The sequence below is a fragment of the Nostoc sp. UHCC 0870 genome (genome assembly GCF_022063185.1).
Classification (GTDB): Bacteria; Cyanobacteriota; Cyanobacteriia; order Cyanobacteriales; family Nostocaceae; genus Trichormus.
In genome coordinates, this window is sequence record NZ_CP091913.1 from 6,034,529 (window position 1) to 6,092,199 (window position 57,671).

Below are 57,671 nucleotides of genomic sequence, written 5' to 3' on the forward strand. Positions count from 1 at the left end.
TTTCAACGATGCTAAAGAGGCATTTCACGACAATCAGTGTGAATTTGATCCAGAGACAGTAATTTACGCATATAACGCCAAAGTTGCTCAAACTAACCGCAGTCTACCCACAATTGCAGTCGTGATTCCTCCAGGCGACGGTGATACTCGTGAGACTGCATTAGAAATATTGCGTGGTGTAGCCCAATCTCTCGACGAGAAGAAACTATTATTTCAAGTTCTGATAGCCAAAGAAAATAATATTCATAGTCATTCGGATCACATTACTAACGAAAAAATAGCTAAATATATTTCTAAAAATAATATTCCTGGTGATAGTTATTTTAAGCAAAGTAAAATACTAGGAGTTATTGGTCATTATACAAGTACCAAGACTTGGGAAGCAGGAAATATTTATGGAGCAGACACACTTAATGATGAAAAACTTGTGTTGATTTCACCCACAAGCACTGCGATTAGAAAGCCTCATCGTACTAATCGAAATGAAGATTTAAATAAATACGTTTTTCGTACAGCTTCTAATGATAAGACTGCTGCTGGTGATTTAGCTGAACGTATGTTGAAGAAGTTGCAGAATAATACGGAAAAGAAGAAAGCAATTCTTGTTTATAACTCTGATAAAGAAGATAAATATAGTAATTCTCTCAGACGAGAATTTTATAATTACTTATGGACAAGAAAGGTAGAACCTGAACAATATATTGTGGATTGTGATTTAGCAGAGGAATCAAATATTTGCCAAGACAAAGTAGCAACCATGCAAGCAAATACAATCATATTATTTACCAGCAGACGGGATTCCTCTATAGCAAAAGAGATTATTAAATCAGCAGATAAGAGAATCCTGATTTTAGCAGGGGATGTTTTATATAAAAATCCTGAATTAGAAGAGCTTAAACAATATCCTAATGATATGGTGATTGCCGTATTTTCTCACATCAAAAATGCTAATGTTCGGGGTCAGTTTCAAACAAAAGCTGAAGAACTTGGTTGGATAAATAGCATTACATGGAGAAGTATGAGTGCTTATGATGCAGCGCAGGTATTTATTAAAGCATTGAAGGCTAATAGTAAGCCAAATCGTTTAAATATATACACAACATTGGAAAGCCCTAACTTCTCTGCTTCAGGTTCTACTAATGCAGAAGTAAGTTTTGAAGATGGCGATCGCAAGTTAGTTACAGGTGTGGGTGTTTTAGTCAAAGTTAAGGAAATTAGCCCCAATCAATATGGCTTTGAATTGGACGAAACACCAGAGCGAAATAATCCCGAACAAGACTGATTAACCTGCAATTGCATCGTGTAAATTGTCTGCAAATACTAGGAAATTTATGTCATATCAACCTTCTAAACGTGGAAAACAACTTATCAAGGAAGCTAGGATTAAAAAAATTGAACAAGCTAGAAAAGACAGAATTAAGGAAAAAGGATGGATTGAACCAGGTTGGGATGTGGAAGAAATATTTCTTAAGGAAGCCAGTAAAATTTTAGAACCGCATCCAGACTGGGATAATGTCGAATCATACGCTGTATCATTATCGACTTGGAGACGATTTAAGGAAGGAAAAAGGATCAACTGTACTAATTTTCAGGTCTTTTGTCAAGTTTTGAATTTGAACTGGGAAGAGATCAAAGAAAATGAAGCAGATACCAATAAGGATTTGAGCGAAGCACCTCCTCTCGCTAGGTTTTATGGACGCATCCAAGAATTAGCTGAACTTCAGCAACATATCATCACACAAAACTGTCGATTAGTTACAGTTTATGGCATGGGAGGAGTTGGTAAAAGTGCCTTAGTTCGCCATTTAGTAGAAAGAAATGAAATTGCTAACAGATATGATTTCGTAATTTGGCTACCTCTACAATCAGCACCTCCATTTTCAGAAACATTGATAAAACTTGTGCAATGTTTATCTAGATGTAAACAAGAAACAGGCAATTGTGAACAAGAAACAGGCAATATTGAGCAAATCATGCAGCATTTACATCGTCAAAGATGTTTGATAGTGCTGGATGGTTGGGAAGAAATTATTGACAATCATAGTGAAGATTATACAAACTATAATTTATTTGTAGAGAGAGTTGCTAAAGAATTTCACAAAAGCTGTTTATTATTGCTGAGTAGAAGAAGACCTAAAAATATTGAAATATTAGAAGGTCAATTTGTTTACTCCAAAAGATTGGGAGGGTTAACGTATAAAGATGCACAAGAATTTTTAAAAGCAGAAGGTTTGTCAGGTACAGATAGTGAAATAGAAGAACTTAGCCGGCGTTATAACAACCCGTGGATTCTCAGAAGAATTGTTGGGAGTATTACTAGTGTATTTGGTGGTGATATATCAAACTTTATGACGCTATCAATTTTTGTTGATGAAGTCACAACTGATTTCTTAGATGGACAATTTCAAGCACTTTCACAAGCAGAGATAAATTTGATTTATTGGGTGGCTATCAGACGCAATACAGCCTTATGGAATCAATTGCTACAAGATAGTCGGCAATTGTTAACCGATAGTCATTTACTGCAAACTTTAAATGATTTAATTAATAGGCATTCTTTGTTAGATAAAAATATTGAAGAAATTCCAGTGGTTTATATACTAGATCCAGTAATTTTGAAATATAGCACTAAGCGATTTATTTTCAAAACTTGTGAACAGATCAAACAAGTATTTACAACTGGTGTTATTAATGGTTCTGAACTGTTTATTACCCATAATTTTATTACAGAATACCCAAAAGATGAGGAACTGAATCAGGAACAAATAAGACGAATTGTTAAACCTATTCAACAAGCACTATTGGCTCAATTTCGTAGTCAGCAGCATCTAGAAACTGAACTGAATAAAGTTATTTCTCTATTGGAATCGCAAGGATATACTTCAAAAAATATCTCACATTTGCTTTCTGCTTGTGAATAAATATAGTTCTGAGCGACTGGAAGTCGCAACTACACAAACAAAACCCGCCTGCGCGGGTTAAGAATCTGTCCCCTGTCCCCTGTCACCTGTCACCTGTCACCTGTCCCCTGTCCCCTATTCCCTCTTATCTCCCAAGGCGCGAATTGATTCAGCTATGACAGCAACCATTGCAGAAGCGACAATTAATAAAACACTCAAGGCATTAATATCAGGTTTAACGCCTGTTTTAATACGACTAAAAATTTCTATTGGTAGGGTGTTGTAACCGCTACCGGCGGTAAAACTAGAGATAAGAAAGTCATCCAAGCTGAGGACGAATGCTAGTAAACAACCTGCTACAATTCCTGGCATTAATTGCGGTAGTAATACTTGAATAAAAGCTTGTACTGGTGTAGCACCTAAATCTAATGCTGCTTCTTCCAGGTGGGGATCTAAATTAGTTAGTCGGGAAGAAACGACTAATCCGATATAAGCTATACAAAATACTATATGAGCAGCCACAATTGTCCATAAACTCAAGGGGATAGCGAAGGCTGCAAGAAAAACGAGGGTAGCAACTGCGATCGCAATATCGGGAATAATTAAGGGTAGGTAAGCAATACCACGATATAGCTTTTTCCCAAAAAACTGATAACGCGCCAAGCCTACCGCCATCAAAGTTCCTATGACTGCGGAGACACTCACCGCAAACATGGCGACGATTAAACTATTTTTTAAGGCTGAGAGAATGCGATCGTCACTTAACAATTTGGTGTACCAATCGAGAGTGAAGCCTTGCCAAGTGGCACTGTAGGGTGATTGGTTGAAGCTATAAAACCCTAGTACCAGAATGGGTAGGTACATAAATATAAACATGACTACTGAGAAAACCGCCTGCCATGTGACAAACGGTTTTTTTTTGAGACGAAGATATATTCACGTTTTTATTATTCTTAAGTATGGCAGTATAAAATATATTCGACTTGACAGCAAACGTCAATATTATAGCTTCCTGCACTAGTAATCTGTGAAGAAATAATTGGTCAATAGATTTTCTGTAAAGACGGTGTACCGCAAGGTGGAAGTCAAAAGTCAATACCTTGGTTACGCTCAGGGTCAAAATTCAAAAGTCACAAGACCTGTATTTTAAGGCTTTGAACGAGTAAAGAAGCGAAAACACGTCAATAAAAGTCTCATGAATACAATATACTATCCAATTCGTTAATTTTAAAGTTTTTACTAATAAAAATACCTGAATTTTTACTCCAATAATTTAGATTTACCTGGTGTAATGATGCCGGAGAGAAATTACAATGCCACTTATCTACAAATGTGATTATTTTTGTAAATTATCGAATCCTATTTGCAATGTACATAAAACATTAATCATAAGACAAATATCCTGTATAAGGAATAGGGTGATTTCCCTACTAGGATAGACGAGTAATTAAGAATTTAAAGCATAAGATTTAGGGGTACTGAATTTTTAAAATTGGTGTTAAAAAATAGTTTCTAGTGCGACCTAAACTAATCGCAAGCACGCTGGAAACGATAAACAAACACACCTATTCAAATCTTATTTTGTCGGAGGTTTGTGATGAGAATTGCTCAAATAGCCCCATTATGGGAGAGAGTACCCCCGCCAGCGTATGGCGGTATAGAGTTAGTAGTGGGGTTATTAACTGATGAGTTAGTCCGACGAGGACACGAAGTAACACTATTTGCTTCAGGAGATTCTATCACTTCAGCCAAGCTAGCATCAGTTCATCCCCGTGCGCTCAGGCTTGATTCTAGTATCAAAGAATATGGCATTTACGAAATGCTACAACTAGGTTCAGTATATGAACGTGCAGACGAATTTGACATTATTCACTCACACATGGGCTGTGCATCATTGTCTTATACCAAACTGGTAAAAACGCCTACTGTTAATACTCTACATGGCATTTTTACCCCTGACAATGAAAAAATGTTTCAGTATGCAAAAAGTCAGCCTTTTGTGAGTATTTCTGATGCCCAACGGGAACTCAGATTAGGACTCAATTATGTAGGAACAGTTTACAACGGCATTGATGTTAGTAGTTATAAGTTTTATCCCCAACCAGATGAACCGCCATATCTAACATTTTTAGGTCGGATATCTCCAGAAAAAGGCACACATTTAGCCATAGAAATTGCTAAAAAAGCTGGTTGGCGATTAAAAATAGCCGGCAAAGTAGACGTTGTTGATGTGGAATATTTTGAAAAAGAAGTTAAACCATTAATTGATGGTCAGCAAATCGAGTATTTAGGCGAAGCCAATCATACACAAAAAAATATCCTGATGGGAGGCGCAGTAGCAACGTTATTCCCCATCACCTGGCGAGAACCATTTGGTTTAGTCATGGTTGAATCAATGGCTTCAGGTACACCAGTTATCGCTATTAAACTTGGCTCAACTACAGAAGTAATTGCCCACGGTAAAACGGGTTTCCTGTGCAATGATGTCGAAGAGTGCGTTAGTGCGATCGCTAAAGTTGCAGATTTAGACCGTTATGCTTGTCGGGAGTATGTCCAAAACCGTTTTAGTCTCCAAGCCATGACTGATGGTTATGAAGAAGTTTATCGGCAAATTCTGCAAGAGCGATTTGCTAATAATGGGCATCTCCGTAGTACAGTCAGTTTAAAGTAGGGACTGGGGATTGGGGACTGGAGACTGGGGACTGGGGAAGATAAAAAGAAGTTTTTTGTTTGTCTCCCTTGTCTCCCTTATCCCGGATTTCTCACCAATTATTACCACCTCAGTCCAGAGTCCGTAGGGACTCTTTGAGCAAAATATTCGTGAATGATTCGAGCATATCTGTGAACCCGCCCCTACTGTTTGTGAGAAATGCGGGTTATCTCCCTTTTAATTAAACTTGGCTCTAATTGTCTCAATGCGTTGACGATTAACGCCTAAATCGCTTTGACCTAAACGGGAAGCTGATCGCACATGAATTACATTAGCATTGCGGTCAAGATAAAACTCTACATCATCTACAAATCCCAATAAGGCACTTTGAAATTCTGCATATAAATAATCTTGGGTTTCAGTAATAATTTTGGTTCTGGGTAAGGACTGAATGATTGTTTTGAGATTAGCGATCGCAGTTTCTGGTGTTGAAGTAAAATTCAAGGGTGCAATTTGGTGAACTGCATCTGAACTTTGACTGGAAACACAATTAGGCGAACTAGGACAAGCGGCTAACTTACCTTCGCGTACACCTAAATTATTGGGACGTTTACCTGCAAGCATAATTGGATATTGGGGATTGGGGACTGGGAAGTTAAATAATAATCTTTTGACTTCTTTAGTGGTGGCTGTAATGTGCTACTATCCAGAGACAATAACGCTCTAATCCTACCAAAGTTACTGTAATCCCAACGGCTAGGGCAAATAAAAGTAGATTATCGACATTACCAGCTTTTAAAGCAAAACTCAGGGAAGTAGAAACGGCTGGGGGGTGCATTGCATCTAATATAATCATTAATGCGATCGCAATTACCATCGCCAGTCCCCCAGAAAGATAGCCCCCACCTAGGACAAAATAGGTGATAGACCCGATAGTTGCTGCCATCATTTGGGCAAGAACCAGGGTACGTACAGTATTTGTACCATGAAGAGGATCTAAATAAATCAGAAATGCACTGGAAGCCAGAGAAGCAAATAACAATCGCTGCTGGCTGAGAGTTTCTACCAAGAACATCACAATCAACACTATCAAAGTTGGTGCTGCAACTAGGGCAAGTTCGCCTTGAATATTGAGTCTGCGTCTAATTGACCGATTAGCCCCCTGTAGGGGTTTTAAGCTAGAACGTTGTTTGCTCATTACTTGAATACATACTGCTGGGCAAAATGTAAAACTTTGTTCTGGTTGCTGCTTCTTGCCAATGAGAGGTTTTAGACACTGACTGTAGTAGAATATGCCTTTGGTAATAGAAAAAGATAATCTCAAGGCAGAGTCAAAAATCGGTCGTGCGATCGCTTTATGATCCGGTAAGTACCACTGAGGCGAAAATCATGACCCAGACAATTGCCATTAATGACAATCAACGCTTACAACTCCAACCCCTAGAAATTCCCACCCGTCTGCTACTAGGGCCAGGCCCTTCTAACGCTCATCCCACAGTTCTGCAAGCGATGAGTACCTCTCCAGTAGGGCATCTTGACCCAGCTTTCTTAGCTTTGATGGATGAAATTCAATCTCTGCTACGCTACGTTTGGCAAACTGAAAACCCCCTCACCATTGCTGTTAGTGGTACAGGTTCAGCTGCAATGGAAGCCACTATTGCCAATGCGGTAGAACCCGGTGATGTAGTGTTAATTGGTGTCGCTGGTTATTTTGGTAATCGTCTGGTAGATATGGCGGGAAGATATGGCGCAGATGTCCGCAGTATTACCAAACCTTGGGGACAAGTTTTCTCACTAGAAGAACTCCGCACCGCCTTAGAAACTCATCGTCCAGCAATTTTGGCTTTAGTTCATGCTGAAACTTCCACCGGCGCACGTCAACCATTAGAGGGAGTAAGTGAATTGTGTCAGGAATTTGGCACACTTCTATTAATAGATACAGTCACAAGTTTAGGCGGTGTCCCCATATTTTTAGATGCTTGGGGAGTAGATTTAGCCTATAGTTGCAGTCAAAAAGGCTTAGGTTGTTCCCCAGGTGCGTCTCCTTTTACCATGAGTCCCCGCGCAATGGAAAAATTGCAAAAACGCTCCACCAAGGTAGCAAACTGGTATTTGGATATGAATTTACTGGGTAAGTATTGGGGGAGTGAACGCGTATATCATCACACAGCCCCGGTTAACTTATATTATGGACTGCGGGAAGCATTGCGTTTAATTGCTGAAGAAGGACTAGCAAACTGCTGGCAACGCCACCAAAAGAACGTAGAATATTTGTGGCAACGTTTAGAAGATATAGGATTAAGTCTGCACGTAGAACGAGAATATCGCTTACCCACCCTTACCACTGTGCGTATTCCGGCTGGCGTGGATGGTAAAGCAGTTGCACGGCAATTACTCAACGAACATAATATTGAAGTTGGCGGCGGTTTAGGTGAATTAGCCGGTCAAGTCTGGCGTGTGGGACTAATGGGTTTTAATAGTCGTCCAGAAAGTGTTGACCGACTCATAGAAGCATTGCAGCAAGTCCTCCCTAAGCAGTAGGAATAAGAAACTAGTACCGCAAGGCGGAATTCAAAATTCAAAATTCAAAATTCAAAATTCAAAATGAATACAGCATAAGGTTTTCAGAGATTTTGAATGGTATGTTTATTTACGCCGTGCTGTACTAGTACCGCTACGCAGAAGTCAAAAGTCAAAAATCCTCTATAGCTTTTAACTATTGACGGTTCGTAGTAAGGACTTTAGTCCTTTTTCAAAATCAGGAATAAAGTCCTTACTACAAACGTGCTGCTTTTGAAGCCCCAGAATAATTACAAATTACTAAGTTATTCGGTCAAAAAGTTGACAAGCATAGGTAATACATCTAATTAATAAATTAAGCTGGTTTTTTCTTCATGTTTATAGGTACAATCGGCTGATTTATTTGTGAATGAAAAATATGTTAAAAAAAAATCTTTAATCAAACTTTGTACATTAACGATAACTATAACCATAAGCTTGACTCTCAGCAGTTGCACACCTCAAAGAAGGACGATGCTACGACTAACTGCGGAGAAATTTCATTATCAAGTCATGGAAGCGATGACATCAGTTAAGGAAATTTACACCCTGACTAATGTACCAATAGAAACTTCTGTATCTCGTGATTTAATTACGGAAGAGTTACTGACAGACCTTAGTATTGATTTTAGAGACATCAGCGAAGTCAATAAAATTATTACCCAAGACGATGAAACAGATAAACCCCCATCAGAATTTGAACAAGAGTTAGAAAATTTAACAGCAGAATATGACACAGCTTTAGAGATATTTCAAAATCTTGAGAATATTGATTATGGTAGTTCTAAAATAGTGGCACGAACTGCACAGCCAGCGAGATGCTTAACTGTGAAAATGTTACTTTTAGCCAAGCAGATTCAATCTAGACCACCAAAACCAAATGATCCACAACGGGTACTTATTAGCTTAAGGTTAAATCAACTCCGTAAACAATACAACAATCCAGAATTATCTGCACAGACAAATCCACAAGAAATTAAACGCCAAGTTGCAGAACAAATAGATGAGTGGTTAGCTGTGAATGCTGCTGAAAAACAAATCATAGAAGAGTCTATATCTAAACTTGTAATAGCTGCGGATACTGGACGCAAACTATCAAAGCTGATTGATGATTATGCAAATTTAAATTTTGAAGTAATTGCTACTAGAGTTACTCAAATTATAGGGGTGACAGCTAATCTAACTGGTAGAGATTATAGTTCAGTTTTGACAAAGATGAAAACTTTAGAAAGTGCGATTAATGAAGACCCAACTTTGCGAGATTTTATTCGGGAAGTTTCTATTAAAAATAGAAGAACACAGCTATCACAACCAAAATTATGTCAAGAAATATAGATAGATAGATAGATAGATAGATAGGGGACAGGTGACAGGTGACAGGTGACAGGTTTATGAGGTGTATTGAAATCTGTATTGAATTAAATAGGATTATGTTGTGTTGAGGAATTCGTTTATGTTAACTAATGATGAAATAGTCGATAAATTACAAGCTATAGTTTCTCAGTTAAAAATTACTTCTGACCCAGAAATAAATATAGAACAACTTCATCAGACAACATCAGATTTAGAAAATATTTTGCCGCAGTTGCAATTTGAAGTGACAAATGCACGCATGGACAGTAATTGGGAACAAGCAAAGAAGTTAAGGGAAGCTGAGAAGGAATGCAAAAAAGCTCTTGATAGTGTGAGGTCTGCAATTCTGCGCTCAACTATTATTGGCATAAATCAAGAAAATTTAAATGAAATGCAGAAAATATTAGATGAAGTCCAAACTGCATCTAAAAACCAACGCCGGATAGATGTTATTATTGCCTCTCTGCGCTTTGTTAGGAAATTTTTTGGCTGATTTTATTGCCAGAAAAATCCAGAAAACAGTAAGGGTAAAAGTATTAAAGCAGACGCAATTAAAACTAGAGTTGCTGGATCAATTTTAATGTGGTTATCTGGTGGCTTGGTCATAAGTCTTCAATTTTGAATTTTGAATTTTGAATTTTGAATTGGAGCATAGCGACTTGACTACTTTGACATTGCTATTCTAACTTTCTCAACTTGTTTAGGTGCTGGCATATCGTGAAAAAGCGCGATCGCTCGGTTAAAATTATCCTGGCTCTCTTTTATTTCACCGATTCTTTGATAAGTTAAACCTAACTGATAGTATGCTTTAGCTAAGTTACACTTATCAGAAACCTTGGTCATGCTAGTAATAGCTTCTCGATGCTTATTTATCGCTACTGCAAACTCTCCTTGCTCTCGATACAAAGACGCTAAACAAGATATAGCTCTCGCTTCTAAAAAAGAAAACTCATTATATCGACAATGGGTAATTGCTTCATTACAGTGTTCTAAGGCAGTTTCTATTTGTCCTAAGTTTTTATAAGTTAAGCTAATAAATAATAAGCTGACTCCTCGACCCCAAGAGGTTAATTTTTCATTGTTTAATCCCCCAATTATCTCTTCTAACATAGAATTTACATGGTCATTTTGAGTCCCAGAAGATTCTAAATAAGCTAAACAACATAGAGCATACACAACATATTGGTAATAATTTCTGTTGTTGGCTACGAGGCTTTTTACTGAGTGTAAAATATAACTAGCTCGTTCAACCTCCCATAAATCTATATAACAAAGACCTAAATTAAAAATACTTGATACTTTCTCTTGAAAAAAATCACATTTTGTGGCTATCTCACTGGCTTTATGGTGACAATCCATCGCCCCGGAAATGTTACCAATTTGGTGATAAGCTCGTCCTAAGATATTATGCAGTATGCTCAGATGACACTCAGAATTTAAGTTCTGAATTAGGGGATTGATCACAGCAATCAATGTTTCTAACAAACCGACCCTAGTAAACAATACACCCAAAGATAGAAAACTATCCCATCTATTTTGCCTACCTTGAATAATCACATTGGCTGCTTGCTCAAAATCACCAATTTCCATATAGTGATGATAAGCTTCTAGTGCCATCAGTGCATTTTGATGGTCTTCAACTTTCGTAACACTATTATTCCAAAACTCTGCCGCTTTGCGATTAGTAATTTCCCATTCTCCGCTTTGCCGCAATCTGGCGATCGCTTCCGTACAAATCACTGGATGTAGCCAGTATTTGCCTTTACGAAATTCTATCAATAAACGGTCTAATAAAGATTTAATGACTCTTTTTGATTGTTGTTCTGGTACATCCCAGAGTAAACCCTGGAGTCCTTGGATACCAACATGATTTACATCTTGATAACGATAGCACCCCAATCGACAAAGAAGTTTATAAGCCTCCCTATCCATTTGTTGTAAACGGTCAAATTGACTAGAAACTAAATGTTCTAACTCTCTTTCAATTAATAAATCATCCCGATTTTCGCGCCAATAAACATCTGCATCCCCTTCAAAATCCGTCATAATTACGCCACTGATAATTTGCATCGCCTTCGCATTACCACCAAAGGCTTGCCACATTTCACTGCGTGCGGTTAAACTCCCTTTAATGTGACGAATTGCAAAAAATTGTTGCCAAGCCGACTCATCCAACCCTTTGAGGGCATAAAATTTGACATCAACTCCAGACTCGTAGAGGCGTTCCCGACTAGTAATAAGTGTGACTGATTCGATTGTGGGATCTGCTAAGACTCTCAATAGTTCTATATAGAGACGACGCTCAGGTATAATACAGCCGTTTTTATCTAAGGCTGATTCCAGATTGTCAATTAATACACCTGTTTTTCTAGTTTCATCCCGGAGTTTGCGCCGCAGTCGGTCAAGATTAATCCCAAATTCCTTACCGGGTTCTTCGTTAAAGTGTCCCCTCAACCATTCCTCAACTACACTTTCCACAGAACCGATGTTTTGGGGTTCTTTCGCCATCCACAGTTCTAAAAGATAAAAACCCTGAGTTTTAAGATACCTACGTGCTAAGGTAGTTTTACCGACACCACCTTTACCTTGAATCAGAATAATTTTTGCACCAGAATTGACTAGAGAATTAAGTTCAGCGATTTCGCGATCGCGTCCCACAAAGTTGTAATCTGGTTCTTGTGGCTTGCCATTATTGACGGCTGAATTTAAAATAGGTGTCGTTCTTGAGGATTGTGGCGATTTCCCGCATCTCTCCGCAGCTACACGAAAAGTAGATTTCGAGACTTTTTCCCCCAGTACATCTGAAAGTATATGCCACAGTTCCGCACCAACTGCTTTTAAATGTGCTTCTGTGTACCCACAAAGGTCAGCCATATCTTGATATGTCTGTTTTTTATCCTCCCACGCAGAACGCAAGATGATTCTTTGAACTATATCTAGATGCTTCCCTGTGTGATCAAAAACCAACCTGTCCAAAAGCTCTAAGGCTTCTTCTGCACCCATCGATCATCGTCTGTATCATTGTTGGTTCATTATACTCATATTTTCACTGTTTCTCGCCTCACCCACATACCACAAACTACTTTTTCCTACCAAGTGGAAAATACTTAACTTACTGAATCCGACTGCAAAGTAAATCAAACTGTATTACTCTTGTAATTAATACAGGCAAGTTAGGTTAATTGCCAAGTGAATGTGGTTGAGGAAATATATAAATCGCTACTACTTTTAATTGAATACTGAGCAGTCATAACTGAATAACCAATATTATCTAGCAAAACTGAATAAAAGTAGCGGTTACTAAATAGGCAATAAAGATTAACTAACTAGATTCTGTAGAGAGTGTTTACAAATAGTGTGTAAGTTTCCACCCTACAGGAGGTTCAATAATGTTGAATCAAGATTGTCGTCACGATTGCAATCATAGTTATTGCCCATTTGCTCAAGATACCAAAAACCCTAATAGATACGTTTGTCTCAAATGTGGTGTTGAGCGAGAAATCAATAAATACTCTGGCTTTGGTTCTTTGTTGATGCTGTTGTTAATGTTATTTGCCGCATTTCAATTGATAGTTGTTTTAGAAAGACGAAACTATCAAAAGCAGCAACCAGAGTCAGAAATCACAATTCAGGAGTCAGAATTCAGAATCCAGTAATTAGATTAATCCTAAATTCAGGCTTCTGTATTTTTCTCCAACTATTTCCAGGAGTGCATTATGAACACAAATCAAGATACCATCCTATTTCGTGTTACTTCTAGGTCATTGAAATACTTCTTGTTAATGTTTCTTGGCTTTTCTATTGTCTATGCTCTTTCTCATGCTTTAGGGGGTTTAAACATCATTCCCATACTAGTTTATGTTTTACAACATTTATTTTTACCATTGGGAATCATGCTTTTTTGTTTAGTTACAATCACCGTAATTTTTGAATCTTTGCGTTAGTTAATATATCGGTTTGCAGTTGAGTTGGGGTTTAAATCCCCGACTCCAATTGTCTTTAAGTAATAAGTAATGGGATTTACTCATTACTCATTACTCATTTATCAGGACTAAAGTCCTTACTACGAACTTTAAAGTAAACTTTCCATCGCTTTTTGTAAATCATTCGTTAAATCTGCTACAGCTTGTCTCGCACCTAAGCGACTCTCTTTATAAACTGGGTAACGTTCCGATACAGAAATTGGTTCACCAATCGTTAATTTTACCCGTTCCTTACCCAAGGTTGGACGCTGAAAAGATTTATCGCCTTTAATTTGAGCAATCATTTTCCACAAGATTAAAACAGTTTCGGCAAATCTTTCTACTGTGGGTTTTTCGCGGATGTAGTTACCAGAAACAGCCACAAAACTTTCTACTAATCTCATGTGCCACATTCTAGCATTAGCTTCTTCCGCCACGCGATCGCCTAACGCTCTCTCAACAGCAGATAATCCCTTGATATCCTTATACTCTTCTCTAAATATATAGTTCCAGCCAGCCTGCTCTACCCGCCGACAGCGATCGCTCACTTGTCCCTTTGGTTGTAAATTAAAATACTGCTCCGCTATTTCTAAGGCTGCGTTTAATAAAGCTTGTAATCTGAATGCTAAGGCTTGATTACGGTCTGTAACTTCCTCTGGGACTGCGGACAACTTGAGATGATAAAAACGCGTGTAAAACTGTTCCATCAAAGACAGCAAGTGTTCAGCCAAAGTCAATAAACGCGGATACATTGAATCTAAATCTGGAATCTGGCTGTGTGCAGTTGTATTTACAGGTAAACCGCTAGTAACTGCTAAGTCATCTAAAATTTGAGCGATCGCACTCCAGGGTGCATCGACATAACTATATTTAATCCCGACTGGTACAATTAAAACTTGCTCGGTGCGTCCAGCCTTTTGCAAGTCTTCAGCACACCAAAAACCCATTTGAGCAATTCCTGGTTCTAAGGGACTGATGATTTCTGAAAGTCCATTAGTCGCGCCTTCTGGTGCTGCTGACATCGGGAACTGTCCATTGGCGAACAAATCCCGCGCCGAACGTAACCCCGTCCAATCAGCCTTACCCCGTTGAATCGAAGTCCCACCCAATTTTGACGCAAGCCAGCCAACATAGTCACCCGCCCAGAGAGGAATACCGCGATCGTAGATAAAATGAGCATGAATTGGATGTTTTAATGCTATACCCTGTTGTCGTGCTACCTTTGGCACAAGTTGCGAAAGCAAATACACCAAAGCAAAAGGATCTTCGGTTTTGGGATGGCGAAATGCAAGTAAAAAGCGGATTTTCCCCTCTTGAAACTGGTGATAGAGATTTGCTAAAACCTCTACATTCTCTGCTTCAATTTGGGTAATAGAAGTTTGAGTGCGTATCCATGTTGGTAGAAACAGGTGAACACACCGCAGCAACAAAGGATTAAAAGCTGGGGGATAAATTCTAAAGGTGGTTGTGCTTGGTAAATCATGATATTGGGGATTGGGGATTGGGGACTGGGGACTGGGGACTGGGGACTGGGGACTGGGGATTGGGGACTGGGGACTGGGGACTGGGATTGAATCTAAAATTCTTACCCTTATACCCTTACACCCCTATACCCTTACACCCTTATACCCCCACACCCCTATACCCCCACACCCTTATACTTCATATTTCGTGCTTGAGTTGGGGACTGGGGACTGGGATTGAATCTAAAATTCTTACCCTTATACCCTTACACCCTTATACCCTTACACCCCTATACCCCCACACCCCTATACCCCCACACCCTTATACTTCATGCTTGAGTTGATACAGAAATTAGCGATTTTGCCATCAGGAGTTAAAAAATAAACGATGCGACTGTCACAAATGTTATTCGTCACACTGCGGGATGATCCGGCTGATGCGGAGATTCCTAGCCATAAGTTGTTACTGCGTGCTGGTTACATTCGTCGCATCGGTAGCGGTGTTTATGCTTATATGCCTTTGATGTGGCGCGTACTGCAAAAGGTTTCTCAGATTGTGCGGGAAGAAATGAACGCTACAGGCGCACAGGAATGTTTACTTCCCCAACTCCAGCCGTCTGAGTTATGGAAGGAGTCGGGACGCTGGGATACTTACACCAAGGCTGAGGGAATTATGTTTTCCCTGATTGACCGCCGTGAACAACAATTAGGATTAGGGCCGACGCACGAGGAAGTGATTACTGCGATCGCTCGTGATATGATTCGCTCTTACCGTCAGCTACCCCAGCATCTCTACCAAATACAAACTAAGTTCCGTGATGAAATTCGCCCCCGCTTCGGTTTAATGCGCGGTCGGGAATTTATCATGAAGGATGGCTATTCTTTCCACGCCGATGAAGATAGCCTGAAAGAAACTTACCAAGATATGTACCAAGCCTACAGCAATATGCTGCGGCGTTCTGGTTTGGCTTTCCGTCCCGTAGAAGCTGATTCTGGTGCAATTGGTGGTTCTGGTTCAACAGAATTTATGGTGTTGGCGGAAGCCGGCGAAGATGAAGTTCTCTACACCGAAGATGGTAAATACGCTGCTAACGTCGAAAAAGCCGTTTCTTTACCTGCTGACGCTGAACCTTCGCCGTTTACTACCTATGAAAAACGGGAAACACCGGGAACAGAAACAATTGAAACAGTTTGTAAATTCCTCAAGGCTGCTTCTACACAAGTAGTAAAAAACGTTCTTTACCAAACAGCTTATGATAACGGCTTAACGGTTTTGGTACTGGTAAATATTCGCGGTGATCAAGAAGTCAACGAAGTCAAATTACAGAACGAATTAACGAAATTAGCCCCTAATTACGGTGCAAAAGCGATTATTGCTTTAACTGTTCCCAGTGCAGAAACACAGCAAACTTGGGCAGCTAAATCTTTACCTTTAGGCTACATTGCGCCTGATATTGCTGATGAGTATATTGCTGCAAACAAACAAATTCATCCTAAATTTGTCCGGTTAGTTGATCAAACCGCCGTTGAGTTAAAAAACTTCATTACTGGTGCAAATGAAAGCGGCTATCACGTCGTGGGTGCAAATTGGGGTGAGCAATTTCAACTACCAATAAGTGTAGTCGATATCCGCAAAGCTAGACCAGGCGATCGCGCCCTTCATGACCCGCAACAAATCTTAAAAAGTGCTAGAGGAATTGAAGTCGGTCACATCTTCCAATTAGGCACAAAATACTCCCAAGCAATGGGCGCAACCTATACTAATGAACAGGGTGAAGAAAAACCTTTAGTTATGGGTTGTTACGGTGTCGGTGTATCCCGTTTAGCCCAGTCAGCCGTAGAGCAATCCTACGATAAAGATGGCATCATTTGGCCAGTAGCGATCGCACCTTATCAGGCGATCGTCACCATTCCTAACATCAATGACGCTCAACAAGTAGAAATTGCGGAAAAACTTTACACGGAACTGAATCAATCAGGAGTAGAAACATTATTAGATGACCGCAATGAAAGAGCCGGAGTAAAATTTAAAGATGCTGATTTAATTGGCATACCTTATAGAATTGTTACCGGACGAGCAATTACCAACGGCAAAGTTGAAGTTGTAGAAAGAGCCACGCGTAAAGCCCAAGAAATTCCCATAGAGGAAGTTGTCGCTACCCTGAAACAGTGGATCAAAGCAGCAACAGAGACTAACAATTAAATCCCCAGGACGCAGAGTAGTAAATATTATCCTTCCTCTGGGTTCTTCACCAAACTAGACCTCTTGCATAAATGCTGAAGCTGTCATGTTGAGCGAAGCGAAACATCTCAAAGATTATACATTTCATTCAGAATGACACATCTCATTTTTTGACTTTTGCAAGAGGTCTACTGTTCAACATCTGGCTAAGAGATGAGATTTATCGATTTATCTAATTGGGCAGGTGACGGATTAGAAAAATAAATTATAAAATGAAAAATAAAAACGAGTTTAGAATAAAGCTAGATGGAGTTAATTACACCAATTAAATTTTAGAGTAAATGGGGATATAGATTACTTATTGAGTTGTCAAGTAGCTACCATAAACTACGTACACCACGATACATCAAAAAGCCCCACATTTAAATTTACAGAGCTATCATTTAGATTTTTGGAAACTCTATAGTTTTAACTATCGTCGCTAACCAGGCTGCTCTCCACAAACAGACTATACTCAGCCCCCAGTCAGGAAGGTTTTAAAAATGAACGACCAACAAGGAAAACGTATATCTTCAGGTGTTATTGCAGCAGTCTCCGCCGCAGTTATAGCAGTTGGTGGCGGTGTAGCTTGGTTAACAGGTAACACCAATTCTCCTACACAACCAACGCCATCGCAAAAAATCCAGCAGCCATACAATGCACAGCCAGGTAATGAGCAAACAGCTAATGTTTATTGGCTCAAAACCACTGAAAAAAGCATGGAATTAGTTCCTCAGCCTATTAAAATAGCTGCGGTTCAACCCAACCAAGTTTTAGAGCAGGCTTTTCAAAGTTTGTTAGCAGGCCCCACTGAAGGCACAAATGCCACCACCATTCCCGCAGAAACTAAGTTATTAGGGCTAAAAGTGGAAAATAAGGATGAAATCCATGTCAATTTATCTCAAGACTTTACTAGTGGTGGTGGCAGTACCTCTATGATAGGTCGTGTAGGTCAAGTAGTTTATACCGCCACAACATTAAACCCCAACGCCAAAGTGTATATTGAGGTCAACGGCAAACCATTAGAGGTTTTAGGCGGTGAAGGTGTAGAGATAGAACAACCCATGACCCGTAAAAGCTTTAACAAAGAGTATCCACTGTAAAACAATTCGCAATTCGCAATTCGCAATTCGCAATGGACTAACGTCCCGCTCCGCTAACGCAATTCGCAATGGACTAACGTCCCGCTCCGCTCTAAGCGCAGCTATGCCGCAGGCTTTACGCTTTTTCCGTGTTGTAACGGGGATTTAGACCCCGCCACAACACTTGCGGCTTGATAGAAGCCGGGGATTTAAACCCCTACATTTTGTTAATTTTGACTTTTGACTTTTGACTTTTGACTTGATTTGTCCCCAGTCCCTAATTCTTATTACTAAGCACCCTAAAATTACGGGCTTGCTGCTCTAGCCTTGTGGCCAGGCGATCGCAAACCCGATTACATAATTCAAAAATCATCTCGTCTTCCACCCTGTAGTAAGCGCAAGTCCCTTCACTGCGGCGGCTAAGAATCCCCGCTTGCCACATTACTTTCAGGTGTTTGGACACGTTTGCCTGTGAAGTGTGTGTTGCTTCTACCAATTCTTGGACACATTTTTCTTCATCCCGCAATAAGTGCAACAGGCGCAGACGCATCGGCTCGCTTAAGAGACTGAAGTATTCGGCTACTTGTTGCACTACTTCTGGCGGTACAGGCAACGCTTGTTTCATCAGGATTAACCCGCAGAACTCCAAATGTTAACAATGATTCATTAATTCATTAAGAATAATGACTCACTTGTTATATAGATTAATACCTAATCGGGGTTAATTCTCATCAAAGGTTGGTTATATTCCACCGGTTCACCATTTTGGATGAGAATTTCCACGACTTGCCCAGAAACCTCAACCTCGATTTCATTCATCAGCTTCATAGCTTCGATGATGCAGACTGTTTGACCTTTACGGACGCGATCGCCTACTTCTACAAACGCCGCTTCTCCAGGGGCAGGAGCGCGGTAAAATGTCCCCACCATTGGGGAAGGCACTTCTACAAATTTCTGGTCAATAATTGGCGGAGAACTCCCCCCTGAGTGTGCGCCAGAATTAGTTACCGCATGGTCAGCAACACGATTATCAATCTCCGTTGCGGAAATTGGTATTGATGGCTGTGCGATCGTTTGCACCGATGGCATGGACACAACGTGATTACTCACATTAACAGCTTTACGTACTGTTAATTCAAATTCATCACTTTTAAGCGTTACTTCTGCAATATCAGTTTCTGCAATAGTTGCCAATAGTTGGCGAATTTCATTAAAGTCCAATGGCACAGTTTTTTTTACCTCGACCTGTCCGTAAATAAGAATTTTAAGTTTGGCAGGGATTTAATCCCCCTGGAGGGATTGAAATCGGGATTGCCTCAAGAATGAAAGCAAACTTATTCCCTGCCTATGTATTTATCATCACGGGTATCAATTTTGATGCGTTCTCCTTGGGTAATAAACAAAGGAACCATCACAGTTGCCCCGGTTTCCACAGTCGCCGGTTTAGTGCCACCTGTAGCAGTGTCACCTTTCACACCTGGATCTGTTTGCGTCACCTCTAAAACTACAGAGTTAGGCAGTTCTACTTCTAGAACTTGCTCACCCCAACGAATCACGTTCACTTCCATACCTTCCTTGAGATACTTGACGCGATCGCCAATTTGAGCAGCACTCAATCTACCTTCTTCGTAAGTTTCCATATCCATAAAGACGAACTCATCGCCCTCTTTATAGGTATGCTGCATCGTGATTTTTTCAAGAGTGGCCTGTGGCACACTTTCCCCCGCCCGAAAAGTTTTTTCCAAAACCTTGCCGGTTTGGACACTTTTAAGTGTTGTCCGTACAAAGGCAGAACCCTTACCTGGCTTAACGTGAAGGAAATCAATCACTCGCCATACAGACCCATCTAATACAATTGATACGCCGGGTCGAAAATCGTTACTGGAAATCATGAAGCTTTTAAATCGTGGAAGACAATCGGCATTTATTGTACCCTTCCAGGGTAGTAATTAGGTAATTAGTCAATAGTTATATAGTCAATCGTCATTGGTCATTGCTTATAAAGTATTTATTCTTCTCTACCCCTCTACTTTTTTGCCCTCAGAACTCAACATCGGCTAAACGCCCCGCTACCGTTAACAGCACCCACCACTCAACACCGGCTAAACGCCGCGCTACCGCTAACAGCACTCAGCACTCATCTATGGGAAGATAAGTCATGAGTTACGCATTTGAGCCATACCATGTTGAATTTATTAAAATCCTGGCTGAAGAACAGCCTCATGGCAATACTGTTGGTAACAATATTTTTAGGCATAAATACAGCTAGCTGGACTCCTTCCAGTAACGCCGCTTTGCCATCTGGAAACGCAATCACTGACGGCAAAGCTCTATTACGGTATGCACTCCCGATAGATAATAAGCCAGTACGTCAATTGCAAGCCAGTCTAGAAGATATCTCTACTCAACTGCGTGCAAATCGGCGATGGGGTGCTGTCTCTAAAGACCTGAGTAAAGCATCCCGCATTCTTGATAAACCTTCACAAATCCTAGCAAGTGTTCCGGAAGAACGCCAACCTCAAGCAGAAGCTTGGCTGACTGAATTAAAGTCTGGCGTGGAAAAAAGTAAAGAACTGACTCAAACCAAAGACAAAGAACAAATGCTCGAAGAGAGAGCAAAACTGCTGAATTTGGTTTCTCTATTAGAAGAGTCAATGGTCAAGGAATACCCATTTGAAGTTCCAGAAGAGTACAGCAACCTCCCACAACTTAAAGGTCGTGCCACAATTGCCTTTAAAACTAATAAAGGCGATTTAACCGTGGTTGTAGATGGCTATAGCGCACCTGTCACGGCTGGTAACTTCGTTGATTTAGTCAAACGTGGTTTTTACAACGGCTTAGAATTTACCCGTTCTGAAGAATCTTACGTTCTACAAACCGGAGATCCAGCAGGAAAAGAACAGGGTTTTATTGACCCCAAAACAGGACAATATCGCGCTATTCCTTTAGAAATTCTGGTAGAAGGTGACAAAAAACCAACCTACGGCATTACATTAGAAGATGCTGGTCGTTATCTTGATATGCCAGTGTTACCTTTCTCTTCCTTTGGTGCATTAGCTATGGCTCGTCCCGAAGGCGAAGTTAATGGCGGTTCTTCCCAAGTCTTCTTTTTCTTGTTTGAACCAGAACTTACACCAGCCGGACGTAACCTATTAGATGGTCGTTACTCAGTTTTTGGCTACCTCACTGAAGGCAGAGAAATTTTGGATATCCTCAAAGCTGGTGACAAAATTGAATCAGCTACCATAGTTCAGGGTGAAGAAAATCTAATAGAGCCAACAGCAGCGTAAGCAATTTTAGATTTTGGAGATGCTCCAAAATCTAAAACAGTATTTGATTAATTTTCAAATAATCTAAATCCTAACCCGGATTTCTCACCAATTATGGCCACCTCAGTCCAGAGTCGGTAGGGGTTCTTTGAGCGAAATATTCGTGAATGATTCGAGCATATTTGTGAACCCGCCCCTACTGTTGGTGAGAAATGCGGGCTAACTTTTCATATTTCTCCAAAAATATTTTTTCAGCCAGTTACAAACTAAATATAGAAGTGCTAATTGTCCATAAATTTTGGAAGTGATCAAAAATTTACTTTAATTTTTGTCTTCACAAATTACTCGCATTAAAAATCTCTGCAACTGTAACAGCCATTTCTCCAAAAGTCCGCGATATAATTTTCTGATTACCTGTATATACTGTCTCTTCATACAGTCCTTCTTCCAGCAACAGTACAGAAATTTTCTCTTCTAACGGGTCTACAATCCAATATTCTGGCACTTCCACCGCCGCATATTCAGACCGTTTATAACGATAGTCACGCTTGATGGAATCTGGGCTAACTACCTCTACAATCATTAATGGTGGTGTCTCAAAAACTGCTGATACATTGATTAATTCTCTTGCTTGTTCCTGCGTCACCACACACAAATCACTTAACCTAGACTTATTTCTTCCTATCCTTACCCCAGCTTCCCGAAAAGTTAACCAAGGTAAATCCAATCGCTTAATATCTGCTTTGAATGCGGTGTCTAAAAAATCGACAATCAAGAAATGTTGAATTGTAGGGGGGTTCATTAATTCCAGCCTGCCATCCACTAGTTCATAGTGAAAACCACTGCCATCATCATAATTTAAGTAATCTTCAAATGTGAGATTTGTTACTGGTGAAGTGAGCATCCCAAACGACCCCTAGACGATACCATTATCCTAACTTAGAGAGATAGGGGTGTAAGGGTGTAGGGGTGTAAGGGTATAGGGGTGTAAGGGTATAGGGGTATAGGGGTATAGGGGTGTAAGAGTATAGGGGTGTAAGAGTATAAGGGTAAGAATTTTAGATTTTGGATTTTAGATTTTAGATTCAATCCCAGTTCCCAGTCCCCAGTCCCCAGTCCCCAATCCCCAATCCCCAATCCCCAATCCCCAATCCCCAACTAATGATGAAAGTTAAAGATATTGGCGAACAAGGCCTTCTAGAAAAATTACAGCGTTTCTGTCCACCAGAAATTATTGGCGATGATGCGGCGGTATTGGTGACAGCACCAGAGCAATCTTTAGTTGTCACCACAGATATGCTAGTTGACGGTGTGCATTTTAGTCATGTCACCACCTCCCCAGAAGATGCAGGTTGGCGTGCTGCGGCGGCTAATTTGTCAGATTTGGCAGCAATGGGTGCTTTTCCCTTGGGAATTACTGTTGGACTGGGACTTCCTGGTGATTTAAGCGTGAGTTGGGTGGAAAGCTTATACCAGGGAATGACAGAATGCCTGCAACAATACAATACCCCAATTGTCGGCGGGGATGTGGTGCGATCGCCTATCACTACAGTTTCAATCACCGCCTTTGGCCAAGTTCACCCCCAGAACATTATCCGCCGTTCTACCGCCAAAGTCGGGGATGCGATCGTTGTCACAGGTGTTCATGGTGCATCTCACGCGGGCTTACAATTACTGTTAAACCCCGAATTAGGTCATAACCTCACCCCAGCAGAAAAGACCGCTCTAATCACAGCCCACCAGCGTCCCCAGCCACGATTAGATGTCTTACCCCTCCTCTGGCAAATTTTAGAATCAAATTCCCCTTTGCCCCTTGCTGGTATGGATAGCAGCGATGGTTTAGCAGATGCTATCTTACAAATTTGTCGTGCCAGTGGAGTTGGTGCAATATTAGACAGTGAGCAAATTCCTCTACCAACAGCTTTTTCTCACTGGTTAACTCCAGAGCAAGCCCTAGAATATGCTTTGTACGGTGGTGAAGACTTTGAACTAGTGCTGTGTCTACCACCAGCATTGGCAAAAACTCTCATACAGATGTTAGATAACAGTGCAGCCATCATCGGCACTATTACATCTCATTCCCAAGTCATACTCAAGCATCAAGATGAAAAAATCCCTGACCGAGTTCTCAGCCTCAGTCAAGGATTTCAACATTTTAGTCAATAGTCAACAGTTCAAAATCCAATTACAAATCCAAATTTATCAACCTTTTAATGTTGAATTTTGTTAGCGCAGCGTCTGGTAAAGAGCGTCATTTTGAATTTTGAATTTTGAATTTTGAATTTATTAGACCCACTTTGCAGCTACTAGTTCAGCCAAATCTAGAACGCGTTGGCTGTAACCCCACTCGTTGTCATACCAAGCCATGACTTTAACCATGTCATTACCCATAACCAGAGTCAAGTTAGCATCAACGATAGAAGAAGCATCGCTACCTTGATAATCAGAAGATACCAAGAGTAGTTCACTGTAGTCTAAAATGCCCTTGAGTGGACCTTCAGCCGCATCTTTGAGGGCTTGGTTGACTTCTTCAGTAATAGTACGCTTCTCAACCTGAACTACGAAATCTACCATTGAGACGTTCGGGGTAGGTACGCGTAATGCTACACCATTCAGCTTACCTTTAAGGTCTGGAATTACTAGTGCCACTGCTTTTGCCGCACCGGTGGAGGTGGGAACAATGTTGATGGCTGCTGCCCTTGCGCGGCGTAGATCGCGGTGAGAAGCGTCTAGCAATCGCTGATCACCTGTGTAGCTGTGAGTGGTAGTCATCGTACCTTTGATGATGCCGAATTTGTCATTCAACACCTTGGCGATGGGAGCGAGGCAGTTGGTTGTACAGCTGGCGTTACTAATAACATGATGTATGTTGTGGTCATAATCATGATGATTCACACCAATTACAAATGTACCGTCCTCGTTTTTACCGGGGGCAGTAATGAGAACCTTCTTTGCACCAGCATTAACGTGCTTCAATGCACCTTCTTTGCTGGTAAATACCCCAGTGGCTTCGATAATTAAGTCAATTCCCCATTCTTTCCAGGGCAAGTTTTCTGGGTTGCGATCAGACACGCATTTAATGGTCTTGCCATTAACGGTGATAGAGTTGTCATCGGCGGTAATGTCAACATCCTTTAACTTCCCAAGCATGGAATCATACTTCAGGAGGTGTGCATTAGTTCTAGGATCTGATGTGTCATTAACAGCTACTAGGTCAATATTGCTATTTTCCCGTCCTAGCCAACAACGTGCGAAATTACGTCCGATACGCCCGAAACCATTTATTGCGACTCTAATCACAGTATCTTGCCCTCTGTATATATGCCTATAAGTTGATATCTTTGACCCCAATCATATCGCAAAGGGGGGGATTATTTATAACCTTAAAGTGTTGGATCGATAAAAAAAAACATATTTTATTCAGATTCATCTGAGTAGAGGTTGTGGGCAGTAATGTAGTATCTGACCTCTTCTGGCACTAAATGACTAATTAATTTCCGCTCTCGACACAAGTTACGAATTAGACTTGACGAAACTCTCACTAATGGTGTATGCAAGATTTGCCAGCGAATAGTTACTAACTGCTTTTCCAGTTGTTTCTCCACCTGCTTGCAGATTGATTCACTTTGAGCTATATTCTCACCACTTAGCAATCTAGGTGCGATTAACCAATCACACATTGTTGCTAGTTCATGTCTACGATACCAACGAGGTAAGGTTTGGAAAGTATCTAAACCTGCAATCCAGTACCAGTGAGTATTGGGGTAAAGAGCAGATAAATTGATCAATGTATCAATAGCATAGGAATTCCCGCCGCGATTTACCTCTGTCAGTGAAACTGTAAATGCCGAGTTCTCTCTTGTAGCTAATTGCAGCATTGCTAGGCGATGCTCAAACTCAGCCGCTTTTTTGTGAGGAGGATGAAAGGACGGAGTCCAAATTACCTGTTCTATCGATACTTGATTTAAAGCTGTCTCAGCTATCAGTAAATGTCCCCAATGAATGGGATCAAATGTGCCACCAAAAATTGCCAGTTGTCTCATCTGGTTATGCCTGGTTTAGGTACAACTGAGAACCATTTTCATTATGAATCAATATCTTCATCAATTCATGCCTGAGCTTGATGAAATATTAAAAGTAGTTTCGCTAAGAATGTACTTAATGTATCTAGTAGTAAGTAAGGAATCGGAAAATATGTATGTCAAATTACAAGAATTTCTGTCCCGATGTAACGAAAATTTCCTGAATAATCTTAAAAACAGTTTTGAAATAGCGAAAACCTCTAACCAAGGTAAAATCTTTCTCAAGCAACAAAAACATAATAAAAATGCCAGAGAATATTCACCATGAAAAAGATATAGGAGTATTTACAGTAAAAATCAAAATCCTGTTATGATACGCGTGTTATTGGTGACTTATGGTGTGGTGTGGTGTTTAAGAGGAGCAATCAATGAATAATGTTGTAGATTTTGGCGGTAGACCATTTCATTTTATTGGTATCGGTGGTATAGGTATGTCTGCTTTGGCATACGTGCTAGCAAAACGTCAATTGCCAGTATCAGGTTCTGATTTGCGTCCGAATCATATTACGCGTAAATTGGAATCTATCGGGACATATATTTTTAGTAGACAAGAGGCTAGTAATCTCGAATTCTTTAGTCCGGGGGTAGGAGTTAAGGAATTAGAATTAAATTCATCAGATCAAGTTCCTGCTATCAACTCAAATCTGCCGCAAGTTATTTGTTCAACAGCAATTCATGCCAACAACTTAGAGTATAAAGCAGCTCTGGAATTAGGTTGTCCAATTTGGCATCGTTCAGATGTCTTAGCAGCCTTGATTGCCGAACACCACAGTATTGCTGTAGCCGGAACTCACGGTAAAACTACCACTAGTAGCATGATTGGTTATATGTTACTAGAAGCTGGTTTAGATCCTACCATCATCGTGGGTGGTGAAGTAAATGCTTGGGAAGGCAATGCTAGGTTGGGACAGAGTCGCTATTTAGTAGCGGAAGCAGATGAATCTGATGGTTCGTTGGTAAAACACGCTCCAGAAATTGGCATTATTACTAATATTGAATTAGATCATCCTGACCATTACGACACATTAGAGGAAGTAGTTGAAACCTTCCAAAAGTTTGCCCAGGGTTGTAAAACCTTAGTGGGTAGCATTGATTGCGCCACAGTACGCGAGTTGCTACGCAACGCCTCCAGCGATCGCCTCAAACCTACAATCACCTACAGTCTAGATCCAGAGACAAACGCTGACTACACAGTTACTAACATTGACTATCATGCCCACGGAACTGCTGCTTTAGTCTGGGAAAAAGGCAAAGCCTTGGGAGTGCTGAATCTGCGCTTGTTGGGACACCATAACTTGAGTAATGCTCTAGCTGGTGTAGCCGTTGGGCGGATGTTGGGCTTAGAATTTGGAGCGATCGCCAAAGGTATCGCCACCTTTGAAGGTGCTAGACGACGCTTTGAGTTTCGCGGCGAAGTTGATGGTATTACTTTTATCGATGACTACGCTCATCATCCTAGTGAAATTCGGGCAACCCTAGCTGCGGCAAAGCTACAAGCCAGACCAGGACAGAGAGTAGTGGCGATATTCCAGCCCCATCGCTATAGTCGGACATTAACCTTTTTAGCAGAATTTGCTCAGTCCTTCACCCATGCCGATCTAGTGGTACTAACTGATATTTACAGTGCTGGCGAACCCAATTTAGGGCAAATCAGTGGAGAGCAGTTAGCAGAAGCTGTATCTAAAGAACATCCCCAGGTAGTTTATCAAGCAACTTTACCTGCGGTGAATGAGTTTCTACTGCAAACTCTACGGAGTGGAGACTTGGCACTATTTTTAGGTGCAGGTAATTTAAATCAGGCGATTCCTGAAATTATTACCACACTTTGTGAGCTGGCTACAGCCACATCATAAAAGTGTCGCTTGAGCAAGAGTTTGATCAATTGACTCTATTGCTGTACTCATGCAGCAGATAAATGTAAAAATTTCACAATTTATTGATCTAAAGATGAAAATTTCCCAGGCAGCTGGAAACGCCTGCACAGTTCCTGCTTCTACAGTAGAAAAACAGGACAAAAATGATTTAAGTAAAGGTAAAGTCATTTACTTACCAGGTACTAATTGCGAAATCAAGTCCCAAGCTTTGTTATCTGCATATACTTCCTATCGAGTTGGTGGGGCTGCGGAATGGTATGTTGCACCAAGAAACATCGAAGCATTGCAAGCCAGCATCAAGTATGCACAAGAACATAATTTAAGAGTAACCACCCTCGGCGCAGGCTCTAATCTGTTAGTGAGCGATCGCGGTCTAGATGGTCTAGTGATTGGTACTCGCCATCTACGCTACAGCCACTTTGATCCCGTCACAGGTCAATTAACCGTCGCGGCAGGAGAATCAATTCCCAGTTTGGCATGGGCAGCAGCACAACTAGGCTGGCAAGGTTTAGAATGGGCTGTCGGTATCCCCGGAACTCTGGGAGGTGCAGTAGTGATGAACGCCGGCGCGCACAGCAGCTGCATCGCAGATATGTTAGTTAGTGTTGAAGTCCTCTCCCCCGATGGCACAATAGAAACTCTCACACCTGCTGACTTAGGTTACACCTACCGCACTTCATTACTACAAGGTAGCGATCGCATCATCACTCAAGCCACCTTACAACTCAAACCAGGAGCTGACCCCGCCCAGGTTGTAGCCATCACCAAACAACACAAACAGCATCGGCTGAGTACCCAACCCTACAACTTCCCCAGTTGTGGCAGTGTGTTCCGTAATCCTACTCCTTACACGGCTGGGTGGTTAATCGAACACACAGGTTTAAAAGGCTATCAAATTGGTGGCGCACAAGTAGCTCATCTCCATGCCAATTTTATTGTTAACCGTGGTGGAGCAAAAGCCAACGATATTTTTAACCTGATTCGCCATATCCAGCACACAGTCCAAGAAAGCTGGTCAATATGGTTAGAACCAGAAGTCAAAATGATGGGTGAATTTCAAGCTGTTGCTTGAGGGACTGGGGATTGGGGATTGGGGATTGGGGACTGGGGACTGGGGACTGGGGATTGGGGACTGGGGAGACAAGAAAAATTATTTTGACTTTTTCTGCCCAATTCCCTATGCCCATTAAATATTAGTAAAAAAAGAGGCAAATTCCCGGCCGCCTCTATAATTGAATTTGATTTGTTATTCAAAGCACACACGGATAATTTAGTTATGGCAGAGAAAGGACAAGGATTTGGCTTTGGCTTAGGCAAAATGAAAGAACTAGCCGAAGCGTTCAAAAAAGCACAACAAGTTCAAGAGGGTGCAAAGCGACTCCAAGAAGAATTGGAGCAAATGGAAATTCTGGGAGAGGCTGGTGGTGGACTAGTTAAGGTAATTGTCAGTGGTAACCAAGAACCCAAGCGGGTAGAAATTTCTCCCGATGCTTTAGCACAAGGGCCAGAAATGCTTTCTGACTTGGTGACAGTAGCCATGAAAAGTGCCTACGAAAAGTCTACAGCAACCATGCGCGAACGCATGGAAGAACTGACCAGTGGGCTAGAACTACCTGGGTTTTAGCGATTTGTCATTAGTCATTAGTACAGGCGCGATTAATCGCGCCTGTACAAGATTCATTCGTCAAAATCTTTGTGGACTATGGACTATGAACTACTGACTTTTGAGATAATTTTATATAGTAAAATCTTATATACATCTTTAGGAATAAGTCTTCAGATTCTGCAAATACATTCCTATTACAGAATTACGACTTGAGTTAGCGTAGCGGGGCGCAGCACATTACGAATTATGAATTATAAACTATTGTTTGTCTGCTTGGGGAACATCTGCCGTTCACCATCGGCAGAGAATATCATGAATTATTTGATTGATCGAGCCGAATTAAGCGATCGCATCCTTTGTGATTCGGCCGGTACATCTAGCTATCACATTGGCAGTCCACCCGATCGCCGCATGAGTGCCGCAGCCTCAACAAAATTAGGAATTAAGCTGCTAGGTCAAGCTAGACAACTGCAAAAATCAGACTTTCAGGAATTTGATCTGATTTTGGCTATGGATCGAGATAACTATGACAACATTATTGCTCTTGATTCTACTGGACAATATCACCATAAAGTGAAACTGATGTGTGAATTTTGTTCTCAACACACCCTGAAGGAAGTTCCAGACCCCTACTATGGTGGCACAGAAGGCTTTAATCAGGTAATTGATTTACTCCTTGATGCTTGTGAAGGCCTATTACAACATATTGTGAGTGCTGAGTAATGAGTAATGAGTAATGAGTAATGAGTAATGAGTAATGAGTAATGAGTAATGAGTAATGAGTAATGAGTAATGAGTAATGAGTAATGAGTAATGAGTAATGAGTAATGAGTAATGAGTAATGAGTAATGAGTAATGAGTAATGAGTAATGAGTAATGAGTAATGAGTAATGAGTAATGAGTAATGAGTAATGAGTAATGAGTAATGAGTAATGAGTAATGAGTAATGAGTAATGAGTAATGAGTAATGAGTAATGAGTAATGAGTAATGAGTAATGAGTAATGAGTAATGAGTAATGAGTAATGAGTAATGAGTAATGAGTAATGAGTAATGAGTAATGAGTAATGAGTAATGAGTAATGAGTAATGAGTAATGAGTAATGAGTAATGAGTAATGAGTAATGAGTAATGAGTAATGAGTAATGAGTAATGAGTAATGAGTAATGAGTAATGAGTAATGAGTAATGAGTAATGAGTGCGGTTAGCGGTAGCGCGGCGTTTAGCCGGTGGGGAGTAGTTTTTCTACCCCTGCCCCCCAGTCCCCTTCTACTCTACAAGCCCATGCTTAATTGCAAAACGCACTAATTCAGCCCGGTTACTGGTGTCAGTTTTCCTGAGTAAGCTGCTGACGTACTTTTCTACAGTTCTGGGACTCAAGTGTAGCTGAAGTCCCATTTCGGCATTAGAAAGACCGTGAGTTAAAAGTTCTAAGACTTCCTGTTCTCTGATAGTCAAAGATGAGAGTAGCCCCGATCCTTCAAAATGACTCAAAATAGAATTATGAGTCTCTATGACTTTAGTAGAGCCAGAACTAGCTAAACTGTCTTTGTGAGGAAAGCGGTACTCAGATTGAATAATTTGCGATCGCTCCAACAGATTGCAAATGGCTGCTGCTAACTCTTCTAGCTCAAAAGGTTTGGGCAAGTATAAGTCACACCCAGACTGATAACCAAGAATTCTTTCTTGAGTCTTGGTACGGGCTGTTAATAAAATTACGGGTAATAAGCGAAATTTGGGTTTTTGACGTACCCGACGTACTAATTCATACCCATTCATACGTGGCATGACAATATCAGTAACGATTAAATCTGGCTGGTATTCTTCTACCATTGCCAAAGCTTCCTGTCCGTCATTGGCCGTAATTACTGTATAGCCTGACAGTTCAAGATAATCACTAATAGATAGACGAGTGCCCAAATCGTCATCCACCACAAGGATCGTCAAGGGCATGGAAAGTACACCCCTAGCATTTTTACTCAGAAATTTCCTTCTATAAGCTCTATATAAGAACACGCGTTACAATAGTGTTCTTATGTTTCATAATATGACAGGATCACTAGCTAATGACTGTCTTAGGGGTGATTTATAAAGAAAATCTTAAATCCATAAAAAGATTAACAAATTTAAACTTATTTAAGACCCCCAACAATATAAAACCGCAGTAAATGTTGCAATTCTTCACAGACTAGCACAATGCCCACCTATTAATCACCCTAAGATAAATTAATCAACGGAAGAACAATTTTCAATGAGCGATAAGAGCGAAAGTTACAAAGTTATCTGTGATAATCGGCAAGCCCGCTATTTATATGAAATCCTAGAAACCTTTGAAGCTGGGATTCAATTGACGGGAACTGAGGTCAAATCAATCCGTGCGGGTAAAGTGAACCTCCAAGATGGTTATGCTTTGCTTCGTGATGGGGAAGCATGGCTAATTAACGTGCATATTTCTCCTTACAACGCTAGTGGTCAGTATTTTAATCACGAACCACGCCGTACTCGCAAGCTGCTACTACATCGTCAGGAACTTCGGAAACTGATCGGTAAAGTAGAACAGCAAGGTTTGACATTAGTACCCTTGAAGATGTATCTGAAACGGGGCTGGGTCAAAATTAGTATTGCCCTCGGTAAAGGTAAAAAGCTCCATGATAAGCGAGAAGACCTCAAACGCCGCCAAGATCAACGTGATATTCAACGAGCAATGAAAAATTATTAAAGTAGGAACAGGAGTATATATCTTCAGCGTGAGTTAAGTAAACACCTAGTCTATAGCCGTAGATTGATTCTGTTCAATTCGGGAATCGTTACAGTGGTGGGTAACTTTGGAAGCTAATAAGGAAATGCTACCATGAAACGTGACTTCACCGCAGTTATTGGGGCTGGCTTTCTGACTTTAAGTACAGCCATTTTGCCTTTAAGTCTACCTGCACAAGCTCAAGTCAATACTGATCCTAGAGTAGATAATGTTCCTAGAACAACTACTTATACTCAGCGTAATGATTTTGATTGGGGTTGGCTGGGTTTAATTGGTCTATTAGGTTTAGCTGGGTTAGCTGGTAGAAAACAGCACGACGAGCCAACCCGTTATCGCGATCCCAATGCGCCTGGGGCTACTAGTTATCGGGACTGAGAAAATTTACATATATCTTGTTAATTGAACGCGGTAGCGTTCTTTTTTTGTGACAGCAATTTCCCCAACTTCTAAGCGTCCTTTACCGCGAATGGCGATTAAGTCACCAGATTTAACATGAGAACTGGCTTGAGTAACTTCTTTCCAATTTACCCGCACGTCGCCAGAATCAATGAAGTCTACCATTTTACTACGAGACATCCCAAAACCAGCCGAGGCGATCGCATCTAACCTTAAGGAAGCTTCTACTGTCGTTAATTCTTTCTTCTTTGGTTCGCGAATTTTTAACTCACTCAAATCAATCGCCTGGGTTTTGACAGGAACAGAACGCACCTGCTGTAGACTCATTGTCAAAAATTCTGCCAACTCTGGTACAACGATTGCTTGCGCGCCGCGTTCACCTAAAACAATAATGTCCCCAGTTTTCTCTCTGACAATACCTGTACCTAGCATTGCACCGAGAAAGTCGCGGTGTGTCGCTGAATCAAATAAGAAATTTCCAGCTATTTCTATTGCTACCAAGCTAACTTGAGATTGATCTAAAGGTAACTCAGAACGGGCGATCGCAACTCTTTGGCGTTCAGCTTGCGGATATCCACCCCAAGCCAATAGTTGCACGTCTGTTAACCGACTAAACACCCGTTGCATTTCTGCCAATTCTGGAGGTGACAGAAAATCTGTCATCACCACTTCCCAAGTTTTAATTGCTTGTTCTGCTTGGTCAATTACACGAGCTAGACTATCTCGATTTTCAACACCCTTTAATAATTCTTCTCGTGGTAACATTCTTAAAATGTAAAGTATGATTCATTTAATACAGAGTAGTGGTGTCAGCGTAACCTTGAATATTTTCAGGTTCAAACTGACGTAATATGCGCGTGGCTTGTCGAGAGAGAGCTTCAGAACCCTGAACTACAACCAGATACTTACCAGCATCTAAACGATTACGGTAGGGTAAAGCATCACCACTACCCACGACTAAGCCAATTCCCCCGCCAACAAATACGCTACCCATAGCACCACTAGCAGCACCCAACAGCCCGCCGACGACGTGATTACCAATTTCACCAGCCCAGGCGAAGGTGTCTAAACCCGTACTCAGACTAAAGGTAAAACCAGCAAAAAAGCCAAATGGTACTAGCCAGTAGGACATGAGTTGCGCTTGTTTTTTAGCTTGAGCGTTGGGGTCAATTAAACCAAACTCGTCGGCAGTTTTATACCCTCTACCCAAAATTGTGCTATTTATGCCTTCTTCTTCTAAAGCTAAGTAAGCAGACTCAGCTTGGATACGGTCTGGTAGTACTGCAACAAGGTAATTCATTGATACGATAGTATTTTTCTTATGGAAGTTGTGCCTTAATTACCAGCGTATCAGGATTTATTGTTTATTGGGCATTGGGGTTCGCGCAGCTTCTCCGGCTGGATTTGAATTAATTTGTCCCCAGTCTCTACCTCAACTTATCCATTGGTTCACAAAATTTATCCACACCTTGCTTGAGGACATACATCAAAACTGGTGTGGCTAAAGTTTTGGGAAATGTGGGTATTGTTTTGAGATGTGCCACCATTTCTTTAATTGAGCCGTTTTGTAAGTCTTGTCTAAATTCTTGTTCGCAAATGACAGCACGCCACCTTTTAGCCAAATCACCCAGCCACTCTGAATTGGCTTGTTCTGGTTCTTGTCCAGCTTTAATCGCTAGAGTCATTGCGGCATCTTCTAAATCTCCTTCACAGTCCTCAATCAATTCCAGGGCTTCCATCGCCCCTTGATCATCTACCAATTGAGAACGAAATATGGCAATTTCTTGGGATGTGACTGTAGTCATGAGTTTTTATAAATAGTCAATAGTCCATAATCTCATATGGTAATCTGCTTTGAGTTTTGAACTTATTTGTATGGGTAGGTGACAGGTGACAGGGAGGGAAACAGGGAAGTAGAGGAGAAAAGCTAATGACTATGGATTATTGCTTGACAAAGTTCTGAGTCCTGAGTAGTTAGTTAGACAACTCAGGACTCAGCACTCAGGACTCAGCACTCAGCACTCAAGACTCAGCACTCAGCACTCAGCACTCTTATTGATTATTAACTAACTCAGGCAACGCTCTGGAGGTGACAGATCGTCGTAAATCAGCTAAGGCTCGGTTGTAATCCAAAATCGCGGTGATGCGATTACCTTCGGCTCTAGTTAGTTCGTTTTCGGCGTTAATGACATCTGTTTGAGTACCTACACCAGCTTGGAATCTCAATCGCGCTAAACGTAGTGATTCTTGTGCTTGCTGTAAGGCAGTATTAGCAGTTTGGACGTTCTCTAGGTTAGCTTGCTGTGTGAAAAATGCTTGTTCTACTTGAAAGCGGATTTGGTTGCGCTGTTCGGCAAATTGGGTTTCCGCGATCGAAATATTTTTTCTGGCTTGGGCTGCTCTAGCTCTGGCTGCTCCGCCATCAAACAAGTTTAAACTAGCTCTAACTCCAAAAGAATAACCGTCGGTAACGCTGATCCCATCGTCAAACTGATCTAACAGGTTGTAATTAGCGACTAATTGGACTTGTGGCCCCAGATTAGCTAGTGCCTGCCGTCTTTGTTGTTCGCTAATGTTACGTTGTGCTAGTTGCTGTTGCAGTTCAGGACGATTTTTATAAGCTAAGACGATGCTTTCCTCTAGGGATCTATTCCAAGCACTGGCTGCTTTTACGGGGTCTGCGGTACTAATGTTTACTACCTGGGGTAAGCTCAAACGAGTCGCTAAGGTGCGACGGGAAATTTGCTGCCGAGAAAGAGCATTAGTTAGTTCTTGTCTGGCATTGGCTAAGTTTACTTCTGAGCGCAGCACATCAAACCGAGTTCCTACACCAGCTCTTTCTAATGCTTGGGCATCTCGTAAACTGGCTTGGGAATTTTCCACTGCTGATTGAGCAATGCGTACCCGTTCGTCTGCTTCTTGTAAGTCGTAATATTCCCTAGAAACGTTCCTCTGGATGTCTTCAGATTGGCTCTCTACAGCTAACTCACTCAAGCGAATCCGTTCCTCTGCCTCTTTGATGCTAGCGTCCCGTCTACCAGAGGTGTAGATGTCATAGGTCAATTCTGCTTGACCGTTGAAGGATGTACCTGGTTCATCGGAGTTAGAAATCAAACCCTGTTTTCGTCTGGCTTCGTCTTGGAGTTGTGCGCTAGCCGATTGGCTACGGGTGATATCACTACTGATAGAAAGACTAGGATACAAAGCAGCCTGAGCTTCTTTTAATACTGCTTGCGATCGCTCCAGTTCCAACAAAGACACCTGTAAATCCCGATTATTCCGCCGCGCTATTTCTAGAGCCTGCGCCAAGGTAATTGGCTGATTTTCCCGGACTGTAACTTCCTCGGTTTTGGTAGGAAATTGCAAAGGATTAGCATTAGGAGTCAGGTTTTCTGGGACTTGTTGAGTATTAGTCTCAGATGCAGGCGTTTCTATTGCTGGTGTTGTTGTTGGTTCAGGGGTAGTATCTTGAACAAAATCAACAGTTTCTGGGGTGGTAGTGCTTGGGGGGACTGGATCACTATTTTCAGCTAGCTGTTGCCCAACCCAATTGGATTGAGGACAGTTAGTAGCTAAAATCAGCGTTGCCGAATTCCCTGTCTGTAGAGAACAACTATTTGCTGCCAACAATTTTGCTGCACTTACACCCCTGACAGATGTTTGTAAAGCTATAGGTAACTGCGTTTTCAGCTTTGTTGACGGTGCTGGGTTTTGCAGATAAGTAGTAGTAATAGGCACTACTTTCTTAACTAACTCTGGTTCAGCACTCACTAAGTTAGTTTGTTTTTGAGTCTTTTTAAAACGATTCTGCTTTAGTCTGTGGATCAGATCCCGATTAGGTGATGCACTGACAATTTTAATTTCATCTTTTGGCGATTTTTGTTCGATAGAAATACCAGTGTTTTCTGTCAAGATAACTGGGCTAGTCTGACTACTTAAAGACTGTGACTTCAGTAGCGACAAATCAAAATTGTCAATGATCTCTGGAGAAGCTGGAACTGTATTTGATGGTAGCTGTGTCTTCATACTGTCTGCTACCAAGTTTTGACTATCGTTAGAAGTCAAGACACTAGAAGAAGACGCTAGTTGTACACTACTTACCTTCATGGCCTCAGCCACAGCCGGCTGAGTGGTCAATACAGCTGCTGTCACACCAGGCAAGAAACTATAAAGTAATTGTTGTCCTTTCACCGCATCCCCTCACACGAAAATCAATCTGGCGGCAGAAAACTTTTCTTCACAACAGAATATAGCACGATACTAAATTAAAGAAGGAATATAGTACGATACCAAATCTAAGAATCAGAACCCTGTTTATCTTCAAAACGCTTCATTATGCGAGAAAGCTCCGCCTTTTCATCAATGCTAACGCGGGTAGGCGCACCACTCACAATTCTTTCATAGTTACGGAAAGAATCTTTAATATCGGGTCCGTCGGCAGTGATATTGTATTCACGAATACCTTTGTCATGCCATGAACCCCGCATTTTAAATACGTTGATCGCTCGTGACATTTCACCACGAATTTCGACATATTGTAGCATTAAAATTGTGTCTGTGATTGTGGAAATATGGGAATCTGTAATTGAATGTGATCCCATAAATTGATCTGTGGTGTTAGTAAAGAAACCAGTGATTTCTTCTTGTTTAGCATACCCAGTAACACCAATGACAAATTGTCTAAAGGCATTATTGCTGACTCCTCTGGCCATAGCCGAAAGAGAGTCAATGGCAATGCGTGATGGTTTAAACTCAGCAATCTCTGATTTAATAATTTGCAGGTGATCTTCTAGCCCAGTAGATTCGGGATAGGTACAAATAATTTTGAGTAATCCTTGACGTTCTAATTCCTCAAAATCAATTCCCCAAGAATAAGCGTTGCGAGATAGTTGAGCGCGTGATTCTTCATAAGCAAATAATATGGCTCGTTCACCATTGACGCAGCCATTCTGGATAAATTTGCTTACCAATAGTGTTTTACCAGTACCTGTTGCGCCTGTGGCTAAAATAATCGAATCTTTGAAAAACCCACCCCCACACATTCCATCTAGGGTTTTCACCCCAGAAGAAACACGGACGTTAGATGACCTTTGTGTGAGGCGCATCGCACCTAATGGGAAGATGTTTACCCCTTCATTGGTAATGGTGAAAGGATACTCACCTTTCATGTGAGTTGTACCGCGCAATTTGAGAATTTCAATAGTGCGGCGACGACGTTCTCCTTCTAAAACGTTACGGAAAATGACGACGTTATCCGACACAAATTCTTCCACCCCAAAGGAAGCCACAGGCCCGTATTCTTCACTGCGTTCTGTGGTGATGACTGTCGTGACATTTAGTTGTTTGAGACGTGCAACTAGACGAAAAATTTCCCGACGGACTACACCGATGGCTTCATACTGTTGAAATACTGCTGTGATGGAATCAATTGATACTCTCTTGGCTTTGAATTTACGAATGGCGTACTGCAATCGCTCAATCAAGGCTGAAAGGTCAAAGTTACCTACAATATCTTGACCTTCTGGATCTGGGGAAGCATCGAGAATAAAAAGTTTACCCTCATTAATTAAGTTTTGCAAATTCCAGCCAAAAATATGAGCATTTTTAATAATATCACTAGGAGATTCTTCAAAGGTGACAAATACTCCTGGTTCATCAAAGTAAGTGATCCCGTTATAGAGAAACTGTAGGGAGCATAATGTTTTGCCTGTCCCTGATGTGCCACTCACTAAGGTCGTTCTTCCTACAGGTAAGCCACCATGACTAATATCGTCAAACCCCTCAATCATTGTCCGAATTTTTTCTACGCCACCACCAGATGTAGGCTTTGGTTCTTGTTGTTCTTTCTCGCGCATTTTTTTATAGATGGGTACTAACCCCAGGGGTTTAATTACTAAATTTTGTGATTTTAATCGTTTTTTTTATGATTTAAAGTTCTTCTTGTTCTTCCCAATCTTCTTCACTCAATTCTTCATACAGCAAATCTAATCCAATTAACACTCGTTCACGATCTGAAAGATCACCGATAATTTTTCGGACAGGTGGAGGCAAAATTTTTGATAGTGTGGGTGTGGCTAATATCTTATCTTCTTCTGCTAATTGCGGATTTTTCAGGACATCAATTACTTTTAAAGCATAAATACCTTGAAATTCCTGTTCTAAAATATTTTTGAGTGTTTTGAGGGCCCTGACAGAATTAGGCGTGTTCCCTGCCACATAAAGTTTGAGAACATAAGTTTTTCTGGCTTTATTCATAAAAGGAAAAATTGAAATATTAACATGGTAATACTAGATATTTTTATGAATTCAGAAGTGATGAATTCTGACTATTTAAAAATTGCACATCTATAGGCTTCACACAAGTGAGCTAGGATGTCTATGAGTGTTAAGCGATAGTCTAGTAATGTTTCATCGCTTCTCCCTTCTAATTGTAGCTGGGTGGAAAATTCATCAATAAGTTCCATATGAATTTCTATAATTTGTGGCACAGGAATATTAGCACAAAATACTGCATTGATAAATTTATCGATCCTTTCTTTTAGTGTTTTGTCTGTAGTAAAGTAATTTATGAGAATTTGTTGATAATCTAATTTGAGTTGCTGCAATAATACTTGCCGATCAACTTCTTGAGTCATGTGCTGACAAACCTGTGGTGTTTTTGGCTTTTGGTCGGCAAAGGCATAAGCATATTTACTAGTAAAATTTTCGTTCATGTTGGGGTAGAACGATTTCAGTTGGTAATAAATCTGAGATGTTATAGTGGCCATTGAAGACAGAAAGCATCTAAAAGCACATATCCAGCCGCTTAATTCTGGGTTGATAGCGTCTAACTGCTCTCGCGGATCTAAATTTTTTTTAACATCTGGTGGAAAAATCAATATTGGTAGTAGCATTTACATACTTATATATATCTCACGTTAGTCAATCGCTAAGATTACTAGTGAAGTTAATAGTGAGTGGAAAACACCCGTTATGTATATACCAACCGCTATCTCCAGTACAATCACTATCTATATAAAATAGTGAACGATTGTTAGGATAGCTGAGGTCGTAGCTGCGTTTTTTGTTGAAAACACATTACTTAATTGATGATTTGCATATGTATATATGTCTCAATAAGGGTTTTCTATTTTACTCCTTGATAAGATACTTAAACGAATTTAAAGTATTGTCGCATTTTCAATAATTATAATTCCTCAAGGTTCTAAAGCGAATCTTTGGAGTCATAATTGTCTTAGCTGTCGCTATTGTTCACTAACCCCGCCCTAAAAGTGTGGGGATTGCCTAAACCAATTTAGGCAACGCAATTCGTGAATACCGCATTGAGACACATCTTAGAACGTACTTCCAGATGCTTCCCTAGTCTGGATTATCTACAAGCCTAATTGGTTAGGCGTTGGGAAAGCCCTTCGGGTTCGGGAGTTCGCAATCGACGGAAACCGCCAAGACTGCGACCCCCTCACCAAGACATCTTAGATGTGTTGCGGGAAGGGACTTAAACAAGTTTGCTGGTTCTTGGGCTTATCGCCATTTAAAAACCATCCCCCATAAGGGGTTTACTGTAAAGCCGTCCTAGAAGCGATGCACTGAGCTTGCCGAAGTGGACGGGGTTTCTACCCATTTTTCTGATGAAAAGTTGAGATACCAGTGGCAGACTGGTCTGACTTTTCAAAGAGAGTTGAACCTGGTCTTGTAACAGGCCGCATCTGGCGAACTATTGAAATTAAACATCCATGTTCAAGGGAAGCAATTCCACAGATTCAATAGTGTCAAAGCTGGACAAGATCGCTGATATGAGTCTTCTGAAAGAATACTGCTTCAGGCGCGATGCCTACGGCGGGCGCAGCAATCGCTATTTGCCACCTGCGCTGATGGTAAAGCCAGAGGCGTTTACAAGAAGAATGACCCCCCAAGCCTTATGTCAATGCTACAGTATCCGCTTTATGAATTTCTGGCAACTGGTTATAGTTGCTCAGAAACCAGTTCTCTAGCAGTGGTGCTGGAGATGTTTGAGCAAAAGCAGTGCGATCGCTTAATTATAATTAATCAACAGCACTGTCCCATTGGGGTGCTAACTTCGGCTCGGCTCACACAGCAGTTTTTGCTAACTACAGGAGATGAACAACTTGTAAATTTACAACAACCACTTTCTAGCTTGGGTCAAGCCATAATTGAGCCAATACAAATATTACCAGCTACTCATTGTCTAGAGCAATTGAGTTCATTGTGGCACTCTCAACAAACTCAGAGCCAAAATAACTTAGAGTGGGTTTTAGTTGATGCTGAGGGCAAATTTTTAGGGCTATTGAATAGTTTGCGCCTGTTAACGTTGCTAGCTAAAGCACAAGCCGCAACCCCATACTCTACGGTTAGTCCATTAGTCCCGCATCAAGACACATCTTTGATTAGTGATGGCAGAATTAGGCGATCGTCTAGACTCAAACAACGTCAAAATCAAGGATACAAACCACTAGTACAGCTATTGGAACGACTACCTTGGCCTTTGATGTTGCAAACAAGTACAGGTCAGGTGTTAGCCCGAAATCAAGCGTGGTGGCAACAATTGGGATCTCTGAAAGACCCAGAAGGTATCAGACAACAAGTAGAGGCGATTTTAGCCGCCACTCGCATCAAACAACCAGAATACGCCAACCCAAAAATACTGAAAGTTTATGCTCGTGGCTATGGCAATGAGCTAGATAATAATGACACTTTACCAATCACCGACTTACCACCTTTAAGAACATATAACCCACAAATACCGCCACAAGATAGCAAGACTAGTGGCGGTCGCTGCTTTCTCGATAGCCAAATGGGTATTTGTACCTGCATTGTAGAAGTGCAGAACGGTCAGGAGCGAGTTTGGCAGTTTACAAAAATTCCTTTAGATAATCCAGATTTAAAACTCCCCATTTTTCAGTCAGAAGCAATACTCCACAACGATAGCTTGTGGTTGGTTTCCGCAACTGATGTCACCGAACAACAGCAACTTTGTAAAGAACTAGCAGCGAAAAACGCCGATCTGATTCAACTCAATCGCTTAAAAGATGAGTTTTTAGCTTGTATTAGTCATGAACTCAAAACCCCATTGACAGCTGTTTTGGGTTTATCGCGGTTATTAGTAGATCAGCAGTTGGGTGAACTGAATGAACGTCAAGCCCGATATGCGGGGTTAATTCATCAAAGTGGCCGCCATCTGATGAGTGTGGTTAACGACATTTTAGATTTAACCCGCATGGAAACAGGACAGATGGATCTGACCTTAGTACCTGTAAATATACAATCTATTTGCGATCGCGCCCTCTCAGAAGCCAAAGCTATTCACACCCAAACCAGCAAAACCCCATCAACGACTCCAAAATCTACCCCTCGCTCATCAGTAGTAAAATTTACTATGTCGATTGAGCCAGAGCTAGACCAGATCATCGCCGATGAATTACGCTTGCGCCAGATGTTGGTACATCTGTTATCTAACGCCTTTAAGTTTACGGAAATATCGGGCGAAATCGGCTTACGAGTTAGTCGTTGGGAAGGGTGGATTGCCTTTACCATTTGGGATACAGGTATTGGTATTCCTGAACATCAGCAACATCTAATTTTCCAAAAGTTCCAACAACTAGAAAATCCCCTCACCCGTCAGTTTGAAGGTACAGGTTTAGGACTAGTCTTAACTAGGGCGTTGGCTCGTCTCCACGGTGGCGATGTCAGTTTCTTGTCACAGGAAGGAAAAGGTAGTCAATTTACTCTACTTTTACCACCCAGTCCACCCGCTACAGGCTTTGCCGAATCAGAGATAGAAACAGCAGAAGTTAATGATAGTGAAAGTCTTGGGAAACTCGAACGTATCACCAATACTACCCAACATCCACTCATCTCCTCCCAACGGTTAGTGCTGGTAGTTGAGGCGGTAGCTCGATATATTCAAGATTTGACCGATCAACTTAAAACTAATGGTTATCGGGTAGTCATTGCCCGTTCTGGTACAGAAGCTGTAGAAAAAGCCCGTCGCTTACAACCACAAGCCATATTTTTAAATCCCCTCTTACCCTTGTTATCGGGTTGGGATGTGCTGACATTACTTAAATCTGATCCAGCCGCTCGTCATATCCCTGTGATTGTAACAGCGACCGGGGCAGAAAAAGATCAGGCATTTGCTAACCGAGCTGATGGTTTCTTAAACTTACCAGTCGAGGCGGAGTCTTTGACACCATTGTTAGAAAAATTATGTGAGACACCAACAGATCAGCAGCCTAGTTTAAATAATAGTCAAGAAATTGAGCCAAACAATCCCCTAAGAATACTCAGATTAGTCAATCCTGAGTCAGAATCAATCAATCCCCATCCTTCATTACAAGAACATCGGGTAATTGAGGTAGATGACTTAGATCAAGCAGAACTCTTAGCCAGAGTTTGGCAGTTTGATGTAATTTTGCTGGATGTAGACAGTTCCTTAGCACAAACTTACTTACAACAATTGGCTAAACATCCCCGTTTGGCTACCTTACCTTTAGTGACTTGTGATGTCGTTACCACCCTCACCGCATCTCAAATACCGGGTTTATCGGTGTTTCCTTGTTTAACGCCATTGAATCCAGACGATAGCGATGGCCATCACAAACACCCATTATTGTCAGTGCTGCAAATTGCCTCTAGTGTCGGCTATCCCCCTAACATCCTAGTCGTAGATGTAACGATGTTACAGGACTTGCCACAGACTAGGCGTAAACCAGTCAAGGGTTATGGCAAAGCCAAAAATTCCCCCCTCAGTCAAAACTCTGCCGAACGGGGAACGGAATGGTTTCAAGCTTTAATTCAGTATTTACAAACAGCCGGCTTAAAGGCAACCATAGCACGCTGTTGGGCAGAAGTTTTACAACAAATGCGCCACCAAAGCGTAGATTTACTACTGATTTGTTTGGAAGTTTCAGCCATCCATCCAGACGTATTGAAAGCACTGAAAACTTTGCAGGATTTACCGCTCAATTTGCCTCCAATTTTAGTAATTGATCAAAGAGTACATACCATTCCAGGTAATTCCCGCACTAAAGTTACTCAAACTAAACATGGACAGAGAACAAAAACTGAGCCGGAATCAATAGAAACTGTTTTAAATGCGATCGCTAGCCAGATTGTCCCTCGTTCTATATCAATGGAAGAACTATTGAAACAAATTAATCAAACTTTAAGTATCAAAATGAAGCGAGGGAAATATTAGTGGGGACTGGGGACTGGGGACTGGGGACTGGGTAGATAATAATTCATGCCCAATTCCGATTAACTAAGATATATCTAGTTTCTGAGATTTCATTTTCTTAAAATTGATGCGAGTTAATTGGTAAGCACCTTTAATAGCTAAATTCTGATAATTATCTGGCTGTAAATCCATTTTAAAAAAGTTTCTCTTTTCAGTAAGGAGTAGCATTGAGGCTGGATGATTTGTTTGATTAGCTACGTTTTGAATATACTCAATACCTTCTTTTCTCAATTTGATAAATTTTATCGGTTTGCGGCTATAAAAAACTACACTCGGCTTTTTAAAGCCAACCATGATTATTTCTTCTTGTGGTTTCTGGAACTGTACAACAGCCGCAGATAAATCTCTTAAAGGTAGTTGACGTTCTTGATCAACCAACAGCAAAGCCGGCATCATCATTATCATCAAAAATGCCGCAAATCCTAATAAATTTACCCCAATAATTGCCTGCCATTGGCGACGTAATATTAAGACTGCAACGATGACTGCAAATAATAGCCAAATCCAACCACCAATTTCTGGTAAACCAGAATTTTGAAGCATTTGGTTGAAGTTAGGAGCAGCTGGATCTTTACCTAATAAATACGATAGGTGAAATAATGCTACTGACAATACCGATAAAAATACGACGTTGATCCAACTACTTACCTGTAAAAAAGAAATAGGGTAAGTAATCGCTGTTTTGCTAGTATTTGGCTGTGGTTGAGAGAAAAAATCACTCCACAATAGAGCCACCAAAATTGCTGCGGCTGGCATCAAGGGCAATACATAGCTAGGCAGTTTGGTGACAGCAGCAGTAAAAAAGCTAAAGATAGTAATAAACCAAATAAACGCAAATAAACCTAATTGTTGAGAGCGTTCTTGAGTGCGCCAGTGCGATCGCTGCCAAAACTTCAGTCTGATCATTGCCAAAGGTAAGTAAACTGAGTATGGCGCGAACAATAACAACACAATTAAAAAGTAAAAATACCAAGGTGCTGAGTGACCATTAACTACGTCTGTGAAGCGTTCTATATTGTGATAGCCAAAAAAGGAGTTAATGTAATTCCAGCCATTGCGCCAAGTTACTAGCAAGTACCAAGGGACAGACAAACAAAAGATAATTACCAGTCCCAAAAGCAGGCGCATTTCCCGCACTACTGCCCACAATTGTCCTACATACAGCAAAAACGCCCCAATAATCAGCCCCGGTAAAACAATTCCCACTGGCCCTTTCGTCAAAATTGCCCCAGCAATTAACGCATAACACGCTAAATACCATTTGTTGGGAAACGGCGATTGGTTATTGGGTATCTTGTCTCTTCTCTCTGTCCCCTGTCCCCTGTCCCCTGTCCCCTCTTCTGCGTATCCTCGAAAAAAGCATAATAAAGCTGAGGCAATACACCCTGTTAAGAGCATATCTGAGACACCAGTCCTTCCCCAAATGATCATTTCTGGATTGAGTGCTGTGACGGCTGCGGCAACGGCTGCGGCTAAATAGGGGCGTGTAAGAGATGAAACTGGCTTTAATTCATCTTTTTTCGTCAAAGACCAGTAGACAGTTGAAAATACCAAAGCCATAACTCCCATTGCAGCCAGTGCTGAGGGGAGACGTACCGCCCATTCATTCACCCCAATCACAGCATAGGCGATCGCTTGCAACCAGTAAATTAAAGCAGGTTTATCAAACCGAGTTTCACCATTGAAATAAGGAGTAATCCAATCCCCTGTGATTAACATTTGACGGGAAGCTTCAGCAAACAATGGCTCAGTTTCGTCAATCAAGCCAACACGGCCTAAATTCCATCCATAAGCTACCCAACCAATTACAACTAACCACACAATTAACACCGTCACAGCAAGGGATGGACGTTTCACTATCTTATTAAGCCACTGCTCAAAAGCGTGGGGAAAGCTCAATTTTAACCTCATCACTAGTTACTCAATAGTCAATGTCAACAGTTATTTAGTCGTTAAGTGACTAAGTTTTGTTCTTCGTGATTTTGACTTTCATTCCCCACTCCCCACTCCCCACTCCCCACTCCCTACTCACCACTCACCACTCACCACTCACCACTCACTTACTTAGTATTACTTAATAGCAGTACCCATTCTTGTTTTTGGGAATCCCATGTAGGTAGGGAGCTTTCTCCTACAACATATGGCCCCCAATAGCGACGAGAACCATCTTGAGCAAAGGCTACCAAGATATCGCCTGTTTCTATTTTGAGATTACCTTGGGGTAGAGACAGAATTAACCCTTTTTCGCTACCTTCTTGGGGATCAAAATCCCAATGAGCGGGAATATCAGTTTTTTCTTTAACCGCACCTTTTGTAACTGACGGTCGAGCCAATAAAGCCAATCGCACAGGCTGATCAGTTTGATTGCTCATGCGTAAATTGCCTAAATACTTAGTATTGCTACTCAATGATTGGCGAGAAGCCAATATGGAGATAGTTTTTTTAGTGTTTTGTTCTGATTTGTTACTGTGAGTGGTTACTGGATTTGAAATAACCGTAGAATTACTATCTGTGGATGCCACAGGTGATGCTAAATCTTGATTTTCTGGTGTTACATCAGTAGATAGTGATGAGGATATATCTGGATTCGTAGTTTCAAAAGATACACTCATATCAAAGCATCCTACCAGTAACCCCAACAGTCCCAAAAAGCCAGCGATAACCGCAGCGTTACGATACCCGGAAGACTTCATATTGATATTGATTTAGAAATAATGTTTTGTTTAGGCTTGACCAAATACTAGCCTATTATTACTAGTTACGTTCAAGGAAAGTTTTCTACTTGCCTACTAGAAACTATCGATAATTTAGCTTATAAATGTATCATAAATATCATATTTTACTGAAAATTATCTATCAGAAGTATTACTTGAGCTAATGAACAACAAAAGGTGTACAATCCCGATGATACTGGAATTGATGTCAGCCACAATCAAGTAAAAACGTAAAATATTATACAGATATCATGTATTTACTTGCTTAAACGCTAACGGAAATTTTTAGTATCTGAGTAATTTGAGTCACAAGGTAGCTTTGCTTAAACCAGCAAATATAGTCACAGCATATTATTTACATTTATTAATATTTTACAGCCAGTCCTTCAGATAATGAACTGATATTGCCCGATAATATTAGTGTATAAAAACGGAAACAGGCGTGTAAGGGTGTAGGGGAAAGAAAGAATTTTAAATTAATTCCCAATCCAAAATCACCAATCCAAAATCTAAAATTGATTGACTATTGACAACAGTAAAGCCTGATTCAATGCAAAATACACGTCTTAACAACTTGTTTGATACCATTGCTAGGAGCTTAGGGCAATGTTTTTCCAATCCTTGGCGGCGGCTATCACTGCTGCTAATTAGTTTTTTGTTTGGTTTTTTCTTGGGGACGGCAATTTCCACTATAGCAGGACAACGTGGTGTAATAGATATTTGGATAGCGGCGATATTAGTCGTCATGACAGAGGTTGCAAGCAGAATATTCTATAGCCAGAGTTTTTTTGCTAGGCGAGCCTTGTGGGTAGAAGTGCTAAACCTTTTGAAAGTTGGTTTTACTTATAGCTTATTTATTGAAGCCTTTAAACTAGGTTCATGATTAACGATTGGTTACAAGCAATGGGGACGGTAAGTGGGCAAAAAGCCGCACAAGCCGCAGCCTTAAAAGATAAATCAAGTGCCAAAGCCTTTGGGATTACATCGGCTAATGTAGAGCAAGTAGTTCAAGAGCGATCGCAGCTTCTACAATCCTTATTACCAGCTTTTAGCCAATTCTGCCAAAATCGCCTGCATACCCCAATAGACAAGATGTTACCTATGTTATGGGACTTGTGGCTACCTCTGGCGGTAAAAATAGCATCACAACATCAAAAGTTACAGCGTCCTTTCGTTCAAGGTATCTTAGGGAGTCAAGGAACGGGTAAAACTACGATGTGCCAAGTTTTGGGGTTGATTCTCCAGGAGTTGGGATATTGTAGCGTGAGTTTATCGTTAGATGACTTGTATAAAACTTATCATGAGCGTCTAGAGTTAACCCAAGCAGATCCCCGCTTAATTTGGCGTGGTCCGCCGGGAACTCACGATGTAGACTTAGGTATAAATGTTTTAGAGCAAATCCGGCAATCACAAACCCCTGTTAGCATCCCCCGCTTTGATAAATCTGCCTATGGTGGTGCTGGCGATCGCACTGAGCCAGAGATTGTAGAAAAAGTTGATATTCTATTATTTGAAGGTTGGTTTGTTGGTGTGCGACCGATAGATCCATTAGTGTTTGATGATGCACCAACACCCATTATCACCGATGCAGATAAAGCATTCGCCCGTGACACGAATATTAGGCTGAGTGAATATTTACCACTGTGGGAAAGATTAGATAGCTTAATCGTGTTATATCCCCAGGATTACCGATATTCTGTAGAGTGGCGCAAACAAGCAGAAAGACAAATGATTGCGGCTGGTAAATCAGGGATGACAGATGCAGAAATTGAAAGATTTGTCAATTATTTTTGGCGATCGCTCCATCCAGAATTATTTATCAAGCCCTTAGCTCAATCTGCCTCATGGGTTGATTTAGTAATTGAGATTGATCAAGATCATCGGTTGACTCTTGCAAAAGTCCGAAAATGAGATGTGTCATTCTGAATGAAATGTAGAATCTAAGAGATGTTTCGCTTCGCTCAACATGACAGATTTAGCATTTATGCAAGAGGTCTATTATTTCCCGACTTCCTTCCATAAAAAAGTAGTCGAGGAGAGGAGTTTGCTGTATTTTTGGCAGCGATCGCGTCCGGCGATTTTAGCTTGATATAAGGCGCGATCGGCTTCGTCAATAATTTCTTGAAAATCGGAGTTGGGCTGAGGAGTAATACTCGCTACACCAGCACTGATAGTGACACAAATATTTGCTTGTGAATGGCTATGTGGTACACCCAGCATCCGCACGGATTGACAAATGGCTTCAGCGATATGAACTGCACCCTCAACATCTGTTCTGGGTAAAATCACAGCAAATTCTTCTCCGCCATAACGGGCGACTAAATCAGCTGGACGTTTGACACTATCTTGAATAGCTTTAGCAACCAATTGTAGACAGCGATCGCCTGCCCGATGACCGTAAGTATCATTATATGCTTTGAAGAAATCAACATCACAGAGAATCAAAGACAAAGATAGTTGCTCCCGTGCCATGCACTGCCACTCTTGGGAGCAATATTCTTCAAACCTGCGGCGGTTAGCGATTTGAGTCAATTCATCAATTGTTACCAACCGTTTTAATTCTCGGTTAGCAGCTTCTAGCCTTTGTTGGAGATGGGATTGTTGAATTAAACGTTTGACTCGTTGACGCAAAACTGGCCAGTGAATTGGTTTAGTCACATAATCGATAGCACCAACTTCAAAAGCGCGATCGACAGATTCTTTATCTTCCAGTCCAGTAATCATTAAAACTGGTGTATGTTTGCTATGGTCTAGTAATTGTAAGCGAGTGCAACACTCAAAGCCGTCCATATCCGGCATCATTGCATCCAGAAGCACTATATCGGGTTGCAGTTGATGAAAAACACTTAACGCCTCTCTACCATCTTGAGCTTCTACTGTCCGATAGCCTTCATATTGTAGAGACAGTCGTAACTGCGCTCTGATAAATGGCTCGTCGTCAACAATGAGAATTAAAGACGGCTCTTGTGGGACATTAGTGTTCATGATCTCTCCTGATTAATTTCTCTTTGCAAAGCAGTTTTGACTCGCTCATACTCTTGACAAAGTTGTGTGCCGATTTCTACACTATTTGCCAAGTTGTTACTGCGTCCCTGCTCTTCTAGTTGCTTGCAAAGTTGTGCTAATAAGACTGCTCCCACTGAGCCACTGCTGGATTTTAGCTTGTGAGAGGTATTCCATATAGATTGGGCATCTTGAGTTGTGATTGCTACACTAATATTTTGGATCAACTTAGGAGCTTCTGTCAGGTAACAGTTGATTAATTCAGCAAATGCACCTGCTTCTCCATGCAACATATTACGTAATTCTTGCAATATTTCAGTATCGATAGCATTTATTTTTGACTCATGATTTACTGATGGATTTAGCTTGGGGAAAAGATTTTTGGGTTTGAGGGGCTGACATTTCCCTAGTGCTTTAGCTAAATCATCAATCTGAATGGGCTTACTGATATAGTGATCCATGCCAGCTGCTAGACATTCTTCGCGATCGCCTTGCATAGCATTGGCAGTCATGGCGATAATATAGGGACGAGAATCAGCACTCCACGTTTGACAAATTCTCAGACTAGTTTCTAAGCCATCCATTTCTGGCATATTTACATCCATCAAAATGACATCATAAGTCTGACGTTGTAATGCTTCTAAGACTTCTAACCCATTAGCAACCACATCAGCCCGATAGCCGATTTTTTTCAGCATGAGTAGAGCGACTTTCTGATTGACTACCATATCCTCAGCCAGTAACACCCGCAGTGGTAATTGCTCTGCCAAATTTTGCTTGATGGGGGTGGAATGAGAATGAGAAACACGCGCTCGAATTGGCTGATTTCCCAAATTACAGGCCAGAACATCGTAGAGTTGAGATTGTTTAATTGGTTTATGCAGACAAGCAACAAATCCCATCTCCCTAAAATCAGCATCCTTGTCTGATTTACTCCAAGAGGTGAGAATTACTAAGGGTAAATATTGATAAGCAGAACGCCTGCGGATTTCCCGCGCCAAGGTCAAGCCATCCATTCCGGGCATCTGCATATCTAAAATTGCAATATCAAACTTGATTTCCTGGTCAAGTAGAGCTAAGGCTTCTGCACCAGATGACACAGCATAAGTTTGCATTTGCCAAGGTTCAGCTTGTAGGCGCAAAATTTTGCGATTGGTGGGATTGTCATCAACTATTAACAACCTTTTACCGATCAATGGCATTGGGGAAGTCATCAATTCATCGGTATCGGGATCAGCAACGATTGGGGCTTTCATGGCGAAGTAAAATGTCGAACCGGGGGCTGAGATAGTAGATGATACTGGCTTTCTACTTTGCCATCCAGCCGGGGGACTACCACCCACAGATCCTTGACTTTCCACCCAAAGATGCCCCCCCATCATTTTCCCTAAGCGTTTACTAATGACTAACCCTAATCCTGTACCGCCATATTTGCGAGTCATGGAGGCATCTGCTTGTACAAAAGGTTGAAACAGCCGTTTCATCTTCTCAGGTGGAATACCAATGCCTGTATCTTGGATGCTAAAGAGCAGCTCGCAGCAGTTTTTTGGTTTGGGAGTGCTATGTACAGACAGAATCACTTCACCTTTTTCAGTGAATTTTATAGCATTGTTGAGCAGGTTGGTTAAAATTTGCCGCAGACGAGTTAAATCGCCGATAATCACAGGCGGAACTTGGTGATGAATTAGATAAGCCAGTTCAATATCTTTTTGGGCAGCTTTGGGGGCTAACAAGTCAATTACTTGCTCTACGCAAGTTCTAATATCAACAGGCTGTGCTTCTAGTTCTAATTTCCCTGACTCAATTTTGGAGAAATCCAGAATGTCATTAATGATGGTAAGCAAAGCTTCACTACTGGTTAAGACGGTTTCTAAAAAATCTCGCTGTTGGAGTGTCAAATCAGTATTTAGCAGTAGTTCTGTCATGCCAATGATGGCATTCATGGGGGTGCGAATTTCATGGCTCATCATTGCCAAAAATTCACTTTTTGCCCGATTAGCGTCTTCTGCGGCACGTTTTGCCCTCTCTAAGGCAAAGTTTTTCACGGTAAGTTCTTCCCGTTGGCGGGTTTCTTGTTCTAGGAGTTGCGCTTGGGCGAGGGCGATTCCCAACTGTGCGGCTACTGCCTCTAGTAATTCAATTTCTTCTGGAGTCCACTGACGGAAATAGCTACACTGATGTAAGCCGATCGCACCATTGGGTTCGCCTTGATAGGAGGTGCGGATGGCTAGCATGGATTTCAAGCCCATTTTCCGACAAATGAGGACTGAAGACTCTAGTAAAGGATCTGCGTAAACATTGGGTGAGGCAAGAGCGCGATCATGGGTGATCATTTCTAAACCATGCGGATTCCCTGACATGGGTACTTCTAATTTATCCATAGTGCAGAAATCAGGAACATTGTTATATTCTGCTACTAGGGGAATGCGGGGAGATGGGTTGCTGACGTAAGCATGGATTAAACAGCGATCAACTGCAAAAGCTTGTCCAATTTGCGTAGCAGCCGTGGCAAAAATTTCTTTAATATCCAGACTTTGACGAATTTCCTGCGTGATTTTTTCCAGGAGCAGTGTCCGATTTAATTGTCTTTCCAGTGTTTCTTGTGCTTGCACCCGTTCGGTAATATCTTTGATTGAGCCAACCATCCGCACTGGATTACCTTGCTCGTCCCATTGGGCTGTAGCATGAACTAACACCCACTTGTAACTGTCATTTTGGCAACGCAGACGATACTCTAAAACATATTTGGGGATTTTGTGACTGAGATAATCTTGGGTTACAGCCATTACCAGGTCGTAATCTTCGGGATGAATGCGGCTAGTAAAATCTTGATTACTACTGATGGGTTGATAGTTTTCTGCTCCTACTAACTCTCCCCATCGTGCCGAGCGAAATGTTTCATTTGTGACAATATTCCAATCCCAAATGGCATCTTGATTGCCTTCAATAACTAATTGCCAACGCTCCTCACTTTTACGGAGTGCTTCTTCTGCACGTTTACGCTCAGTAATGTCAACGGCAATCCCTCCTATTAAAGACTCCTCTCCTTGGCTAGAAATCGGGAATTTATACACCAAAAAATCTCGCACTGTGCCGTCAACACAGGGGACAGACTCGACAACTTCCAGGACTTTATTAGTCCGAGCAACGGTTTGAATATTCTCTAGAAATCTTTGAGCAAATTGGGTTTCATAAATATCAAAGATGCTTTTGCCAATCAGTTTTTTTAAAGGTAATCTCAAGGTGCAGCGATAATTTTCGTTCAGGTAGATAATTTTTCCCTCAGAGTCTGTAATCCAAGCATGGGTGGGACTATGATTCATGAAGGCTTGGAAGCGTTCTTCGCTGCGATGTAGTAAAGCTTCTGATTGTTTGCGTTCGGTGATGTCACGATTGACGCTAATCGTAGCTATATTTTGTCCTTGTTCATCTTGCAAAGGTACTATGGTGGTTTCACAAATACCCTGACTACTATCTTTGCGAACAAAGTTAATTTCCCCTGACCAACGTCCATGTTGAGCAATGTCTTCAATGATGGCGGTATTCAAGGCTAAATCTTCTTCAAGTTTATGTAAAATGCTGATAGATTGTTCACAAATTTCGGCTTTGGTATAGCCAAATATTCTCTCTGCGGCAGGATTCCAGTCTAGAATTGTGCCTTTTAAATCTGTGATGATGACACCATCGTAGATATTTTCAAAGGTGAGTGCTTGCCGACGTAGTGCCATTTCAGCTTGTTGGCGTTCACGAAGTGCCGCTTGCTGTTCGCTAATATCTATTTGAATCCCTAGGAAGTGGGTTAATTGACCTGTTTCGTCATAAATGGGAGAAATGCTTAATTCATTCCAAAATAAACTGCCATCTTTGCGGTAGTTTCGCAAAATCACTGTACAACTTCTGCCAGCTTTCAGAGCTAATCGTAGTTCTTTGAGGGCTGGTTGTTGGGTATCTGTACCTTGCAAGAAGCGGCAATTCTGCCCGATTACATCTGTGGCACTGTAACCGGTGATTTGCTCAAAGCCAGAGTTAACATACATGATGGGATTGTTGGCTAGTATGGCATCGGCAATGACAATACCATTACTAGTAGCAGCCAATGCTCTCTCCCGCAAGCGCAAGGTTTCTTCTACTAGTTTTAAGTCGGTAATCTCAAACATAAACCCCCGCAGCAGCACGGGTTTTCCATCTGTTTGCACTACGCTTATAATGTCTCGCAGCCATACAACTCTGCCATCGGCAGCAATCATCCGGTATTCTATGTCGTGGTTTTCGCCTCTAGCCACGGCTGCTTGACAAAAATCCCATACCTGTTCTCTATCTTGGGGATGCAAATGATTCAACCAAAAATTCTCTTCATACCATTGGGCAACGGGATATTCTAATAGAATTTCGGCTTGTGGCCCCACATAGGTAAAACGCCAGGTTTTTAAGTCTAATTCCCAAGGGATGACTTTCACTGTTTCGAGTAACTGCCGCAATCTATTTTCACTAGCTCGCAAAGCTATTTCTGTTTGGTTTTGTACGGCAATTGTCTGAGCTAGTTCTTGATTGATAGCTTTTATCTTACGGTTACTAATTTGGGTAACTCGTAGCAAATAAGTTAATAATGTGAGTCCCCCAGTCGCTAATATTCCGGCCAGTAATACAAAGCTGGGCAGAGTCCACCGCACCCGACAGGAAGCTAGAATGGGATAATTTAACTTGGTCACTAATTCAGTTTTGGTGGACTCTGCCTGTTGTTGAATTAGTTGTTGAATATTATTTTGTTCTGCGGCTATTAATCTCTGACAAAAGATAATCACCGCAACGAATATCACTACACCAACCAGAAGCGGCAGCAACTTTTGGGGGCTAAAAAAATTCACCGATGTAAATCTCTGATGTTTGTGCTGCCTGTACACTGATTTATCCTCCAGCACTTTGAAAGGGTCTGTAGCTAGTTTTTTCTTTGTAAGTAATTAAAATTAGCCATAATAGCAAGGGGATAATTACATAGGATTGCAATTGTAAAACAATTTATACATAATTTTTTGACTTAATCTATTGATTTTATATTTATTTCTTATTTTTTTACATTTGTTTAATTTTATCAATCATATTTTTTTGATATTTTGAATAAATCAAAATAAAACTTTATCTTAATTTAGAATTAATTGTCTAATTAAATTTAAATAATTATCCATATGACAGCATTCTAATTCAGCATATATGCAGTTATTAACTTGATGTTTTTACGCCAATAAAAAGTTATCCAATACTAGTACAGTACGTTATGAATCAACCACCTATCCCAAATTAACAAAACACAAGTGTTATATTGATTTTTAATTTTTAATTCTGCCGTGCTGTACTGTTTTGTTAGCCGTGCGGTACTAGTAGGTCATCAAATTTGAATTGAGGGATAAGCTTTTTTTTAGTAAGGACTTTAGTCCTGATTTTTCTAAGGACTAAAGTCCTTACTACGAACCGTCAAAACTAACTTAATAGACCACGAGTACAGCACGGCGTAAATAAACAGACTATTATCAATCGTTTAAAGCCTCAATATACAAGACTTTTGATTTTTGACTTCTGCGTAGCGGTACTAGCCTCTAGACGCTATTGTCTGCAATAGCTGGTAAAAAGGTTGCCAATTATCTTCCTGAGCAATTTCTTCCCAAATCGACTCAATTACAGGTCTTAATAATACAGTTTTGGGATTGTAGTAAGTAAGAGTTTGAGCAATACTGTCCATTTGATCTGGATTAAAATTATTGAGAATTTTATGGTAGAGTATACACCAATTATCAAAGATTGCTGATTTGTCTGATGTAGGTACAACATCTGAAGGGTTGAGTACCAATCCAGGTTCATCTCTCCACTTCGAGGAGAAAGTACGAGCCATTTCATAGAAAAACTGATGATACCCAACTTGGCTATCTTGTAAAAATTGAATGGTAAGACCTAACAGTTCATCAGCTTCAGGCGCAAGCAACTGTTCAAAACCTAATTTTTTTAGCATTAAAGAGCGATATTCCGCAACGTAATAATCACCAAATTTTGCTAATCCAGCCTCTAAATCAGCTTTATCGATAACTGACCTTAATGGTTGTTGGAGCAATTCCAGATTTAATTGGCAAATCCCCGGCTGATGACTATAACAATAGCGTTTGTAATAGTCGAAATAGGCAGCAGTGAAATAAGGGTCATAAGTTGGAATAAACGCATAAGGGCCGTAGTCAAAGCTTTCCCCCGTAATTGCCATATTGTCAGTATTGAGGACTGCATGACAAAAACCTGCGGCCATCCACTGTGCAACTAGTTCTGCGACACGTTTAACTAGTTCAGCATAGAACAAAGCATATTTATCTCGTTCATTAGCTAAGTGAGAGTAATAATGCTCAATTACATGGTCTAATAACTTTTGAATTAAATCTGGACGCTGTAAATAGTATAAACGCTCAAAAGTTCCAAATCGGATATGTGAACTGCTCATCCTCACCATTACAGATGAACGGGTAGGTGAAGGTTCATCACCGCGCCACAGAGATAAACCAGTTTCAATCATAGTTAGACAGCGAGAGGTACGAACCCCCAACTGATGTAAGGCTTCTGCGGCTAAAACTTCCCTGACACCACCTTTGAGGGTCAGCATCCCATCCCCACCACGGGAGTAAGGTGTCCTCCCAGAACCTTTAGTGCCAAAATCATAGAGTTCGCCATCAATACCACGGACTTGACCGTACAAAAAGCCCCGTCCGTCACCTAACTGGGGGTTATATTCACCAAATTGATAGCCGTGATAGCGCAGTGCTAAAAATGGTTTGCGTCCTTGAAACAGGCTAAAAGCTATAATAAAGTCTTCATCTTGAACGTTTTGGGGATTTAGTCCCAATTTTGGCAATAGTGCATCATTGCGCCAGCGTAGAGTATGTTGGGGAAATTCTGCTGCGGCTACTTCATCATAATAATCATCACCCAAGGATGCCAAAGCTGGTTCGTAATTCAGGGTGAGAAAAGGATTGAGAGAGTTTTGGGTATTGGGAGTTTCAGCTAAGGTCATTATGAGCAAAGCATAATTTATTCTTCTCTCAATAGTACATCTGACAGCATCTATCGCGTGAATTAGATAATTAAAACTTGGGAACTGAGTATAAAAACCTTATACATAGAGTTTAGTTAATAGTTGTGATTATAAATTCTGTTTTTTTGATCAAAAATAGCTGCGCGAAATTATTGCTGATAACTAACAATACATGGATCAAGAAAAACGATACTTTGTATTTTTTAAACTTATAAATGCAATAGGTTAACTAAATATTGAGATTCACTAGTTGAGTTTCCGAGATTCATGTTGGGTTTCACTGCGTTCAACCCAGCGAAAGACATTAGACCAGCAAATACTTTTAAATCCCCCTAAATCCACGACACTTGCTTTAAGCCGGGAAACCGATTACATTGTTCTCGGTCATGTCAACCCTCCAGGAATTATGATTGCGATCGCTGATGAACAGAACGCAGACTTAATGTGTCATCCAGGCGATAAATTTGTGCTGAATATTCTCAAAGAAGGTAGAAATGTCCGCCGCTATTTTTCCCGCCACAGCACTTTAGGAGATAACCCATTTATCAATCTTTCTACCAAAACCGCCGTTAATGGTTGTCTCATTCTCACCGAAGCATTGTCCTATTTGGAATGCACAGTTCAAAATCAAATTAAATGCGGTGACAGATGGTTAATTTATGCAGTAGTAGATAACGGCGAAGTCCTAGAAAACGAAGGATTAACCGCCCTCGAATACCGTAAATCAGGCAGCTATTATTAATTCGTGATTCGTCAAATTCTGCCTACTGTTTGCTCTATCGTTCCTTGCCAATTTTTTGATTAAATTACCAATTTTAAGTTTCTACCATCTCTCAGGGTGCAAAATATTGCGCCCTTTTTTTTGTAATGAAGTTATCCAGAAAATGATAGCGATCGCAAATTCTGCCGTTAGGATAAATTAACGATCGCTTTCTCTGTTTCTATCCTCTAAAATAAAGCCATAAGATTTTCGGTTGAACCTATGACTGCAACATTGCTGACACCACCGGATGAAATAATTCACCTGACGGGGATTAGCTGGCAGACTTATGAGAGATTACTAGAAGAATTAAGCGATCGCCGTCTCCGGTTGACTTACAATCGTGGCAACCTAGAAATTATGTCCCCATCCCCAGAACATGAAAGATTTAAGAAAGTTGCAGGGCGTTTTGTTGAGATAATCGCTGAAGAACTGGATATAAGTATAGAACCCTTGGGTTCAACTACTTTAAAACGTCCTGAACTGGGTGGTGCAGAACTAGATGAATGTTTCTACATTCGTAATATTGCCCTAGTTCGGGGAAAAAAACGACTGGACTTAACACAAGACCCCGCGCCCGATTTAGTCGTGGAAATTGATGTCACCAGCAGTTCTGATAGTCGTCTACGAGTCTATGCAGATTTGGGTGTGGCAGAAGTTTGGATTTATAACGGGGAATCTCTGGTGATTAAACAATTACAAAAT

Annotated in this window: 46 protein-coding genes and 2 pseudogenes (2 of these 48 running past the window's edge); 24 read left to right on the forward strand and 24 right to left on the reverse strand. The window is 41.0% G+C overall.

Going from position 1 to position 57,671, the window contains the following annotated elements:
- Both L6494_RS25580 and L6494_RS25585 read left to right on the forward strand, forming a co-directional pair.
- On the forward strand, positions 1 to 1,282 hold the end of the coding sequence (locus L6494_RS25580; RefSeq protein WP_237990562.1) for a bifunctional serine/threonine-protein kinase/ABC transporter substrate-binding protein. The gene continues 1,292 nt to the left of window position 1, outside the view; 1,282 of the gene's 2,574 nt are visible here — the last part of the coding sequence; its start codon lies beyond the left edge, outside the window; it ends in the stop codon at positions 1,280 to 1,282.
- 49 nt (positions 1,283 to 1,331) lie between these two features.
- Positions 1,332 to 2,921, forward strand: coding sequence for an NB-ARC domain-containing protein (locus L6494_RS25585; protein WP_237990564.1), 1,590 nt, complete (start codon positions 1,332 to 1,334; stop codon positions 2,919 to 2,921).
- A 114-nt stretch (positions 2,922 to 3,035) separates the two neighbouring features.
- Here L6494_RS25585 and L6494_RS25590 read toward each other — a convergent pair whose 3' ends face one another.
- Positions 3,036 to 3,776 (reverse strand): ABC transporter permease, encoded by a 741-nt coding sequence (locus tag L6494_RS25590; protein WP_330911052.1) that lies wholly within the window; start codon positions 3,774 to 3,776, stop codon positions 3,036 to 3,038.
- A gap of 721 nt (positions 3,777 to 4,497) precedes the next feature.
- Here L6494_RS25590 and L6494_RS25595 point away from each other — a divergent pair.
- The gene (locus tag L6494_RS25595; RefSeq protein ID WP_237990565.1) at positions 4,498 to 5,571 is read left to right on the forward strand and encodes a glycosyltransferase family 4 protein; all 1,074 of its coding nucleotides are present in this window, start codon (positions 4,498 to 4,500) and stop codon (positions 5,569 to 5,571) included.
- A gap of 216 nt (positions 5,572 to 5,787) precedes the next feature.
- Here L6494_RS25595 and L6494_RS25600 read toward each other — a convergent pair whose 3' ends face one another.
- Positions 5,788 to 6,177: a DUF1499 domain-containing protein gene (locus L6494_RS25600; RefSeq protein WP_237996280.1), complete on the reverse strand. Its 390-nt coding sequence runs from the start codon at positions 6,175 to 6,177 to the stop codon at positions 5,788 to 5,790.
- A gap of 52 nt (positions 6,178 to 6,229) precedes the next feature.
- Complete coding sequence (locus L6494_RS25605) at positions 6,230 to 6,874, reverse strand: HPP family protein (RefSeq protein ID WP_330911053.1); 645 nt, start codon at positions 6,872 to 6,874, stop codon at positions 6,230 to 6,232.
- 65 nt (positions 6,875 to 6,939) lie between these two features.
- Between L6494_RS25605 and L6494_RS25610 the strand changes: the two genes are divergently transcribed.
- From L6494_RS25610 to L6494_RS25620, 3 genes are all read left to right on the forward strand, one after another.
- Positions 6,940 to 8,091 (forward strand): alanine--glyoxylate aminotransferase family protein, encoded by a 1,152-nt coding sequence (locus L6494_RS25610; protein WP_237990567.1) that lies wholly within the window; start codon positions 6,940 to 6,942, stop codon positions 8,089 to 8,091.
- A gap of 492 nt (positions 8,092 to 8,583) precedes the next feature.
- The gene (locus L6494_RS25615) at positions 8,584 to 9,444 is read left to right on the forward strand and encodes a hypothetical protein (RefSeq protein ID WP_237990569.1); all 861 of its coding nucleotides are present in this window, start codon (positions 8,584 to 8,586) and stop codon (positions 9,442 to 9,444) included.
- 118 nt (positions 9,445 to 9,562) lie between these two features.
- Positions 9,563 to 9,955, forward strand: a complete 393-nt coding sequence (locus L6494_RS25620) for a hypothetical protein (protein ID WP_237990571.1) — start codon at positions 9,563 to 9,565, stop codon at positions 9,953 to 9,955.
- Positions 9,956 to 10,125: 170 nt separating this feature from the next.
- On the opposite strand, the gene L6494_RS25625 is transcribed toward L6494_RS25620, so the two are convergent.
- Positions 10,126 to 12,465 carry a tetratricopeptide repeat protein gene (locus L6494_RS25625; protein ID WP_237990573.1) on the reverse strand — a complete coding sequence of 780 codons (2,340 nt, stop codon included), beginning with the start codon at positions 12,463 to 12,465 and terminating at the stop codon, positions 10,126 to 10,128.
- A gap of 386 nt (positions 12,466 to 12,851) precedes the next feature.
- Here L6494_RS25625 and L6494_RS25630 point away from each other — a divergent pair, with 386 nt between their 5' ends.
- Positions 12,852 to 13,118, forward strand: coding sequence for a hypothetical protein (locus L6494_RS25630; RefSeq protein ID WP_237990575.1), 267 nt, complete (start codon positions 12,852 to 12,854; stop codon positions 13,116 to 13,118).
- 60 nt (positions 13,119 to 13,178) lie between these two features.
- Positions 13,179 to 13,406: a hypothetical protein gene (locus tag L6494_RS25635; RefSeq protein WP_237990577.1), complete on the forward strand. Its 228-nt coding sequence runs from the start codon at positions 13,179 to 13,181 to the stop codon at positions 13,404 to 13,406.
- Between the two features lie 128 nt (positions 13,407 to 13,534).
- Here the strand turns inward: L6494_RS25635 and L6494_RS25640 are convergent.
- Positions 13,535 to 14,907, reverse strand: a pseudogene (locus L6494_RS25640) (1-acyl-sn-glycerol-3-phosphate acyltransferase).
- Positions 14,908 to 15,275: 368 nt separating this feature from the next.
- Between L6494_RS25640 and L6494_RS25645 the strand changes: the two are divergent.
- Positions 15,276 to 17,090, forward strand: coding sequence for a proline--tRNA ligase (locus tag L6494_RS25645; protein ID WP_237990579.1), 1,815 nt, complete (start codon positions 15,276 to 15,278; stop codon positions 17,088 to 17,090).
- 521 nt (positions 17,091 to 17,611) lie between these two features.
- Complete coding sequence (locus tag L6494_RS25650) at positions 17,612 to 18,211, forward strand: GerMN domain-containing protein (protein ID WP_237990581.1); 600 nt, start codon at positions 17,612 to 17,614, stop codon at positions 18,209 to 18,211.
- Between the two features lie 256 nt (positions 18,212 to 18,467).
- Here L6494_RS25650 and L6494_RS25655 read toward each other — a convergent pair whose 3' ends face one another.
- The 3 genes from L6494_RS25655 to efp all read right to left on the reverse strand — a co-directional run bounded on the left by L6494_RS25655 (position 18,468) and on the right by efp (position 20,082).
- On the reverse strand, positions 18,468 to 18,815 hold the full coding sequence (locus L6494_RS25655; protein WP_237990583.1) for an ArsR/SmtB family transcription factor: 348 nt from the start codon (positions 18,813 to 18,815) through the stop codon (positions 18,468 to 18,470).
- Positions 18,816 to 18,901: 86 nt separating this feature from the next.
- Positions 18,902 to 19,417, reverse strand: a complete 516-nt coding sequence (accB, locus tag L6494_RS25660) for an acetyl-CoA carboxylase biotin carboxyl carrier protein (protein ID WP_237990585.1) — start codon at positions 19,415 to 19,417, stop codon at positions 18,902 to 18,904.
- 107 nt (positions 19,418 to 19,524) lie between these two features.
- On the reverse strand, positions 19,525 to 20,082 hold the full coding sequence (gene efp / locus L6494_RS25665) for an elongation factor P (RefSeq protein ID WP_237990587.1): 558 nt from the start codon (positions 20,080 to 20,082) through the stop codon (positions 19,525 to 19,527).
- A 291-nt stretch (positions 20,083 to 20,373) separates the two neighbouring features.
- Here efp and L6494_RS25670 point away from each other — a divergent pair, with 291 nt between their 5' ends.
- A complete protein-coding gene (locus tag L6494_RS25670; RefSeq protein ID WP_237990588.1) occupies positions 20,374 to 21,480 on the forward strand; it encodes a peptidylprolyl isomerase in 1,107 nt (368 codons plus the stop codon).
- 313 nt (positions 21,481 to 21,793) lie between these two features.
- On the opposite strand, the gene L6494_RS25675 is transcribed toward L6494_RS25670, so the two are convergent.
- Positions 21,794 to 22,363: a Uma2 family endonuclease gene (locus L6494_RS25675; RefSeq protein ID WP_237990589.1), complete on the reverse strand. Its 570-nt coding sequence runs from the start codon at positions 22,361 to 22,363 to the stop codon at positions 21,794 to 21,796.
- 257 nt (positions 22,364 to 22,620) lie between these two features.
- Between L6494_RS25675 and thiL the strand changes: the two genes are divergently transcribed.
- Positions 22,621 to 23,625 carry a thiamine-phosphate kinase gene (gene thiL, locus L6494_RS25680; protein ID WP_237990590.1) on the forward strand — a complete coding sequence of 335 codons (1,005 nt, stop codon included), beginning with the start codon at positions 22,621 to 22,623 and terminating at the stop codon, positions 23,623 to 23,625.
- A 120-nt stretch (positions 23,626 to 23,745) separates the two neighbouring features.
- Here thiL and L6494_RS25685 read toward each other — a convergent pair whose 3' ends face one another.
- Together L6494_RS25685 and nadD are read right to left on the reverse strand one after the other, a co-directional pair.
- Entirely contained in the window at positions 23,746 to 24,759 is a 1,014-nt protein-coding gene (locus L6494_RS25685) for a type I glyceraldehyde-3-phosphate dehydrogenase (RefSeq protein WP_237990591.1), read from the reverse strand.
- A 116-nt stretch (positions 24,760 to 24,875) separates the two neighbouring features.
- Positions 24,876 to 25,502, reverse strand: a complete 627-nt coding sequence (gene nadD, locus L6494_RS25690; RefSeq protein ID WP_237990592.1) for a nicotinate (nicotinamide) nucleotide adenylyltransferase — start codon at positions 25,500 to 25,502, stop codon at positions 24,876 to 24,878.
- Between the two features lie 118 nt (positions 25,503 to 25,620).
- Here nadD and L6494_RS25695 point away from each other — a divergent pair, with 118 nt between their 5' ends.
- The 5 genes from L6494_RS25695 (at position 25,621) to L6494_RS25715 (ending at position 29,744) form a co-directional block, all read left to right on the forward strand.
- A complete protein-coding gene (locus tag L6494_RS25695) occupies positions 25,621 to 25,809 on the forward strand; it encodes a hypothetical protein (RefSeq protein WP_237990593.1) in 189 nt (62 codons plus the stop codon).
- 100 nt (positions 25,810 to 25,909) lie between these two features.
- Positions 25,910 to 27,394: a UDP-N-acetylmuramate--L-alanine ligase gene (murC, locus tag L6494_RS25700; protein ID WP_237990594.1), complete on the forward strand. Its 1,485-nt coding sequence runs from the start codon at positions 25,910 to 25,912 to the stop codon at positions 27,392 to 27,394.
- Between the two features lie 94 nt (positions 27,395 to 27,488).
- On the forward strand, positions 27,489 to 28,487 hold the full coding sequence (gene murB, locus L6494_RS25705; RefSeq protein WP_237990595.1) for a UDP-N-acetylmuramate dehydrogenase: 999 nt from the start codon (positions 27,489 to 27,491) through the stop codon (positions 28,485 to 28,487).
- Positions 28,488 to 28,691: 204 nt separating this feature from the next.
- Entirely contained in the window at positions 28,692 to 29,039 is a 348-nt protein-coding gene (locus L6494_RS25710; protein ID WP_237990596.1) for a YbaB/EbfC family nucleoid-associated protein, read from the forward strand.
- Between the two features lie 228 nt (positions 29,040 to 29,267).
- On the forward strand, positions 29,268 to 29,744 hold the full coding sequence (locus L6494_RS25715; protein ID WP_237990597.1) for a low molecular weight protein-tyrosine-phosphatase: 477 nt from the start codon (positions 29,268 to 29,270) through the stop codon (positions 29,742 to 29,744).
- A 543-nt stretch (positions 29,745 to 30,287) separates the two neighbouring features.
- Here the strand turns inward: L6494_RS25715 and L6494_RS25720 are convergent.
- Positions 30,288 to 30,971 carry a response regulator transcription factor gene (locus L6494_RS25720; protein ID WP_237990598.1) on the reverse strand — a complete coding sequence of 228 codons (684 nt, stop codon included), beginning with the start codon at positions 30,969 to 30,971 and terminating at the stop codon, positions 30,288 to 30,290.
- Between the two features lie 298 nt (positions 30,972 to 31,269).
- Here L6494_RS25720 and smpB point away from each other — a divergent pair, with 298 nt between their 5' ends.
- Together smpB and L6494_RS25730 are read left to right on the forward strand one after the other, a co-directional pair.
- Positions 31,270 to 31,737 carry an SsrA-binding protein SmpB gene (smpB, locus tag L6494_RS25725; protein ID WP_237990599.1) on the forward strand — a complete coding sequence of 156 codons (468 nt, stop codon included), beginning with the start codon at positions 31,270 to 31,272 and terminating at the stop codon, positions 31,735 to 31,737.
- Between the two features lie 132 nt (positions 31,738 to 31,869).
- The gene (locus tag L6494_RS25730; RefSeq protein ID WP_237990600.1) at positions 31,870 to 32,151 is read left to right on the forward strand and encodes a WGxxGxxG family protein; all 282 of its coding nucleotides are present in this window, start codon (positions 31,870 to 31,872) and stop codon (positions 32,149 to 32,151) included.
- Positions 32,152 to 32,157: 6 nt separating this feature from the next.
- Here L6494_RS25730 and L6494_RS25735 read toward each other — a convergent pair whose 3' ends face one another.
- The 7 genes from L6494_RS25735 to L6494_RS25765 all read right to left on the reverse strand — a co-directional run bounded on the left by L6494_RS25735 (position 32,158) and on the right by L6494_RS25765 (position 39,065).
- Entirely contained in the window at positions 32,158 to 32,937 is a 780-nt protein-coding gene (locus tag L6494_RS25735; protein WP_237990601.1) for a photosystem II S4 domain protein, read from the reverse strand.
- 25 nt (positions 32,938 to 32,962) lie between these two features.
- Positions 32,963 to 33,472: a hypothetical protein gene (locus L6494_RS25740; RefSeq protein ID WP_237990602.1), complete on the reverse strand. Its 510-nt coding sequence runs from the start codon at positions 33,470 to 33,472 to the stop codon at positions 32,963 to 32,965.
- Between the two features lie 127 nt (positions 33,473 to 33,599).
- Entirely contained in the window at positions 33,600 to 33,977 is a 378-nt protein-coding gene (locus tag L6494_RS25745; protein ID WP_237990603.1) for a hypothetical protein, read from the reverse strand.
- A gap of 247 nt (positions 33,978 to 34,224) precedes the next feature.
- The gene (locus tag L6494_RS25750; protein ID WP_237990604.1) at positions 34,225 to 36,363 is read right to left on the reverse strand and encodes a TolC family protein; all 2,139 of its coding nucleotides are present in this window, start codon (positions 36,361 to 36,363) and stop codon (positions 34,225 to 34,227) included.
- Between the two features lie 104 nt (positions 36,364 to 36,467).
- Positions 36,468 to 38,027: a circadian clock protein KaiC gene (gene kaiC, locus L6494_RS25755; protein WP_237990605.1), complete on the reverse strand. Its 1,560-nt coding sequence runs from the start codon at positions 38,025 to 38,027 to the stop codon at positions 36,468 to 36,470.
- 73 nt (positions 38,028 to 38,100) lie between these two features.
- Positions 38,101 to 38,427: a circadian clock protein KaiB gene (gene kaiB / locus L6494_RS25760; RefSeq protein WP_237990606.1), complete on the reverse strand. Its 327-nt coding sequence runs from the start codon at positions 38,425 to 38,427 to the stop codon at positions 38,101 to 38,103.
- Positions 38,428 to 38,498: 71 nt separating this feature from the next.
- Positions 38,499 to 39,065 carry a circadian clock protein KaiA gene (locus L6494_RS25765; protein ID WP_237990607.1) on the reverse strand — a complete coding sequence of 189 codons (567 nt, stop codon included), beginning with the start codon at positions 39,063 to 39,065 and terminating at the stop codon, positions 38,499 to 38,501.
- A 1,025-nt stretch (positions 39,066 to 40,090) separates the two neighbouring features.
- Here L6494_RS25765 and L6494_RS25770 point away from each other — a divergent pair.
- Positions 40,091 to 43,387: an ATP-binding response regulator gene (locus L6494_RS25770; protein WP_237990608.1), complete on the forward strand. Its 3,297-nt coding sequence runs from the start codon at positions 40,091 to 40,093 to the stop codon at positions 43,385 to 43,387.
- A gap of 63 nt (positions 43,388 to 43,450) precedes the next feature.
- On the opposite strand, the gene L6494_RS25775 is transcribed toward L6494_RS25770, so the two are convergent.
- Both L6494_RS25775 and L6494_RS25780 read right to left on the reverse strand, forming a co-directional pair.
- Positions 43,451 to 45,337 (reverse strand): ArnT family glycosyltransferase, encoded by a 1,887-nt coding sequence (locus L6494_RS25775; RefSeq protein ID WP_237990609.1) that lies wholly within the window; start codon positions 45,335 to 45,337, stop codon positions 43,451 to 43,453.
- A gap of 149 nt (positions 45,338 to 45,486) precedes the next feature.
- Positions 45,487 to 46,119 (reverse strand): hypothetical protein, encoded by a 633-nt coding sequence (locus L6494_RS25780; protein ID WP_237990610.1) that lies wholly within the window; start codon positions 46,117 to 46,119, stop codon positions 45,487 to 45,489.
- A 571-nt stretch (positions 46,120 to 46,690) separates the two neighbouring features.
- On the opposite strand from L6494_RS25780, the gene L6494_RS25785 reads away from it, so the two are divergent.
- Together L6494_RS25785 and L6494_RS25790 are read left to right on the forward strand one after the other, a co-directional pair.
- The gene (locus L6494_RS25785) at positions 46,691 to 47,023 is read left to right on the forward strand and encodes a DUF565 domain-containing protein (protein WP_237990611.1); all 333 of its coding nucleotides are present in this window, start codon (positions 46,691 to 46,693) and stop codon (positions 47,021 to 47,023) included.
- Positions 47,020 to 48,051 carry a glycerate kinase gene (locus tag L6494_RS25790; protein ID WP_237990612.1) on the forward strand — a complete coding sequence of 344 codons (1,032 nt, stop codon included), beginning with the start codon at positions 47,020 to 47,022 and terminating at the stop codon, positions 48,049 to 48,051. Before L6494_RS25785 ends, L6494_RS25790 begins: the two co-directional genes overlap by 4 nt.
- An 87-nt stretch (positions 48,052 to 48,138) precedes the next feature.
- Here L6494_RS25790 and L6494_RS25795 read toward each other — a convergent pair whose 3' ends face one another.
- The 3 genes from L6494_RS25795 to L6494_RS25805 form a co-directional block, all read right to left on the reverse strand.
- Entirely contained in the window at positions 48,139 to 49,125 is a 987-nt protein-coding gene (locus L6494_RS25795) for a response regulator (RefSeq protein WP_237990613.1), read from the reverse strand.
- Positions 49,122 to 54,044 carry a PAS domain S-box protein gene (locus L6494_RS25800; protein ID WP_339394239.1) on the reverse strand — a complete coding sequence of 1,641 codons (4,923 nt, stop codon included), beginning with the start codon at positions 54,042 to 54,044 and terminating at the stop codon, positions 49,122 to 49,124. The genes L6494_RS25795 and L6494_RS25800 overlap by 4 nt, the downstream gene beginning before the upstream one ends.
- A gap of 683 nt (positions 54,045 to 54,727) precedes the next feature.
- Positions 54,728 to 56,185, reverse strand: a complete 1,458-nt coding sequence (locus L6494_RS25805; protein WP_237990615.1) for a protein adenylyltransferase SelO — start codon at positions 56,183 to 56,185, stop codon at positions 54,728 to 54,730.
- 409 nt (positions 56,186 to 56,594) lie between these two features.
- Between L6494_RS25805 and L6494_RS25810 the strand changes: the two are divergent.
- Positions 56,595 to 56,948, forward strand: a pseudogene (locus L6494_RS25810) (flavin reductase family protein); the annotation flags it as partial.
- A 240-nt stretch (positions 56,949 to 57,188) separates the two neighbouring features.
- Positions 57,189 to 57,671: the 5' portion of a Uma2 family endonuclease gene (locus L6494_RS25815; RefSeq protein WP_237990616.1), read on the forward strand. It continues 147 nt past the right edge of the window; 483 of the gene's 630 nt are visible here — the first part of the coding sequence; it begins with the start codon at positions 57,189 to 57,191; its stop codon lies beyond the right edge, outside the window.

Bases quoted from the DNA above. Each gene is read 5' to 3' on its own strand.
- L6494_RS25585 (WP_237990564.1), top strand. From the start codon at position 1,332: ATGTCATATCAACCTTCTAAACGTGGAAAACAACTTATCAAGGAAGCT.
- L6494_RS25590 (WP_330911052.1), bottom strand. From the start codon at position 3,776: ATGTTTATATTTATGTACCTACCCATTCTGGTACTAGGGTTTTATAGC.
- L6494_RS25595 (WP_237990565.1), top strand. From the start codon at position 4,498: ATGAGAATTGCTCAAATAGCCCCATTATGGGAGAGAGTACCCCCGCCA.
- L6494_RS25610 (WP_237990567.1), top strand. From the start codon at position 6,940: ATGACCCAGACAATTGCCATTAATGACAATCAACGCTTACAACTCCAA.
- L6494_RS25615 (WP_237990569.1), top strand. From the start codon at position 8,584: ATGCTACGACTAACTGCGGAGAAATTTCATTATCAAGTCATGGAAGCG.
- L6494_RS25620 (WP_237990571.1), top strand. From the start codon at position 9,563: ATGTTAACTAATGATGAAATAGTCGATAAATTACAAGCTATAGTTTCT.
- L6494_RS25625 (WP_237990573.1), bottom strand. From the start codon at position 12,465: ATGGGTGCAGAAGAAGCCTTAGAGCTTTTGGACAGGTTGGTTTTTGAT.
- L6494_RS25630 (WP_237990575.1), top strand. From the start codon at position 12,852: ATGTTGAATCAAGATTGTCGTCACGATTGCAATCATAGTTATTGCCCA.
- L6494_RS25635 (WP_237990577.1), top strand. From the start codon at position 13,179: ATGAACACAAATCAAGATACCATCCTATTTCGTGTTACTTCTAGGTCA.
- L6494_RS25645 (WP_237990579.1), top strand. From the start codon at position 15,276: ATGCGACTGTCACAAATGTTATTCGTCACACTGCGGGATGATCCGGCT.
- L6494_RS25650 (WP_237990581.1), top strand. From the start codon at position 17,612: ATGAACGACCAACAAGGAAAACGTATATCTTCAGGTGTTATTGCAGCA.
- L6494_RS25655 (WP_237990583.1), bottom strand. From the start codon at position 18,815: ATGAAACAAGCGTTGCCTGTACCGCCAGAAGTAGTGCAACAAGTAGCC.
- efp (WP_237990587.1), bottom strand. From the start codon at position 20,082: ATGATTTCCAGTAACGATTTTCGACCCGGCGTATCAATTGTATTAGAT.
- L6494_RS25670 (WP_237990588.1), top strand. From the start codon at position 20,374: ATGTTGAATTTATTAAAATCCTGGCTGAAGAACAGCCTCATGGCAATA.
- L6494_RS25675 (WP_237990589.1), bottom strand. From the start codon at position 22,363: ATGCTCACTTCACCAGTAACAAATCTCACATTTGAAGATTACTTAAAT.
- thiL (WP_237990590.1), top strand. From the start codon at position 22,621: ATGATGAAAGTTAAAGATATTGGCGAACAAGGCCTTCTAGAAAAATTA.
- nadD (WP_237990592.1), bottom strand. From the start codon at position 25,502: ATGAGACAACTGGCAATTTTTGGTGGCACATTTGATCCCATTCATTGG.
- L6494_RS25695 (WP_237990593.1), top strand. From the start codon at position 25,621: ATGTATCTAGTAGTAAGTAAGGAATCGGAAAATATGTATGTCAAATTA.
- murC (WP_237990594.1), top strand. From the start codon at position 25,910: ATGAATAATGTTGTAGATTTTGGCGGTAGACCATTTCATTTTATTGGT.
- murB (WP_237990595.1), top strand. From the start codon at position 27,489: ATGAAAATTTCCCAGGCAGCTGGAAACGCCTGCACAGTTCCTGCTTCT.
- L6494_RS25710 (WP_237990596.1), top strand. From the start codon at position 28,692: ATGGCAGAGAAAGGACAAGGATTTGGCTTTGGCTTAGGCAAAATGAAA.
- L6494_RS25715 (WP_237990597.1), top strand. From the start codon at position 29,268: ATGAATTATAAACTATTGTTTGTCTGCTTGGGGAACATCTGCCGTTCA.
- L6494_RS25720 (WP_237990598.1), bottom strand. From the start codon at position 30,971: ATGCCCTTGACGATCCTTGTGGTGGATGACGATTTGGGCACTCGTCTA.
- smpB (WP_237990599.1), top strand. From the start codon at position 31,270: ATGAGCGATAAGAGCGAAAGTTACAAAGTTATCTGTGATAATCGGCAA.
- L6494_RS25730 (WP_237990600.1), top strand. From the start codon at position 31,870: ATGAAACGTGACTTCACCGCAGTTATTGGGGCTGGCTTTCTGACTTTA.
- L6494_RS25735 (WP_237990601.1), bottom strand. From the start codon at position 32,937: ATGTTACCACGAGAAGAATTATTAAAGGGTGTTGAAAATCGAGATAGT.
- L6494_RS25740 (WP_237990602.1), bottom strand. From the start codon at position 33,472: ATGAATTACCTTGTTGCAGTACTACCAGACCGTATCCAAGCTGAGTCT.
- L6494_RS25745 (WP_237990603.1), bottom strand. From the start codon at position 33,977: ATGACTACAGTCACATCCCAAGAAATTGCCATATTTCGTTCTCAATTG.
- kaiC (WP_237990605.1), bottom strand. From the start codon at position 38,027: ATGCGCGAGAAAGAACAACAAGAACCAAAGCCTACATCTGGTGGTGGC.
- kaiB (WP_237990606.1), bottom strand. From the start codon at position 38,427: ATGAATAAAGCCAGAAAAACTTATGTTCTCAAACTTTATGTGGCAGGG.
- L6494_RS25765 (WP_237990607.1), bottom strand. From the start codon at position 39,065: ATGCTACTACCAATATTGATTTTTCCACCAGATGTTAAAAAAAATTTA.
- L6494_RS25770 (WP_237990608.1), top strand. From the start codon at position 40,091: ATGTCAATGCTACAGTATCCGCTTTATGAATTTCTGGCAACTGGTTAT.
- L6494_RS25775 (WP_237990609.1), bottom strand. From the start codon at position 45,337: ATGAGGTTAAAATTGAGCTTTCCCCACGCTTTTGAGCAGTGGCTTAAT.
- L6494_RS25780 (WP_237990610.1), bottom strand. From the start codon at position 46,119: ATGAAGTCTTCCGGGTATCGTAACGCTGCGGTTATCGCTGGCTTTTTG.
- L6494_RS25785 (WP_237990611.1), top strand. From the start codon at position 46,691: ATGCAAAATACACGTCTTAACAACTTGTTTGATACCATTGCTAGGAGC.
- L6494_RS25790 (WP_237990612.1), top strand. From the start codon at position 47,020: ATGATTAACGATTGGTTACAAGCAATGGGGACGGTAAGTGGGCAAAAA.
- L6494_RS25795 (WP_237990613.1), bottom strand. From the start codon at position 49,125: ATGAACACTAATGTCCCACAAGAGCCGTCTTTAATTCTCATTGTTGAC.
- L6494_RS25805 (WP_237990615.1), bottom strand. From the start codon at position 56,185: ATGACCTTAGCTGAAACTCCCAATACCCAAAACTCTCTCAATCCTTTT.